The following is a 57671-nucleotide window of genomic DNA, read 5'->3' as shown; positions in this document are numbered from 1 at the left end:
ACTGTCCAATAAAATAATGAATGATCTGTCATTTCCGATTTCCGAAAATGGCGCGGAGGGAAAATGGAATTCGCTGTTTCCCTAAGGGCCATTCCTTATCCCTTACCGGGCAAAACCGTACGTATCACCTTTTTATTGCAATCCCGCCTGCCGGGCTATTTTAGAAATACCCCAACACAATCGCTATAATCTAAAGGTTAAAATCATAACCAATAACAGTAAAGCAAGAACAAACAAAAGACCGGAAATAAAAAACACTTTCTTTCCGTTACTTTGTTCGCCCATAATTATAAATTGGAAAATTGAAAGTCTGTGGACAACCTATATAAAAATGCGTATAAAACCACTGCGAACATGGCGATAGTGAACCATGTAAAAGCTTTAAAACTATATTTCAAAAGGTAGTTTTGAATGTTTCTGAATCTTTCCAGATAAATTTCTCTAACAAGTACAAATGTCTTCATATTATGGGGGTTTTGATTTATTGCAAAGGTTGTTCGGTTTAAAAAAACAGGGATAATTTTTCGATAAAAGTGAACAAAATGGAGCCAACTGGAATTTGAACCACAAGCCCCCATAAGATCTTGAATAAATTTCAGTCCCAGTCTATTAATGCCTTAGGATAAAACGTAAATTCCAGGGATAAACGGTTACTCCCAACCAAAGGAATTAGGGTATAAAAATGGGTTAAAAGATATATCCCAATCCCTGGTTGCCCCTTTTATTATTTATACCCCATAGGAATAATTATGCACCCGAATTGAATTTCGGTGCCACCTAAAGTATGGCCATATCATATATTCATTGTGGGGATATGACCCAAACCCCTAATGGCGAACCCGTTTCCTTAAAGGAGGCATGAGTCCATTTATATCCGGAAAGCGACAACCAATCATGCAATGATAGGGTACAATGCGCCCGATTCTATATTCTTCCTTTTTCATAAGTTATACAGACAGTTTCGATAGTAAAGGGGAAACGGAAAGGGCCGACAACTATAATCAGGCCCAGACCCGGTTAGATCAAGCCTCGATTATTTCATTTGGAAACCAAAAACTCCGCATATCGTAAAAAAGAGGCCAAAAGGTTGCTACGGTCAGTTGCCGCCGTCTTAAATTCATCCAAGGTTTTCCTGTCCAGTTTCCTCCCTTTGATGAATACCATTTCGGGATTTTGCAATACGGCTAAATCCTGTAACGGATTGCCGTTAACAAGAATCAAATTGGCCATCTTACCATTTTCGACGGTTCCGAAATCTTTCATAAACCCATGTACTTTTGAAGGGTTGACGGTCGCCGTTTTCAATACTTCGTAATTCGACAGTCCGGCCTCCCGATATAATTCCAATTCCCTATGTATGGAAGCTCCCGGAACCGTAACCCCGATACCCGCATCGGTTCCACATACGATATTGACCCCTGCCCGGTGTAGCTTTTTTAGGGCCAATAAATGAAACATATGTTGGTTTTTGATCCGATCTACCACACCGGGATCTTCCATTTTAGTGCCGTACCAGCGGTCAAACTGAGCCTTGCTGTCCATTTTCCGGATCATGGGGTTCATTTGACCCAAAGAGCTTGAATTAAGGATATCATCATCCTCCAACATATTATAAATATTATGGAATACGGTCAAAGTCGGACAGAAGGAAGTTTCATGGGCTTTACCGAATGCAGCCACTACTTCATTCAATTTTAAGGTGTCCAACTTATAATCCAATGGTTGTTGCACGATGTCCTCAGCATGTTCAACCGTAGCGATCCCCGATCTAAAATGATATTCATAAGGCACCTTATTGGACGGATGTGCCGCTATATCCAAATCGCTCTTTTTAGCCTCTTCCAGAATGGCATCAAAATAATCCTGGGGCAGACCATAATATGTTTTTATGAAATCGTATCCCTTGTTTTTTATTTTGACCACCATATCCTTTGCTTCCCCCACACTAAAAAGTTGTTGGTTATCGTCTCCTAGGAATTCCGGACCCGTCAACTTGGGACCACTGGTAAAAAACATTGGAGCAAGAATCTTATCTTGGGTAATGGCCGCCTTCATTCGAAGATGCATGGGTTGCCCCCAAACATTCCGTACGGCCGTAACCCCATTGGACAAATAGAGTCCCAATTCGTAATCATCCCATACATGTACGTGCATATCGGTAAGACCCGGCAGTAAATATTTGTTGTTGCCGTCGACAACGGCCATATCCCCCGCATCAATATCTTCGGCAATTTTACTGATGACCCCATTTTTTATCCAAACGGATTTGTTGCGTAAAACGGTATCCATGGTCATTGGCAAAATATTTACGTTGCGGATAAGATAACTGCGGTTTTCCGCTTCAGGATGGTTCGTTATTTTCAGATAGCCAACATTTCCCAGGTCGATCAAGAGTACGCTTAGGACTAGAACAATGATCAACAAGAATAAACCTGTTATGAGTTTCAAGATGGTTTTTAAGATTTTCTTCATAATGCATATTTTATCGCTACAAAGATGTTATGAATCTGTGGTTCAGTCGTTCCAATTTATAATTTGAAACATATCATATGATTTTAAATGTACTTTTAATTTCCATGATTTTAAAAAACTTTTCCAGATTCGAGCATCCATAAACCATAATACCTGTTTGGGAAATTGATCTCGTATTTATCCTTTTCCATTTTTGATCGGCCCTACTTATGACATTCCCCAGTGGGCACATTTATTATAAACGGGCACCACAGCATATGGGTCAGTGCAATTTCAACTTCGTCCTAAATTATAAATCAGGACGATTGATAAGGCACTTAAATTCACCTTTGTTTCATCAAAAATCGAAAAATCATGAAAAAATCAATCAAAACCTTTCTCTTTTTAGTCATGGCCGGTATTGCCATGCATGCCCAAGAAGCCCCGAATGAACCGCTCGGCTTTCAAAAAGATTTTAAACATTCGATAAGTGCCTGCCCTGTAGCCGTGGTGTTTGGCATCTACTCGATCAACTATGAGTATCTGCATAATCAAAAACACGGAATGGTGGCCCGATTTGACTATGAGGCCATACCCAAAACCTATACCAATGCCAATATCGAATCAAGTGGGTATTCTTTCTTATTGAACTATCGTTATCACTTCAATAATCGTATGAATTCATTTTTTGTGGGTGCCTATGCCCGATATAGACAGTTTGAAGGTGAGGGTATGATCGATGATACCCCTTTTGAATTTACCATGCCCGACATAAGCTATGGCTTCAATGCAGGTAAAAAGTGGGTTTGGAAAAGTGGATTTAACCTAACCTTTGCCTTGGGATACGGAATATCCCATGAAGATTGGGATACAACCCCCAGTTCCGGGGCCATTAATGGGGCGATCAGGGATTATAGGGACGCCTATGATTTCATCGACCCTTTTTATGGGGAATTCTCGATCGGGTTTTCATTTTAGTCCCATGCGAAATAAGACTTTCGGCATTTAGCCCAAGACATGCCCAGGACCGACCCCTAAGGACGGCTTGGGCATGCTTCTTTTCTTTTCTAAGGGGAACCCACCAAAAAAGTACCGGCCGTATGAACCATTGCCGTTGATTCTTGGTAAGGGGCGACCATAGTTGGACTTTTTAGGGATGGTCTTGACCGAATACGTTGAACATCCGCTCTCCCCAACTACCCGTATTATTTGTTATTCATGTAAAAGCAATACTTTTTCAAGCGATAATCGATGGAATACCGGTTATGGGTTATTTCTTGAAGGACATAAACAAGAAATGCCAAATGAATGAACTGGGGTGTCAAAGCTCCCCAATTTTCAATCAGCGTAGAGCCGAAAATGAGCATGATCATCAGGATCGCGGAACCTATCGAAGCTAAGCGGGTAAACAATCCCAATACCAGGAATATCCCCAATATCAATTCAGCAACTGGCAAAAAATAACTAAATGGCAACACCAATAGCTCTGGAAGCATCGATTTTTCAAACGATTTCAGCATCCAATCACTGAACAAGCCCAATTTCGGAAGACGAACCAATCCGTGACCGAACATACTCACCCCTACGGCTACCCTGACCAATAAATAAGCGGTTTTAGAATTCATGAATTTATATCTTAAAATAGGTTACGAACTAAATCATTTAAAGATTCCAACGGAAGTGGAATTTACAATACGGGAAGACCACATCGGACCGTCCCAGCCCTTATTTAAGGTCCTTTAAAAAACGGACGAGTTCCGCAGGTTCTGCCCTATTGCGATAATCAGCATCCAAAAAAGCATATTGAATCTTCCCTTCCCCATCTATGATGTAGGTAGCGGCCAAAGGCAGTTCTTGGGAATTATCGCCATTGTAGTTACCCATTCCGAATGATTTATCATAAATATCCGCTACCTCATCCGTAAGTTTAAAAACGATGCCATATAATTTGGCAACTTCATTCCCAACATCACTTAACACCTCGAATTGAAGTCCATGTTTTTCAGCCGTATCCATCGATCGATCGGGCAACTCTGGCGTAAGGGCGAGTAAATGTGCCCCATTCGCTTTAAAATTAGGTACTTCCTGCAGCAATTTCTGTAAGGTTATATTGCAATACGGACACCAACCTCCTCGATACCAGGTCAAAACCACTTTCCCCTTTTTCAGGTAATCCTTTAATGCCACATTATTGCCCAAGGCATTTTTCAGGACAAAATCGGGTGCCTCCTCCCCTACTTGCTTTGCTTTCCCGACGACACCACTTTTACGTACGGCATCAATACCCTCTTTATAGACCGTTTTTTTATGCGCATCGGCATTCAGTTCAAAATCTGCCTTTTTCGCTTCCAAAAGGGATTTGAGACTTGTTGTTTCCTTATTTTCCAACATATTACTTGAAATCTTCTATTGTCAAACCATTATCGAACTTAATATCCGACCAAGTAACCTTTATCCATGGGGCATCGCTTACATCGGCATTCCAAGTCGATTTCTTGTATAAGCGTTTTGTCGGCAACAACAACCCATCCACTTCCTCATATTGAAGCTTCATCAAATTGGGAGTCTCCATAACCCCAAAATCAGCTACCGTGAAGAGGAACTGGTCAACCAACCCCGTTTTTGCATTGATATAAAGTTGATAAATGTCGGTGGGTTTGTCCCCTTCGGAGGTAAAGGAAATCTTTACGACATTATAGCCCGTCCCATCAATGGTTTCTTCCTTTACGTATTCATAGTTGACCCCTGGATCCAATAATTTTTGCATCATGGTAAACCAATAAAAATTGGTAGGTCTATTAAAGGCTACCCTTTTTAAGAGCTTTTCATCCTGTAAAGCCACCCCATTGTGTTTTAACCAATACGTACTACCATCATATCCCTGCTCGATCAATCCTTCAAAATCGGGAAGCGTCCTTTCGTGTCGGTGATACGCCCCATAGGACAATTCGCCATTAAAAAGGTATTTTTCGGTGGAAACGTCGGACTTACCATCCGGGGTTTGGTAGGTATAGGTATATACCACATCCTTTAACTTGCGTAAACTTTTATAATCACCGACCTTCTGTACCATATCGTATACCAACTGATGGCCTTGATTCTCGAATGTAGGTGAAGTAAGGGCCTCTGTTGTTTTTTCGGGGGAGACAGACTTGGTTTTTTTGCCATTATTGCAAGACACCAAAAGGCATCCGAAGATGATCAACGATAACTGTTTAATTTTCATGGATATTGTTTTTTTTGAGTTGGTTTATTTCGTTAAAAATGATTTTAAAGGTGTTATAAAAGCCTGAAAACTTTCAATATGGGGCAAATGGCCGATATTCGGTATTTCAACCAATTCACTGTTCGGGATACTTTGCTGTGTTGCTTTCCCCAATTTATTGTACAGCCCCATGGTTTGCCTTACTTCTTCAGGTACAAAAGCTTTTCCCAAAGCTGTCCTGTCCCGGGTGCCGATAATCAATAAGGTAGGACACGTAATGTGCTCGAATTCATAAAGCACCGGCTGGTTAAAGATCATATCATAGGTCAATGCCGCGTTCCAGGCAACTTTTGGGTAATCGGAATTCAGGGTCCAACCCGCCAACAATTCGACCCATTGATCGTATTCGCTCTTCCATTTCCCATCGTAGTAGTACTTCAATTGGTACGCTTTGATTTTTTCAGCGGTCTTTTGCAACTCCGCCGCATACCATTGATCGATTGTTTGGTAGGGCACTACCAATTTCCAATCTTCGAGTCCGATAGGGTTCTCCAAAATAAGTTTTTCCGTGGTTTCGGGATACATCAAAGCAAATCGGGTTGCCAACATCCCACCCATGGAATGTCCCAAAACTGCCGTTTTCGTCACTTTCAAGGTATCTAAAATGGCTTTGGTGTTCTTTGCCAATGCCTGAAAGGAATATTGATAATTATCGGGCTTGGATGATTTTCCAAAACCGATCTGATCGGGTACAATTACACGGTACCCATCGGCCGTCAACCCATTGATGGTCGTTTCCCAATAGGCGCCATTGAAGTTCTTCCCATGCAATAGCATAATGGTCTTGCCGTTGGCCTTTTCGGGCTTAACATCCATATAGGCCATTTTCAATTCTTGTTGCTGGGCATTTATGGTTATATAATCCACGGGATAAGGATATTCGTAGTTGCTCAACATAACATCCAACCATGGGGTCTTGCCATTTTGTGAGTACCCCATAAAACCGATAAGCAATACAAATAATACAAGCTTATTTTTCATTTCAATCTTTGTTTTTTATCATTCAACACTTAATTGCCAATTTATACCAAAGCCCCATTGGCGCCTATTACCTGACCCGAAATCCATTTTGAATCATCGCTGGCCAAAAACAATACCACCTTTGCAATATCCAAAGGTTTGGCCAAACGATTAAATGCGTTCATACCACTCAGCTTATCTATAAATTCCTGTGTCTTACCTTTTAAGAACAATTCGGTTTCGGTAGCTCCCGGGGCAATTGCATTGACCGAAACACCCCTCCCTATTTCCTTTGAGAACACGCGTGTCATTTGCTCAACCGCTGCTTTTGATGCCGAATAAAGTCCGTAAGTGGGAAACATGAGTTTAACCGTACTCGAGGATACGTTTATGATATTCCCGTTATCGGCCAATTTACCGTCGGCTTCCTGAAGGGTGTTGAACACCCCCCTTACGTTCACATCGAATTGTTTATCGAAATCTTCCTGGGTATTCTCCCTTATGGCTTTGGAAACCATTACCCCTGCATTATTTATCAGCACGTCAACTTTCCCGTATCGCGCTATGGTCTCATCGAACAAGTGGGTCACTTCTGCCCGGTTGCTTACATCGGCTTTTATACTAAAGGCGGTTCCCCCTTTGTCAACAATGGCTGCCACGGTCTCTTTGGCACCCGCTTCACTATTGGAGTGGTTTACAACGACCTTTGCCCCATTTTCTGCCAAGAGGAGGGCGATTTCCCTTCCGATACCCCTTGAAGCTCCTGTAACGATAACGATTTTGTTTTCCAATATCATACTTGTGCAATTTTTGGATTAGATTTTATGGACTGTAACCTGTAAACCGAGAAAAAGGAAAGAACAAGGGCTATTGCCACGAGCATGGGTACCGGTTTGGGCCGGGCAAAAAACTCCATTCCCAAAGCAGTCAACATGACCATCAGTAACATTGAAAATGCCATTTTTCCGATAATCCTATGCTTACCGATAGCAAAAACCAGCAATAAAGCAGCCAAACCCAATTCTGAAATACCCGTAACCATTCTAAAAAAATCCGCATCCACGTGAATCGCTTTTTCAAATTGTTCGAACCCCGCAATACTTTGAGGCATTCCCAGTAATTTTGGGATGGCAAAATAGGTCATGGCCACAATGGAGATGACATTGATTGAACGATCGATACTGATTTTCAAAGGATTTATTTTAAGTTTATCAAACGAGCTGCAATCTGCTGCAAATTTTCTTCATTGATTTCAGGCATCGGCGCCAAGGGATATAATTGTGCCCCGGGTCGCTGAACGAAGGCCGCTCTCCAATTGGCCCAAAGCGCACCTGCGATATCCCATCCATGTGCAGCAACCATAAGGCATTCATTGGGTTTTACCCCCATTTTTCGGGCAGCCCATTCATAGGCATGGGTATGGGGTTTGAATTTCCCGACATCCTCAACACTTAACCTTTGGTCAAAATAATCGGTTAAACCCGCATTTTTGAATTGTGTCTCGACCCCTATGTTCGATGAATTCGTAAACGACACCAAGGAATAACCGGCTGTTTTCAAGTTTTCCAAAGCCCCTTTCACTTCCGGATGGGCGGGTAATGAACGTAAGGGTCCCAATATGGCTTCTTTGGCGGCATTTTCCGATAAATCGATTCCATGGTTTTTCGCTACCATTTGCAGTGCAGCAACCCCGATAACCCCGAAATCGTTATACTGTCCACCAACCGTGGAAACCAAAGAATAGTGTAGCATGGTGGTGAACCATAGGGGCAATAAATCACTTCTGCCGTTCAACGCTTGGCCCACACTGGCCTTCATGGCGGTAAGGTCCAGTAACGTTTCATTTACATCAAAAAACAAGACTTTTGGCCTTGGTGGGACTTCCTGATTCGATTTGACGGCTGAAAAACCGAATTGCGGTAATGTTGCCCCGAGTGCACCTAGTGCAACGGACTTTTTAATAAAATCCCTTCTGTTATTTTCCATGTTCCAAATTTTATTTTAAAAACATACCTTTTAGTATGTTTTTTTTGTAAAAAAATTACGCCTTTATTTGATCTATATACAATGAAAGTCCGGCAATATATTCATCCAGGATCAAATCATTATCATATATTTTCCGAAGTCCCCGGATACCTTCAAAGGCACTTATTAAATAAACCGCTACCGATTTACTACATATACTTTCTTTAATGGCCCCCTCCGTTTTCCCGCGCTCCAATACATATACCAAGGCAGACTTCCACTCCTCAACAATTCGCTTCAAAGCATTTTGATAGGCCAATTCCTGGTCACCGATTTCATTGATAAAATTATTGGTAGGGCAGCCGTGTTGCTTCTCATATACCGTAAACGTCTTCAAACGCCCAATAAATACGGTATTCAGTATTTCCATTGGAGATCCTGGCCCGTATAAAGGAGCGATCATACTTTCATAAACCCTCTTTTGTAATTTCTGGGAGATTACTGCAAGTCCCAATTCCTCCTTATTCTTGAAATGGTGGTAAAAAGCACCTTTGGTCAATTGGGTAGCCTTCATGATCTTATCCACGCTCGTTGTCCGAAAACCATTTTCATAGAACAGTTTGAACGATTCGTTGATGATCGATTGACGGGTATGTTCCGACTTTTGCCGTTGATCCATACCCCAAATGTAAAAAACATATACTATGTAGTATGTTTTTTACCGTAGTTTTAAGAAAGTATTATGAGTTGCAATTGTTTTTTATTCCCTCTATCAAAACAATTCCCCCCATAATCAAGTTACTTCATAAACAAAAATATTAACGGTAATGGTAAGGTTTTTTTTGGGATACTCCTTGGAACGGACACCTAATTTGACCATGGATGAAGACCTATGTCCACAACACAATGAATTGAAGCATTCATGAGTCCCCGGTCGACAATCCGGAACCCAATGTTCCCCGCAAATCGGCAATACGCACTCCTTAAACCAAAAAATTGTCGTCCAAGTATTTTTGGAACTTCAGCTTATACTGCTCACTTATGGGAATATAGATGTTTTTATCAAAAACGATCCGATTTCGCTCCACGGTGGAGATCTTGTCCAGATTAACGATATAGGAGCGATGTACCCTCATAAAATGGTCTGGGGAAAGAAATTGCTCCATCTTCTTCATACTCATTAAGGTCATGATCGGTTTTTCCGATTGCAAATGGATACGTAAATATTCGCGCATGCCTTCAATAAATCGAATATCGGACAGATTTATCCGCAATATTTTGTATTCCGATTTAATGAACAAAAACTTATCGTTGCCATGAACCTCCGTATTCTCCTCGATTTTAGGCTGCAACCTTTCCTTGGCCTTAACGGCCGCCTTTAAGAATTCGCTATACCCAATAGGTTTCAACAGGTAATCGATGGCATCGACCCGAAAGCCCTCAATAGCATACTCGCTATAGGCCGTGGTAAAGATCACCTTAGGTGCATTGCTCAACGACTTCACAAAATCCAACCCGTTCAAATCGGGCATATTGATATCAACGAACATCAAGTCGACCTCATTTTCCTCAAGGAATGAAATCGCCTGTATGGCGCTCTCAAACTGGTTTTCCAAAGAAAGAAAAGGGGTTTTTTCTATATAATTGGCAATTTGCTTTAAGGCCAAGGGCTCATCATCTATGGCGATACAACGAATCATAAAGGGATTTTTAAGGTTACCATAAATCTACCGCCATCATCCACGATATCGAGGCTATATGCCTTATCATACAGTAGATCCAAACGTTTTCTAATATTCTCTATTCCAATTCCCGAATGACCATCCGCTTTTTTGGAATGATTGCTATTTTCAATTCCGAACGTCAATCGGTTCTCTGTAAAGGATATTTCTACATGAATGAACGATTCCTTATCATAACTTATACCGTGCTTAAAAGCATTTTCCAACAATGACGTAAACAATAATGGCGGAATTGATTTATCGGGGATCACTGTGGGGATATCCACATCGATCACCACTTTATCGGTAAACCGCAAGCGCATGAGTTCAATATAACTCTTGATAAAACCGACCTCTTTACTTATTGTCGTTTGCTTTTCCTCGGAATCATAGAGTAGATGTCGCATTAAATTGGAAAGTTTGATGATCGAATCCTTTGCCTCATCCGCGTCGATATCCACCAAAGCATGGATGTTATTGAGCGTATTCATAAAGAAGTGGGGACTGATCTGATTTCTTAAAAAAGCCAATTGATTTTCCACATTTTCCTTTTGCAGTCTGAATTTTTCCTGTTCCAAGTTGGCCCACCGCATGGATATCTGCAATCCTGCATCAAAACCCATGAGAAGTATCGACAACATCAAAAAATTGGCATAGGAAGGTATTGGCCCCTTCGTATTTCCTACGTTATGTTCCCGAGGCGGCATATTACCCTCAAAACCCCGATCCGGCAAATCTCCCATCGGCCTTTCACTTCTTACCGGTGGAGGAGGCAATCCTTGGGGATTTGGCCTCTCAATCGCATAGATGATAGCCGTACCCGCGATTAGCAAAATTACGACAAAACCAAAATAGAAGATCTTTTTGCCCTTAAAGAACAATAAAGGCATCAGTAAAAACCGATGCACCAAGAACATCGCAAGTAGCGGTATATGGCTTTTCCAAACCTCAAAGACATGGGTCCAGTCTATATTCTCCCCAAATTGACCGAACAATAAGGGTGAGGCGAACAAAACGAACCAAAAGATAAAAATAACAAAAGGTTCGAGAAGGCTGATTCTTTTTATTAATGCCTTGTTTTGATGACTATCGCTCATGTATGATGTACTGTTATTCGAATATAATGATTTCCTATAGGCTATATAAATTGAAATCAGAATTATTTCCTAGCTTACTTCTATTACTGCTATTTGTGTTTTGGGGTTATCGTCGGAACCCCTATCAAAAGGTACCGACCTCCCAGCCTTTAAACAATTTCGGCACCTTGGTTCGGCCATTGGCCGAACGGCTGTTTTTCAAGCTGCATGGTACCATCTTCCCCTTTATAAATATTGATCCAAGCCCTCCAGTTTTCATCATCCATTTCCGGATAATCCAAACGGTAATGACTACATCTGCTCTCTTTACGCATCAAGGACGCCCTCAATTTCATTTCGGCACTTACGATCATATTGCGGGTCTCATGGGCCAATCGCAAATCATGCAAATTGGCCGCCCTCAAATGACCCATGTGCTGATCTCTCAATTCCTCAATATAGGCCAAGGCCCCTTTCATTAAATTTTCCTTTTTTACATAAAGGATAAAATTGGGGATCATGATCCCCTGTAGGGTCTGGGTTACCCATGCCGGACTATACCCGGCTTCCCTTTTCAATGGTGCCAAGATCTCTTCTTCAACATCTTTGATCTTAGCATCCGAGATGGAAACCGATCCGACCGTTTTACTGTATTTGGCCGCAGCTTCCCCAGCAACGCCACCTTGGACTGCGGATCCGGCCAAGGACGAACCGATTTGGGTATAAATACCTCCCGACATATAGGAGCCCAATGCATCACCGGCCGCATAAAGACCAGGGATATTCGATTCGCATCGTTCATTGATCGGCACCAATCCCTCTGATTTGTGTATGGCCATTCCTGCCGATGACCCCCCTACTGGAGTGCCACTCATACCCGGAGGCCCACCTCCTCCATCTTTTGGGGGTTTCCCTCCACCTGGTGGTTTACCTTCCCCTCTGGGCGGCCTACCTTCATCCGATTGGGGCCCGGGTCTCCTTCCGGTTTCCTGCCTTTTAAATTCTTCAGGGGTAAAAGGTCCGCCCGAAACGGCATTCATATCCCCTTCTCCAGGACGTCCCATGGTTACCGAGTTACCACTGGCATAGACCATATAGTTTAGGTCGACCCCAAGGTCATGGTGTACTTCAACACTGACGGTACTGGGTTTGTTTTCAAACATATCGCCCCACCCATCATAACATGCGGCGGGATTTTCAGCCCTACCGGGGTGGCCATCGTTCCACTCCTTACCTGTAACCTTAGCCCCTATATCATAGGCCATTATCGTACCATCATGGGTAAGGTCCCCAATAGGGAAACCATTGGGTTTAAATCCGCCGGCCCCAGTACAAAGGATAACGCTCTTGGCTTCGTAAATCAATACCTTTTGTTCATCTACACTAAAGCCTGCCGCACCCACTATTTTTTCATCCTCCTTGATCAGATGGGTCACCACTATACGTTCATGAACGGGTATGTTACGCTCATTTATGGGCTTACTGAAACTCTTGTTATAGATTGCCGAATCGAAGAAGCCCCACGACTTGAGTTCGTTTACCCGATCCAATGAATGTTCTGCCATTTGCCGGGTATATGCCTCATTATTACTTCCCATGGCCGAACGGGAAATTTTGGCAACGAATTCATCAATACTCAATTCTTCCTTTTCCGGATCAAAAGCGAATATCCCTTTCGCAAAAGGTGTCTGGCCCGAAGAACCAAGTCGACCTTTGGAAACCATCATTACCTTAGCCCCGGCATCGTGGGCTTTTACGGCCGCGAACAAACCTGCCATTCCACTTCCTATGACCAGTACGTCGGTATTGAACTTATCAAGACCCAAGGCATCAACATCGATCTCGGGGTTATTCTCGGCCCAACCCATAGGCATACCCATTGAGGCCAATGCCATTGCACCCGCCGCTCCGCCAGCAAGGGCTATAAAACTTCGTCGGGAAATCTTACCATTTTCTTTAGAACTAGACATTTTTAATCGGTTTTTTAGAAGGTTTCAACACATACATCCGTATTAGAAAAAAGATTCCACTTGCCCCGGTAATCACATAGAACAAAGTGAATGCGCCATTGCTATGGCGCCCCAAGGTAATGGCATGCCAGATGGCAGCAACGATGAAAATCGTGGTCAAATAGGCATGGAAGGTTCTCCAGGTCCTGTATTTCATATGCAGTTTAAAACGGAAAAACGAGGTTATCATGATCACCAACATTGCCGAATAGGCCACTAGGCCCAAAACAAGTCCGATATTATCGAAGCTGGTGATAACTCTTATAAAGGCATCTTTTGGGGATACGGCATCATCCAAAAATTTAGGTACCAGTATAAAGAAAGGATGCAACATGATAATGCCGATAAATACATAACCGATGAACTTGTGTATTTTAAGAACATTGGACATTTTCACTTTTTTAACCATGTCCCTATTCGTCCTTGACAAAAAGAATTGTGCCAACAATAAACTAAAGGCCAAAATGGTCAATAGGGAAAGGGCATTCATTTGCAAGGACCTTTCGGGAAAATCGCTTAAAAACCATAGTAGCAATGGCAACACGATAAACGCCAAAACGAGCGGCAAATACTGATAAATTTTTCTTTCTTTTTTCATAACTAGCCCCATGATACGATTACAGGAATTGATTTCTCCGGCGTGATCGTTATGGCATCGACCGGACAATACAACCGGCACAAATGACATATTTGACAGTCCTCCGGAAAGGTAATTATCGCCTTCTTTGTTTTTTGATCCAGTCGAATAACATCGGTCGGGCAGCTTTTAATGCACTCCTCACAACCTATGCATCCGTTAATACTTTCTATTGCCATAATCAAGATCTATTACTATTTCCTTATCAAAGTAACAGCACATCCCTATTATTTGAAACTGGAATCGACGGGCAAAAAGACTTTATCAACCAAATGGCATATCACAACTACAAAAAAAATGGGGAATTGGAAATGAAGGGAATACCAAGGGATACCACGGGAATGACATTTAAGAAAAACCACCTTTGAACAAGGGCAAGGAAAGACACTAAGACCCTTCGCCTTAGTAAATCAACATACGTTCCGGATCACATTTCAAAAACAAAAAAAAACCATAAAGCGATCTTCGATCCAAGAACCGATCGATCACTGAATGGCACAGTAAAAAAACAAAACAGCCTGCAACTGAATTAAGGGCTATTTCGGTTTTATACCTATAAATCCTACCTCCTTTTATTTATGACAAAAACACCAATAAAATCGTTAATGCGACCCCAACCACGGAGACATAAACCCCTTCTTTTAAGGTTTTGTTTTTCGGTTTGAACATTAAGAATGAAGAAACGACGAAGAAGAACAATGATACTCCAAAAAAGATGTTCAACCAAAACAAGGGCTGGTTGGTGCTTGCCTTATGTAATTGATTGAGTTTCATGATTACCGCCGGCAGATCATTTGAGGTGTATTTTACATCTCCCGTCACGCTGTTATAGGTTCCGTCATTGAAATACAGCACATTACCTTCTTCCTTGGCAACTTGTAATTTTTTCATATGCAAAGCCCTACCCAATGTTTCGGAAGTCAGCCCGACCGCTATTTTCTTCTCAACCCTTTTCTCACTTTTCAAAAAATCGGTTTCCCGAAATATGAGAATAATGCCACTAAAGGCGTAAACCGCCATAATCCCTGCCAAGAAAAAACCTAAATAGCGATGAAAAATCCGCATATAAAAGCTTATTGATTTCGTACGTTTCATATCTTTATTTTTAACCTATACCTTAGACAGCTTTAAACCCAAAAAGTTTAAAGCTGCCCATTATTTTAAAACCTTCAAAATTACAGTTTTCTTGCCATTTGAACTATTGTTTCGACAGATAGCTGCTTACTGCCGATGCCCGACTTGAGGCATGGGATTTAAGTGTTGAAATAGCGGAATAAAACGAACTACTACTGTTTAAAAAGGTGTATCCGCTTTCTTCCGAAGTCGCATAAGGTTCCACCAAACTGGAATAAGTATCGTAAACCCCTTGGATATAAGTGGTTTCAAAAGGGCCTCCTATAACCGCCTCGACATAAGCATCATACTTGGCCTTATACACCTCATCTTCATACAAATACCCAATCAATGGCCAGTCGGAACTACTGGAAAGATCTGAAAAATCCAAACTCAAGGAACCCCCCATATTCCCCTCTTGAAGGGCTTCGTTGTTATCCCAAGGAATCCAGGTCAGTAAACTATTGTCCGGATTATTGTACAGATAATAATTATGTTCCATTCTACCATAGGTATCCCAGTTTTGGATGACCGTATTTACAGCCAAATAATTCAAAAAAGTATCCACATCGAAAACGGCTTCCAAACCTGTACGCCATGCTTCGGGATCCGTGGTTCTTGTAGCGGAATGCAAGGCGGTAAACACGCTTTCGACATCACTCCAATCGGCCTCATCCTCATTGGTCTTTTTTACAAATCCATCCTCATTAAATGTACCTTCCTCAAAACTTGCCCCATAATCCTCGGGTTTATATAGGTTACCGTCATCACTGGTGAATTGGGTATCTATAACCGTATTATCGACTTCCTCGACCAAAGTGTACAATCCGAAATACTCGGGGCCGTCCCCATGATCTACATAAAGCGTATAAAAACCGGTATGGGAAACCGCCAATCCGGAATTTTCAAACACTTCGGCGGCTACTTTTTCCCTTAAAAAAGAGCTGTCATTATAGTTATTCTTTAAGCTAAACTTTTTAAACCCGTAAAAGCGTTGGTTTTTTATCTGGGGATAATCATCCTCATACTCATCAAAATCCATTTTAAAGGCCAATTTAAGGACCCCGGATTGCCAAGCACTTTGGAGACTGGAATTTCCTTTGAACCGCAAGCCCACTTTATACCATTCGATACCGTTATAGAAAACCGATCCCGGCACGAATATGGGATCCTCATCGGAAAAATCGGATAGTCCACCACTTGAACGGCCAAAGGTCCCATACATGTCGGTCATATCGGCCAACATAGCTGCCCAGTTCTCTTCTGAAATAACAAAATCGAATCGCTTTACTTCCGTATCATCAAAAACCTCATCGAAATTAGGATCCACATCGTTGCTATGCGTCTCGGTCGTCCAATCGACCGGATCAAAATCCGTATCATCGATAACTACGGTGGTATCGGAATCCGAAGAGCCCGTACTATCGCCATAGGTAGCGGAATCATTATCCGAACAATTCAAGAACAGTAAGGATCCCATTAGCGTGACACCGACCAGGGTTGGCATTCTAAAAACTGATTTTTTCATGGATTGAGTATTTATCGGTTAATATTTTAATCGACTGTTGTCACCGTACCCGATACGCTAAAAGTATCATATTGGGTTCCCGGGGTATAGGTTCCACCTTCATAGACCCCATCGGTTACCGTCCCTGTTGAGCTTCCTCCCAAATAAATCGTATAGCTTCCGGTACTTAATTCGGATGAAGAGAACACGATCGACTTATAGGCTTTTTCCGGGGCAAAGGTTAAAATTTCCTCTCCGGAACCATTCTCGATATGAAATAGCTTTCCGGCCGATTGTGTCGACGATAATTTCACGAGTAAGGAATTTTGGTCCGATACATTACTTCCTGCCTCATCCATATTAGATCCATAGCCAGAGGCGACCAGGAAGCCCCCATTCAGATAAAAGGTACCATCGTAATCTATCGGACTATTACTTTGGGAAGTTGGGCCGTTGACAATTACCGTACCGCCTGTCATTTCTATATCGCCGTTGGCGTCCAAGCCATCACCACTACTGGTAATAACGATATACCCCCCATTTATATAAAGGAAATTGTTTGTATTGCCTGCTGCATTAATGGCATCATCACTGCTATTGATATATATTTCCCCATCACTGATGATAATATCGGGTGCTTCAATACCCTCTACGGCATCGGTGATATCAAATGTCCCCCCATCGATTTCCACCGCGTCATCCGCATGGATGGAATCATCCCCGGTAGCCAAGGTAAAGGTTCCCGTAGTAATGGTAATATCATAACTTGCATGTAAATTATCATCTGCAGAATCGATATCGAAAATACCGTCTTCGATAAGGATATTCCCGCCGGACTTAATTCCTTTGGCCGAATCATCGGTACCTAATGAGCTTGTATGGCCCCCACCGGTCACTATAGTGAAATCACCGTAGGTAATCTCCACCACCGATTCGGCAAAAATACCATCCCCATCGGCCGTGATCACGAAGGCACCCCCATCGATAAGTACCCATCCGGTGTTCGTATCTTCATCATTGTCCGATATCAACCCATCACCTTCTGCATTTACCACGATGTACCCATCTTTTACATATAAATAATCCTTACCACGAATACCGTCATCCACGGCATTCACCGTTAGGTTACCACTCGCGATCACCAAACCGTCCTTACTGGCAATACCATCATTGTAATTTGCATTGACGATGAGGGCACCCTCCCCGTATATGGTGAGGTCATCGTCACTGAAAAGTGTGGCATTGGGCTCATCTTCATCCTCATCATAAACATAGTTGTTCGTATCGGTCAATTCGTTGATCGTATTCTCGGAGAGTATAACGATTGTTTTTTCCGAACTGGCAATGTTTATAGGGGAACCTGAAGTGTTGGTTATATCAACGCTGTTCAAAATAAGACGTACGGTTTCTTCATCGTCGGTATCCACGGTAATCTGACCATCGGATAAGGTCCCTGTAATTTCATAATTACCGGCCGAGCCTATCGTCACCTCGCTACCATCAACCGTCGCCCCATCACCATCAACGGTAATCGAAGAACCGTTCAAGGTAATATAAACCACGCTGGAAGCGTCCCACACATAGTCGCTATCTTCTTCATGGGTCTCCCCTACTTCCGCAATCGTAATGTCGTCATCGGTAGCAGTATCCTCCGTACTCTCCGAATAAGTGGAATCGGTATCATAAACAGTGTCTTCATCATCGGAACAACCTTGAAAGGTGAGTGTTGCGAACAACAACATGCCTAAAAGGGATGGTATGTTTAGATTTCTTACTTTCATTTTACTTGTTTTTAATAGTATAAGCGTATTTTAACCCGATAATATGGGCCGTTTCGGGCAAATCGACATTCAATTCCTTTTCCATTCTATAAAAAAGGCCGATTTTGCCATACTTTTTTATTTTATAATCAGTGCCTAAGGTCAATCTGTATTTACTGAAGCCATTGTCCTCACCTTCTTCAAAGTGATTGAATATTTCAGCGGAGAATTCAGGATCCAACTTCCAGTTCTTAAAATCGTATCCAACAGAAGTTTTGAAACGAATATTCTGTTTCGCATAATCACCTTCGGAAGCATCCACACCCAATTCATTCTTGTTCTGATAGCGCAATCTGTATTTAAGTGAAAATGCATTTATCTTATGTTTGTATGAGGCATCTATATGAAACCTCAGGTGGTTTTCATACCCTTGAACATTGCCTTCATTATCATTCTCCCGTACATACCGCAATCCACCTCCGATATCAAAGCTTTTTGAAATGGAGTATTCCGCATCGATCTCGGTGAAATATTCGCTCACTTCCGAAATATTCGCATCCAATCGCAATTGCTCCTCCAATTCGAAAGACCATTTTTTATTCAATTTATATTTGAGACTTATTGCCGTCCAACTTTGAAGATCATCGGTATCCTCCGTTTGGGAAAAACCGGAAACCCCTATCATTAGAGCAACTATCAAGGCAACATATTGGAGGTTTTTACTATGTATCAATTCCATAGGGTATATTTTTGTTCGTTAGCTGTTCTTAAAATAGAATATGGTCACTTCCGCAGTGTCCTTTAAAAAATCTATCTTACCGATATTGATTTTGTTGATCGACAGCCCTGTCCGCTGTTCAAGATCGCTTTTGAGCACCCCATAATTCTCAGGTTTGATATTCTCGATATTTTCGTAGATGATCGATTTGGATTCTTCCTGTTTTAAGGCCCAATATCGCTCTATGGCGACTAAAACGACTATGATGAGTACGTTGGCGGCTATGATCTCGGAATAGCTCATTTTCTTGTTCGCCAAAGAATTGATCACCGATACCCCGATAACCACGAACAAATAGGTCATTTCCTTAATATCGATGGGATCGGTCCTATAACGTATAATTCCGAAGATGGCGAACAACCCAAGGGCCATTCCTATATCGAGATTATATTTTTTCAAGGTGAAACAGAGAAAAAATACGATAAGACTTATCAGGTAATAGGTAAAAACATAATCCTTTCGTTTGGAAAAAGGATAATACACAAAACGAATGATCACGGTCAAGAAGGTGAAGTTTAGGACAAACCTGAACATCATTTTAAAAAAATCATCGTCAAAAAGGGGGATATCTAAAAATTCCATAGGTCGTTAAGCTGTTATCTTATTTATTTTTAATATTTTTCTCTTAAATCGATTGTACTTTAAATCCTCGTAAACACTGATCATTCCGATACAGTACTTACTAAGGCCGTAAGGGTTTGTCTGATGCTCTTTCAACTGTCTGACTACCGGAGAGGTTCTATTGAACCGTTCCTGTTTCACTTCGATAATCACCAAATTATCATAGGTCTTGAAGGTGTTGTTTATTTTGAAGGAAACGTTCAAGTCTATGGTCAAACGCTCCTTGGCCGTTTTATTCACAAGGGTGATCCGATTGAATTTATTCCAGATAATGGGTTCCAGATCATAGGATTCATGGGTTACATTCTGGATAAAATCAATAGACGTATCGGATAAATCCATTTCAAAATCATTTATCGAGGTCCTGGTCTTTTTTGTTTTCCCCCTACCGTCTTTTTGTTTTACCTCTAGAAAACAAATATCCGATTCCACATATTTACGCATCCTGACCTTAGTCCTATTCACCTTTCCGTTATGATGGTCATAATAGAATTTCTTGGCAGGGGTATCAAAGTAAAGCGAGGCATAGGTCATGATCCTATTACCCTTTATCTCGAGGACTTTGTAATCTTGAATGATTTTCTTTAAAACCGAAATCAATTCTTTTTTATGCACAATGAATTTTGTATCGGTCCTTTTCATCAAAGCAACGTTATTCATCTCTTCGAGGGAAATACTGTCAAAAGCGTTGATTATCTGATTCATGGTCTTTTAAATAATAGACCAATTAACGAAAGGTTATGTTAAGGTTAAATTATAATCAACAAACTGGGGGATTTCATCAACCAATTCAGGAATCGACAACATCCTTCGATTTCGGATACAAAAAAAGCACGCCAGTTCTAATAAAACCGGCGTGCTTTTAACTAAACTAACTCAACCAAACAACTATTATTCAACCATAGGCACACAATTAAAATTAATTATCAATCTTATTAAATTCTTCTAACGTTCCGTACTTTCGATTGTCTGAACGTCTTTAAGCTTATGTCAATGACATCGGCATATAAATACCGGCCCTTTTAATATTGCCTTCCTCAAAATCCGAAAAGGCTATCTTCGTTCTTTTCTTCGAATGTTCTTTTGGTAATCCTTGAACAAACCTTGTTGTTCCTCGGTCAAAACCGCATTCACGGCATTCTCGAACTTGCTCTTTAGAGCTTCCATTTCATCCCGATCGGGCCTACCGGATTCCATTTTACTTTCCATTTCCTTAAAATGCTCCTGGTACAGCTCCAATACTCGAGTTTCCTGACTTTCGTCGAGTGAGATGCTCTTGGACAACTCCCCTACCATTTCAACTATTTCAGCATCGTTTGGCATTGGCGGAGGTCCTTGTTGTCTACCTTCTTGCCCCTTTTGTTGCCGGCATGCTACCGAGGTGACCACCAGTAAGACCAGCATTGATCTTCCCATTTTTCCCATAAAGGATTTCATACCTATTGCTTTTTAATATTGACTCTAAGTAACTGAAGTTTGCCATCGAAAAAAAGCAAAATCAACGAATTGGAAGATTTTATCTACGAATATGGATACTTCATGGATGCAGGGTTTTTAGAACAAAAAAAAACACGCTGGTTCTTTCGAAACCAACGTGCCTTTAACTAAACTAACTCAACCAAACAACTATTTTTCTACCATACGCAATCAATTTATAGGTATTGCCATGCTTATATTTTTATTCATTCCCCGTATCATCATTAACTGGACTCCTCCTATCTTTGGCTGCTTCAAAAACGACAGCCGCTTGATCGGATATTCCATCCCGACCTATAGCTATTTGTAGCTTATCGGAATTTTCCTTTTCATCCTCACTACAGCCCATAGGCAAATGAAGTAAGAGCAGAAATATCATTGAAATACCCGATAGCCCAATCCTTTCATTCCATCTTCCATGTTCCATAATTGCCACTATTCGGGTATTGATTCCTTAACATTGTTTCAAGGCACCTTTAGTTCCTGCCTTGAGGTCTATTGTTTTTGAGGTATTTTTTATACAGTTTCTGTTGTTCATCGGTCAAAACGGCATTCACATCTTCCTCGAAATCGCTCATTAATGCCTCCATCTCGTCACGATCGGGCCTACCGGATTCCATTTTACTTTCCATTTCCTCAAAATGTGCCTGGTACAATTCCAAAATTTCGGCTTCTTGTCCCTCATCCAATGAAATCTCATCGGCCAGATCACTTACCATTTCCACGATCTCATCATCGGAAGGCATAGGAGGTGGTCCTTGTTGTCCCCCGCCTTGTCCACCTCTTTGGGCAAAAGTGGTTCCTGTAATCATCAAAGCACATAGTAAAAGTGCTGCATTGGTAATCTTTCTTACTGTTGTTTTCATTTTATTGTTTTTTATTTGTTCTTATTAAACTTTTCAATTGTTGGGCAAGTACTTCCCGAACTTTTATCCATGGTTCCCGGATTCGTCAACCATATTTTCCGCCTATATGTCCCCATCCTTTTTCCCGTTCCAAAAAATCCTAGCTTCCCTTGCCCGACCGAAGTTATCTTCGGTCATTTTTCTGTTTGTTTTTCAGGTATGTTTTATACAATTCCTGTTGTTCCTCGTTCAAAAGGGCATTCACACCATCCTCTAAGTCGCTCTTCAAGGCCTCCATCTCCTCACGATCTGGTCTACCTGATTTCATTTTACTTTCCACTTCTTCAAAATGGTCCTGATACAATTGCAATATTCCAGCTTCCTGTAGTTCATCCAATGAAATACCATCGGCCAATTCACTCACCATTTCCACGATCTCATCATCGGTCGGCATCGGAGGTGGTCCTTGTTGTCCCCCGCCTTGTCCTCCCCGTTGGGCAAAAGTGGTTCCTGATAATAATAATGCACCTAACAAAAGTGCAACGCCCGTAATCTTTCTAAATGTTGTTTTCATGATTTTCTTGTTTATTCCAATTTATAGACCAATGGTTAATATTAAAATCGGTCATTCTTTTAAGCCAAGCGACTCAATCTTCTTTTTGTAAGCCGTGTATGATTCAAGTTGTTCTTTTGTCAACAGTCCTTTTATTTGGTTTTCCAATCCGTTTCTCAAGGCTTCCATTTCCCTTCTATCCGGACGACCGAATTTCAGACGATCCCCAACTTGTTTATAGTGTTCCGAATAAATTTCCAACAACTCAACTTCCTGTTCATTGCTCAACGATATTTCGGCCACTAAATCACTTATATTCTTTTCTATTTGTTCCGTTGTCGGCATTGGTGGCGGAACCTGTTCGAATCCTCTTTGCCCCTGCGTTTTTTTTTGTCCGCAGGACAACACTGCCATTACCGATGTTACAACAAAAAGCCACCGGACACCATTCAAGATCTTTACCCCTATTACGTCTTTAGCCTTTTGCATTTTGTTTTACTATTTACACGTCAAAGTAACAGATGTTTCGGGGCTGTTAAAAGCAAAATCAACAAACGGGATGATTTCATCTACAAACTTGTGATATTACCTGTTGGGACCCAAAAAGCCCTTAATCACAAGGACCATAAACCCTTATTATAGTGGGGGATTAAATAAATATCATAGGCAATGGCACCCCTACTTATTTTCCCTAAGGCATACGTCGATCCGTGGTCGGCCCATGGTTCCCAATCGCCATCACCCCATCTTTTCCCAGGGGGATCGGGTATAAAGCCCAACACCCAATGCCCCTTAAATTCAAAATCGACCAACAGCTTTGCCCGTTTTACCGGTCGATTACTTTTTGTCCAAATAAAAAAGCACGTAAGTTGCTTAACAACAAACGTGCTTTGACCTTAAGGGCCCAACAGGGATTATCCAACCCTAAGGGGTTAATTTACATTCCGCACCAATCGCACATAATTATATATTCTTATGGCATCTCCCTGTGGGCCTCGACCATTCTTGTAATGATCGGGATTTCCTGATTTTGGATCGCTCCTTTGGCTACCAGCGCCATGGATATCGACCCAATTAGGGGATTCACTTTCACTACCCCTCCGCTCACCTTGCTCAGGTAGACCAACGGGCCTTGCCCCTTCCCTACTTTTTATCCCGGGCATCCCCCTTGAAGGTCGTGCAGGCATATTACCCAATGATTTTCCAAAAGCAACATAAACTGCGGCCGTGCCACCGTTTTTACCTTCACGTGCATGTGTAGTGCTACTCCAATACCAGGGGTAATCTACCTCTCCGTCCTCGTTCGTAATCTGCGTACAGTTAAAAAGAGGGGCTATAGCTGCCGATTTTGTGGTAGCCGGTGAGCGTGAATAGTCTACTATACTTTGTAATTCCTTGGCATTGGGCAAACGCCAATCGGAATAGCCGGCAAAATCCGCATTATCGGCATACTTTAGGGCCTCTTGCCAATTCAATCCTTCCCCATTGTCGTTCTGCATCCACATGAGTCCGGTCGCCCCATCGGTAATCGTACCATCTTTAGTATCGACAAAGTGGTTTTCCCCATAGGAGGTATTGCCGCGCACAAGCAAATAATTAAACGTCTTGGCCCCTCTACCCGGTATGCCCAGACCGTACCCCTTTATTCGCCCATCGGCGAAATTCACCCCGAACACGGTAGGCGACACTTCATCACTCACATATACCGTAGTCGTGGCACATTGCATATCTATCAACCTTTCCCCCTCCTCCAAATCGCCATAGGCAAATTCAAAAATGTCATTGGCAATAAAAGGGGTATGGCCTTCTGCAGCGTTGCTCTGTGGTGAGATATCCCTACCACTGAATAAAATCAAGGAATACATTTCCTTGATGGTCGGCAATCGCCAGTCATCATATCCGGCGAAAGTAACGCCACCGTCCCCAAATTTTTCAATGATTTCTTTATAGGTTAGTTTATCCTTGACATTGATCTTACCATCACCATTATGATCGAAAGTCTGTTGCCACATAAGTCCGGTTACATTATCGGTAACCGTACCATCACCATTATTGATATAGGAAGGAACATTTCCGGGGAAGTTTGCATCCTGCCCGTAAAAAGGCTCCCCTTTAGAGGGAGCTGCAATTTCGTTTTGATCATCGTAAAAAACAGTTTGGCCCGTACCAACGATGGGGTAGTTTTGTGAAAAACCCCAAATGGGTAAAACAACCCAAATACCTACACAAATTTTAATATAGAATCGATTCATAGTACCTTAATTTATATCCCTTACCAATCTTACATAATTGTAGACCCTGATAGCGTCGCCCTGGGGTCCGTTACCGGTCGGTTAATCACTGGGATCACCGTTTTTGGGGTCGCTGCGTTGCGCCCCGGCTCCGTGAACATCCGTCCACCCCGTTATATACCCCATGGCCCTTCCAAAAGCGACATATGCCCCCCACGCCCCATTATTCCCTGAGGTGGTCCAATTGGCATGTGTGGTACCACTCCAATAGTAGGGATAATCTTCCTCACCAGCTTCATTGGTAATTTGGTCACTATTGAAAAGCGGATCGATAGCCGCTGAACCGGTAGTTTCCGGAGACCGTGTATAGTCCACGATACCCTGAAGCTCCTTAACGTTCGGCAAGCGCCAATCGGAGTACCCGGCAAATTCATAGTGCGCCGCATAACTTAACGCCTCTTTCCAATAAAGGCCTTCCCCATTGTCATCCTGCATCCACATCAACCCTGTGGCGGCATCGGTAATGGTACCGTCACCATTATCGGTGAACTCATTCTCCCCATACGTATCATTTCCCCTTACCATAAGGTAATTGAATGCCTTTTCCTCTCCGGAATTGGTCGTACCATACCCTTTTATACGTCCATCCGCAAAGTTGACCCCGAAAACCATTTCCATCGAACCACCGACATATCGATTTTTTGAAGCACATTGCACATCGATCAAACGTTCACCAGCGTCGAGATCGCCATACGCAAATTCAAAATAATCGGTATTGATAAATGGGGTTAAACCATCGGTAGCTGCCCCTTCATATCCGCTAATATCCATGCCACTGAACAAGATCAAGGAGTACAATTCCTTTATACTGGGCAAACGCCAGTCTGTATACCCCGCATAGGCATACCCCGCTTCAATCAAGGCCAGGAGCCCATCATAGGTAAGCTTATCATCGTAGTCAATGGTACCATCCCCATTGTGATCCCATGAATTTTGCCACATGAGACCGGTAACATTATCGGTAACCGTACCGTCACCATTACTTGTATATGAAGGCTGGTTGCCATCATATGCCGCATCTTGCCCGTAAAAATCATCCCCGGATGAAGGGGGCGACATTACCGTTGAATTATCATAGAAATCGGTTTGACCGGTATCGACGATGGGAAAACCGGTAATATCGGGTAAATTACCGTCCACTATATCACCATCACCCCCATCGATTACCTCGTCCACAGTATCCCCATTACTTTCATGACCGCACGATTGGACACCAACCACTAACAGTATCCCCATAAGAAGGAACCTCGAATTTTTAAGGGTCTTTACCCATGGCCTGGGCCCTACTGTTTGCTTTGATGCCCCAATAACCCGTTTTTTTATCATCATGAACCAAAAAACCATAAAAAATCCCCAAAAAAGAAATCAAATCAATAAAACCGTAAATCACATCTACGAGCCGTACAAATTTGACGAATGCACATAGGGAATACACGTTTATTTCCCGTCCCATTTACGATCACCTGTAAAATCCAATCGATAAAATCTTCGTTTTAATCTAGTCAATCCCTTGCTTTATCTATTTCGATGGTAACGGCCTACATTAATTTACATCTTTGGACCGTATTTCAATAAAATCAGGATACAACATGAAAAAATCAATAATTATTCTGCTTGCACTTATCGTCCAATTTACACAGGGACAGCAATCTATCGAACCCGTGGATAAAATTTGGACCCTGGATGAATGTATCTCATACGCCTTAGAACATAATATTACCGTAAAACAAGCTGTTTTGGAAAAGAACGGTACGCTTCAGGACTTTAAGGAAGCTAAATCGGCCCGATTACCGAATCTTTACGGTTCTGCTTCACAAAACTTTACCAATGGTAATTCGATTGACCCGATAACCAGTGATTTTGTTTCACAACAGATCAATGCTACCAGTTTGGGACTCAATTCCTCGGTTACCCTTTTTCAAGGCAATCAGATTTCCAATGAAATAAAACAAAACAAATTATTGGTCGACCAATATTCCTTATATGAAGAAGAAGCCAAAAACAATATCATCTTGAGCATTACCGAAAGTTATATCCAATTACTTTACGGTAAAGAAAACATAACCATAGCCGAAAACAACCTCATCGCTTCCCAAAAAGAAGAGGAGCAGGCCAAGGCCCGCTTGGATGCAGGTTCCATAGCCATGAAGGATTATACCGACGCCCAATCGAATACGGCTACCAACGCCTATAACCTCATAACTGCCAAAAATGATTATGCCACACAGCTATTGACCCTTAAACAGCTCTTGGAGCTTCCGATCGGTACCTCGTTCCAAATAGCGGAAGTTGACGGCAATGGAAAGGAATTGGTCCCCGATTTGAATTTAGTCTATGAAAAGGCCCTAGAGAACCTACCGGAAATCAATGCGGGTAAGGTAAATGTTTCGGTTTTCGAAAAGGAACTCGATATTGCCAAAGGAGGGTATTTACCTACCCTTTCCCTATCGGGAAGCCTTGGCTCGGGATATACGTCTACACAGGATTATAATTTTTCAGATCAGTTGGATCTAAACTTCAACCAAAGGGTCGGACTCTCGTTAAGCGTGCCTATTTTCAACAGAAACCAAACTAAAACGGATGTTGAAAACGCCAAAATAGATATTGAAATCGCAAAACTGGATCTCGCCCAAGAAGAAAAAGATCTTTATCAAAAAATAGAGTCGGCTTGGCAAAATGCCCTTGCGGCACAAGGCCAAATGTCGGCAGCGGAAGTGGCGAAGAACGCCGCAGGGGAATCGTACCGATTGGCCCAAAAACAATATGAGTTAGGGGCATTGAGTACCACCGACCTTGTAGTGAGCCAAAATACGTATACCAACGCGGAACAGAATTATTTACAGGCCAAATACCTTAGCCTGCTTTACACCCAATTATTACAATTTTATCAAGGAAACGACATTAAACTTTAATCAAATGAAAAACAAAAAGAAATTAATAATAGGCGGTATAGCTGTATTGATAATTGCCTTAATTGGGTACAGCTTTTTAAAGAGCGATGACGACGCCGTCATTGAGGCACAGACCCTTACAGTCAAAAAAGGGGATGTAACCACCATGGTAACGGCCACCGGCACCATAGAACCCACCAATCAAGTAGATGTCGGTACGCAGGTTTCCGGGGTGGTCAAAAAAATCTATGTGGACTACAACAGTATCGTCAAGGAAGGTCAATTGATCGCGGAACTGGATAAAACGAATCTAAGGGCTGCCCTAATGCAGGCACAGGCATCCTATGACAATGCCATTAGTCAAAGAAACTACATGCAGACCATTTTTGAACGGCAAAAAACATTGTATGAAAATAAAGTCATTAGCAAATCGGATTATGATGACGCCCTCTACAATTATGAAACAGCCAAAGGTACGGTTACCCAACGGTTATCAGACTTGCAAGAAGCAAAGACCAACTTGGGTTATGCGAACATCTACTCCCCCATTAATGGCGTCGTATTGTCTAGGGATATCGATGAAGGCCAAACGGTGGCAGCAAGTTATAGCACTCCTACCCTTTTTACCATTGCCCAGGATTTAAAGGAAATGCAGGTTGAGGCCGATGTGGATGAAGCCGATATAGGCGGTGTCAAAGAAGGTCAAAGGGTGACTTTCACCGTGGATGCCTATTTAGGGGAAACTTTTGAAGGTACCGTAACACAAGTTCGTTTGGATTATACGGAAACATCCAATGTCATTACCTATACGGTGGTGATAAAGGCAGACAATCCCGATCTTAAGCTTAAACCAGGTCTTACGGCCACCATTTCAATCTATACCTTAGAGCTCAAGGATGTCTTGACCACAGAGGCCAAAGCCATTAATTTTAAACCAACCCCACCGATTCTAATGGCCTACAACGAGCAACACAATATAGGATTCGAACCTCCAAAAGGAGGGCCTATGCCAGATGAAGAAGGAACAACACAAGTGTGGGTTTTAGAGGACAATGGGGCCATTTCCCCTAAAGAAGTAACCCTTGGTGCCAGTAACGGCGTCAATGTACAGCTATTGGACGGTGTCGAAGAGGGTGACAAATTGGTATACAGCCTTAAATCGGAAAATCCTATCGAACAAGCCAGTGGAGGACCTGATGAGAGTCCGTTTATGCCTAAGCGACCAGGATCGAGTAAAAAAAAGTAAGCGAGCATGAATAAGGATATCATAAAAATAGAGAATTTAAAACGGGAGTTTACGATGGGTAACGAGATTGTCCATGCGTTAAAGGGTATTTCGTTTACCATTTCCGAAGGGGAGTTCGTTACCATCATGGGATCTAGTGGTTCGGGAAAAAGTACCATGCTTAATATTTTAGGGTGTTTAGATCAGCCAACATCGGGATTATACCAAATTGATGGGGTTAGCGTAAAAGATTTGAACAGAAATCAATTGGCAACAATTAGAAATGAAAAAATAGGGTTCATTTTTCAATCCTATAATTTACTGGCACGGACATCTGCATTGGAAAATGTAGAATTACCCCTGCTATACAACAGTAAGGTTTCTACCGACGAACGTAAAGAACGAGCCTTTAAGGCTTTGGAAATGGTAGGTTTGGGCGACCGTATGGACCACACCCCTTCACAGCTTTCCGGGGGGCAACAGCAAAGGGTGGCCATTGCAAGGTCTTTGGTCAACAACCCAGTTATGATCTTAGCGGATGAAGCAACCGGAAACCTGGACACTCGCACTTCTTACGAAATCATGTCCTTATTCCAAGAGTTGAATGAAAAGGGTATCACGATTACCTTCGTGACCCACGAGCCAGACATTGCGACCTTTAGCAGTAGAACCATTGTCTTGAAAGATGGCAACATCATTAAGGACTACCTCAATAAAGATATTCAATCAGCGGCTACTGAATTAGCCTCATTACCTGTAGAAGACCATTAATTATGAGACTATTGAATTTATTTAAAATTGCCTTTAAGGCCATTGTCCTCAACAAGATCAGAACCCTTCTCACCATGTTGGGCATCATCATAGGAGTAGCAGCCGTAATTGCCATGTTGGCCATAGGGGAAGGTTCAAAGCAAAGCATACGGAGTACCATCTCGAGCATGGGATCGAATATGATTACCATTAGACCCGGGGAAGATGATAGAGGTCCAGCAAGAGGAAGTGGTGGCGATGTGCAAACATTGACCTATAAAGATTACGAGGAGATAAAAGGGAAAACTACCTTATTAAATTACATTACACCTGTTGTAAATGGCAGTGGACAAGTAATCAACGGAGCCAATAACTGGCCATCTACCATTTTTGGTGTAAATCCCGAATACCTGGACATTAAAGTGGTCGGCCTTCAAAGTGGAAGTATGTTTACCGATGCCGAAGTACAAGCCGCTTCCAAGGTTGTTTTATTAGGTCAGACGGTTGTCGACAATGTATTCCCGGATGGCGAAGACCCTATTGGCAAACTGGTCCGCTTTAACAGTATTCCGTTTAAAGTTATCGGGGTATTGGAAGAAAAAGGGGAAAACACCTTTGGCCAAGATCAGGATGACGTGGTCATAGCACCTTTTTCTACCGTTCAAAAGCGTATTTTGGCCATTGACTATTTAAACCAAATCATGGCATCGGCAACAAGTGAAGACGATGCCCCGGAAGCCGTAACACAAGTTACCGAAATATTACGCTCCCGACACAAATTATTGGATAATGAAAATGATGATTTTACGGTACGTTCTATGGAAGAATTGATTTCAACATTCAGTTCTACCAGCGAAATGTTGACCGTACTCTTAGTGGCCGTAGCCGGTATCTCGTTATTGATCGGCGGTATAGGCATCATGAATATCATGTACGTATCGGTAAAAGAACGCACTAAGGAAATCGGTTTGCGAATGGCCGTTGGCGGCAAAGGTTCCGATATCTTGATGCAGTTTTTGATCGAAGCCATTTTAATCAGTATCACCGGTGGACTTATAGGTGTAACCTTAGGGCTAGGATCTACGATTTTTATCGAGAAATTCTTACATTGGCCCACCAGTGTCGCTATGTATTCGATTATCATATCGTTCGCCGTTTGTGCCGTTACAGGTATATTCTTTGGATGGTATCCTGCAAAGAAAGCAGCGGCATTAGATCCGATCACGGCTTTGCGCTATGAGTAAATAAGAAAAGATGGAATTGAACCGTAAAAAATATTTATTTCCCTTGTTGCATGTTCTGGCATGGTTGCTATTGTTCAGCATGCCCTATTTGTTGTCGCAAGGACAAAACCAAAATTCCCAAGTAGTGACCCGATCATTGATACACACTTGGGTTCCTTTGTTTTTTTATGCCTTCATTTTCTACATCAATTACCTCTTTTTGATTGATAGATTCTTTTTTGGCAAAAGGATAGTTCTCTTTTTTATCATCAATATCGTATTGATCACAGTCTTGGTTTGGGCGAACCACGAACTGAGGGGTTTTCTTTCCAACATTTTCATCCTGATTGATAATCCTGAGAACAAGCCCCCAAGAAAGATATTCTGGTATCTTGACTTTTTCGCCTCCCTTGTCCCCCTCGCTTTCTCCATCGCCTTAAAGACCACCGAAAGATGGAAAAAGACCGAGACCGAACGCAAGGAGGCAAAGAACGTCCAATTGCAATCCGAGATCCAACATCTAAAATATCAATTGCAACCCCATTTCTTCTTCAATGCGCTGAACAATATTTATTCGCTGGTAGACCTCAATCCGGTAAGTGCCAAAAAAACCATTCACAGCTTGGGTAAACTCATGCGGTACCTGTTATACGATACCGAAACCGAAAAAGTACCCTTACAAAAAGAACTGGATTTCATGACCCAATATATTGAACTCATGAAACTACGGTTTACGGATAAGATCAAAATATCCTACTCGTTCCCCAAAATGGTCCCCAATATAAAAGTAGTACCCCTTCTGTTCATTACCTTGGTAGAGAATGCCTTTAAGCACGGTGTATCTGCAGGCAGACCCTCGAACCTGGACTTTAAATTGGAGATTGAAGCGACCAAATTGACCTTTACCGCCACCAATCCCAATTTACCGAAGAACACCAATGATAAAAGTGGCTCAGGAATAGGTTTGGAAAATTTGGAAAAACGGTTACGATTATTATATCCCGATCAGCATCATTTCGTTTATAAGGTGGAAGATGGTATCTTTATAGCCATTCTGACCTTAGAAACTTGATCGTAAATGAAGCCCAATCCCATTAGCTGTATCGTTGTAGATGATGAACCCATGGCCTTACAACTTATAGAAGGCTATGTATTGAAAACCCCCTTTTTAGTCCTTAAGGAAAAATGTGAAAGTGCCCTGGAGGCACTGACCTTTATGGAAAATGAGCCGGTCGATTTGATTTTCCTGGACATTCAGATGCCCGATCTTACAGGGATAGATCTTTCCAAGTTGATTTCCAAAAAAACCCGTGTCATCTTCACCACGGCATTTTCAGAATATGCGTTGGAAGGTTTTAAAGTCGAGGCTTTGGATTATTTGTTGAAACCCTTTGATTATGCCGAATTTTTATCGGCCGCAAACAAAGCCAAAGACTGGTTTGCCTTGGTCAGGGGCAAAACACAGAAGGCCGCTACCAAAGACAAAGAATTCCTATTCGTTAAATCGGACTATAAACAATTGAAGATCTACTTGGATAATGTTCTTTATTTTGAAGGTTTAAAGGACTATATCAAGATTTGGCTCAAAGACCGGCCAAGACCCATATTGACCCTGATGAGCCTTAAAAGCCTCCAGGAAGAACTTCCTCCTGATAAGTTCATGCGCATACACCGTTCATTTATTGTTTCCTTAGAGGCCATCGATGTCATAGAACGGAGTCAAATCATTATCGGAGATCAACGGATTACCGTTTCGGAAAATTATAAACCGGAATTTTTGGCCTATATCGCTAAAAACAGCTTGGATTGATTTCATCTTAAATGGTTCAACCCAGATCCAAAGGGGATGGGACTATATGCCTATTTCTTTTTGGATCCGCACTATATCCAAATTCAACAACAACGTTACCAGATTAGGGTACATTTTTTCATGATACCCAAAATCCCTGTACCTGAATTCGGCAATGGCCTTTTCCTTAGGCCACTTTTCAAATACCATCCGGTACGCTGCCGCAATGGCCCCCGTACGATCCGATCCATGCCAACAGTGAATCAATACCGGACTTTCGGCTACCCCGATGGCCTTTAAAACCGTTATTATTTTAGTTTCATCAAGTTCTGCCGCTTTCAATGGTAAATTCACCACCTGTAATTCGGTACCCACGACTTTCCTATCGTCCTTTTTCTGTCGCCTTAAATTAAGGACGGTTTTAACCCCAAGCGATTGGAGTTCTTTAAACCCTTTTTTACTGGGCTGCTCGGACCGGAACATGGAATCGTTCAAACGGTACAGCCTTTTGAAATTCGTGGAACCGATCTTTTCAAAATCGTTTTGCTGGGCATAGGAGGCTATGCCAATACAAAGGAAAACCAGGAGCAACCACTTTTTATACATTCCCATTTTTATTAAATCCAATTCCGAACAAAATTATAATTGGACAGTTACCTTCCCGCCTACATAAATCGAAAAAACAGGGTAACGACCAGGGCCAATCGACCCAAACCCTTACCCTGCTTTTTTTTATACTGATACTCGACGTATTCCAGTTTTTTTCTAGTCCTCTATGATACCCACGACTTCATAAGCCCTGGTACCATCCACTTGAACTTTTTCATACAGCACCCCATTGGCTTCATACAGTAAATCGCCATCATACTCTACCTTCTCATAGTTATCGGGCAACTCATAGATTACAGTGCCTAGTTCAGGGTAAACCACTTCGTATTCATCACCGCTGGGCTCATAATATACCCCATCGAAATAAAAATAACTCCTTCCGGCGAATACAATGGTTCTAAAACCTGGAGGTAAGATGCCTATTCGCAAGCCAACCCGAGGGGCAACGTGAATATACCTACCATTGTAATACCTATAATACCTATTGTTCGAGAAAAAGTATTTTTCACCTCTTGTCGAAACGATCGTTCTCTTATTCGGTATTGTCCGAACCGCAAGTACCTTAGCCCTAGGTTTTTTATAGGTCACCTTGGTTCTCGGCACCCTTACGACCTTGGAAGTAGTGGCTACCTTACTGGTTCTTCTTTGTGCATTTGCTTCGTTTATAAAAGCTGTTGACAGTACAACTCCTAACATTAAAATAATTGCCTTTTTCATAATAATGGAATTTTAATTATTAGCTTTTTAATGTCATTTTGACCCAGCTTTTTACAATAGGTTTAATTTGATATTTGTAATTAACACTATTTTAAATAGCCTACTGCTTAAAAAATACCATCAATTGATCAATCGTTTTTGGAACCAAAGATCGGCGAAGCTCAAATTCAAGGTAAGTAAATGATAGTTTTCCTTTACGAGTATATTTTCTATCTGCCCTTTTGCACCATAACTGTACGAGAGGTTCATCAAAGATCGTAGGCCTTGGCCAATGGGCAAGCCTATACCCGCGGTAATATTATAGCTATCTACCTTTATGCCGTTGACGGCCAAATATCCGTTGTCATAATTGAATCCTGCACGGTAGCGGATACGATCGGCATATTTAAAACTAGTGGGGTTATTCACATATTCGGCTCCAAAGGACACAATATCCTGGTCTTCATACTTGCCCAGATTTTCTTCCTGTCCGGTCTTACTCCAATAGTTCTTTTTATAATCCGCACTCAATGTCAATGACTCCATTACCCTAGCACTGAAACCGATCCCTACTTCCAAGGGCATATCAAAATCATCGACCGTATCACTTTCGTCATCCTCAACGGTTATTTCCGAACCATCCAAATACTTTACTACCGTACGGGTAAGATTACCTTTTAAACTTGAAGGAAGTTGCATTGTACTTCCCATGGTGATTTTATCCGTAATATCGAATTGCATTCCAAGTCCGACTCTAAAACCTGAATAATTGGTTTCCTCCGAAGTACTTAGAGCACTACTACTTATCACAAAATACTCTTGTTCCTCTATGTTACCGAACAAAAACGAAGTACTTAGACCGAACCGTAAGATATCGGTAACTGCGTAACCTATGTTCAATTTAAGGTCACTAAGTCCACCAAGACCTGAAACATTACTTTCAAAAGTTTCGGTCGAACCTTCAATATTCGTTTCCAAACCTACCAAAGTATAACCTACATCGGTATAAGGTACCATGGTAATACCCATCCCCAGTCCTTCCGTAATACGGAATGCCACGGCCAAGTCGGCAAAGTTCAAGGTTGTTTTGGATTCGTTATCGGTTGAGCTACTATAGGTATTGTACCCCCCTCGTATTCCGACATCATAGTAAAATGAATTTGCGGGTATCAAACCATAATTTGCGGCATTCAAATTGTTGATTTGGGTATCTGTACCTATACCTATACCGGTATATCCCAAACCATTGGTAAAACCGATACTGGACTGGTTGATGACCCCTAACCCATATAAAGAATAGGGAGAACTTGTCAACGCCTCGGATTGGGCCGTTATGGAATTTAATGCCAAAAGAATGACAGCGAGTATAAAGTAAGGGGTTTTATTCATCTTCATCGTAAATGGCATATATTATTTCTAGTTGTGGGCTCTCCGAGTCCAAATTCGCATCCAAGATCACTCGGTCCACTTTGGAAGTGTAGTCGCTAGGTAACAGGATCAAGGCATCCGTATTATCCAAATCGGTCTCCAATATGTCTTCCAAATAACTACTTAAAGACACTTCATAATAGATATCATCGAATTCTTCGTTATCCGTATTTAAAATGGCCTCCATGGATGTTTGGTACGATAGATCATTGTTTTGATCGACCACATAAACCCCTAGGGTATCCTGAAGCATCAAATAATCGTTATAAGAGTTCGCCTGGGGTTTTATACGCAATGTTGCACTGAGTAAGGTACCCTGCCCTTGGATATCGCCCAGCGATTTTAAATACGGGATCTCTATCCTAGTGGTTATTCCTATACCCGACTGCACAAAACTTTGATCTTGCGCATCCTCGCTATAGAGATTGACCTCATTATCGGTTAAGCCCGATAGATAGGAAATGGGATCGGCCGCGGAAATCTGATTGAAAAAAGGAACCGGAGAACTAGTGGTATTTATCGTAAAAGAGGTATAATAATCCTCAGTATCCGTTTCCCCTGCTATACTATAATAAAGGCGCATATCGGAGGACAACGAGAATCCCAAAACGGTGCCATTGGCAGTGTCATCGGGCTGAATGACAAAACCTTTAAAGTAATCGACAAATTCATCATAATCGGTCAAGTCCTCATCCTGCAGTTTTTGGAACAAATCCAACCCAAAGGTATCGTCTAACTTAATGTATATCGAGTCCCTCCCTATAGGTCTGGGGGCAACGGTGATCGACCCCAGGTCATCTTCATAATAATCAACACTACTGGTGTTATAAAAATAATCATCTTCCGAATCAGGACTCAAAGCCTCACTCAATTCCTTGATATGGTAAGTATTTTCGGCTATGGTATCGTTATAATAATAATTGTCGTAACGGAGTATGAAAACGATACTGTCATAATAAGCATCCTCATCAATATCATACGAAGAAGGCACCATTTCTATAAAGCTTGAACTCTTTATCGTTCCAAATACGGGATCGGTGTATTCCCCCACCAACATCCTACTACCATCGGAAGTCACGATACTGTCAAATTTCATGGTAGACAACTTCACCGTAAGACTATCAAGCAGCAGTACACGCACATTGCTATCGGTGAAAGTTTCCCCGGCCAGAAAATCAGAATCGTTGATCGAATCGTCGCTACAGGAAGCGAACAAAACAAGGCAACAAATTAGTAATAGGATATTCTTCATAAAAAAATTAATTTGGTCGCAAAAGTATAACCACTATAGTAAGACAAAAACCACAATAGACCAAACCCGATAGTTATTAGACCAATACAGTAATTTAGACGATTAAACATGTTATCGATTTCGTCGACTAAATTACATGGTTCATACGTTAAAAGAGCGCATTCATCTATTTCAGTTTCAATCATAGGTATACTGCGCTAGTTTTGAACAAAATTTTAATTAAAGAGTAGGAAAACCATTAAAGAGAAGGAAAACAAAAAGACATTATGAAAAACTTACTGCAATACCACTTTAAACATATAGCCATGATGGGCGTTGTATTATTTACGCTATCTAGTTGTTCGAGTGATGATGATGACTATGAAGGAAACTGGATAGAAAGATCTGTTTTTGATGGCGTAGCCCGTAGTGGTGTCGCCGGATTTACCATCGGCGATATAGGTTATATGGGTACGGGTTATGATGGTGACGATTACCTTACCTCTTTTTGGTCTTATGATATCGATGGCGATTATTGGGTTCAAAAAGCCGATTTCCCTGGAAGTGCCAGAAATGCGGCCGCAGGTTTCCAGGTCGATGGTACGGGATATATTGGTTCAGGATATGACGGTCTTGATGAATTGACCGATTTTTATGCCTACAACCCAAGCTCGAACACATGGTCACAAATTGCCTCCATATCATCCCCAAGACGTAGTGCTACAGCATTCGGCATTAATGGTTACGGATATTTCGGCACAGGATACGATGGTGAAAACGACCGTAAGGATTTTTGGAAATATGACCCCAGCTCTGACACATGGACCGAAATGGTCGGCTTTGGTGGAGACAAAAGAAGGTCTGCCACAAACTTTATCATAGATGACCTTGTTTATCTAGGAACAGGGGTTTCCAACGGTGTTTACGTAGATGATTTCTGGGTATTCGACCCTTCTACGGAATCCTGGACCGAAAAATTGCCATTGGATGAAGAAGATGATTATAGCATCACAAGAAGTAATGCCGCAGGATTCACCATAGATGGATACGGATATATCGCTTGTGGTACTTCAGGAGGAACATTGACTACAGTTTGGAAATATGATCCAAGCGATGATACTTGGGAAACCAGAACCAGTTTTGAAGGTACTTCAAGACAAGACCCAATCGCCTTCTCTAACGGCTCACGTGCATTTGTCGGACTAGGCCGTACGAGCAGTCTTTATTTGGATGACCTTTATGAGTTGTATCCCTTTGACGAATATGATGACGAGGACTAGCTTGCAAATTATTTGCTGAGTGACAGTTGAATAAGTTTAGTAATGGGGCGGTGCTTTTCGTAAGTATCGCCCCATTGCAAAATTATATGAATATGAAAACCACATTAAAAAACAAATTGGCCTTTATAGGGATCATAGTATGCCTATTAAGTGGTGTCCTTTTCTTTGGAAGCTGTACGGACCAGAAAAAGGGCATACGGTCAGAAGTTTATCCTGTGGAGGAAGGTTTTGGATATCGAATCTTAAACCATGCCAATAAGGTGTTGATCCAACAAGGCAACATTCCCGCAATACAAGGTAACCATCCTTTTACTACTGCTGAAGATGCTGAAAAAACGGCTGAAATGGTCATTTCCAAAATATTGAACGGAGAGGACCCCAGACTATCACTCTCAGATCTTGAACATTTGGAAATTGACATTCCCGTAGTAAAAAAATCCATTGAATGACCCTTCAAAAGAAGAACATACCACAAGTCTTGGTGCACGTTTTTTTATGGTTTGCACTTTATGGCTTGCTTCTATATCCTTTTTTCGCCCTTTCCCGTCCGTTACCCAGCGGTTTACTTATCAAGATAATGACAGCAACCCTGCTGTTCTACATCAATTATTTTTTTCTTGTACCCCATCTTTTACTGAACGGCAAAAGACTTTCATTCCTCCTAGTAACGCTATCCCTATTGGGGTTTGTCATCTTATTGATGCATAATTTGTACCCCCCGTTTCAAGAGGGGGAATATCTGAACACCCTACCGCCAGAGCCATTCCAAAATGACTTACTGAGATTCCGATTGCCCCTGATGCCAATAATTAATTTTGGCGTACCTTTGCTTTTTTCAACCATGTTAAGGGTCTATACAGGGTGGCAAAAGAACGAAGACCTAAGAAAATCGATAGAAAAAGAGAAGGTACAGTCGGAGCTTCAGTTTTTAAAGGCACAATTGAACCCCCATTTTCTTTTTAACTCCCTGAATACTATTTACTCCTTATCGGTAAAAAAATCGAACGACACCTCCGAGGCCATCATCAACCTATCGGAATTAATGCGGTATATGCTTTATGAAGCCGATAAGGACAAAGTACCTCTAGACAAGGAAATAGAATACATTAAAAGCTATGTGGCCTTACAACGGCTACGGCTTGCGAACAGTGAGAACGTGAATTTAAAAATTACAGGGGACGATCATAAAAAATATGTACCACCCCTATTGTTTATATCATTTATTGAAAATGCCTTTAAATACGGGACCGATTATTTTGGAAAAACGAAGGTGCAAATTAATTTTCTGATCCTACAAGATTCCATACATTTCAATGTCGTGAACAGTATAGGCAACCAAAAACCAAAAACCAATAGCAGTGGTCTAGGTCTCGAAAATATAAAAAGCAGGCTTAAGTACCTCTATCCCAATTCCCACGAATTAGTGATAACCGACGATGGGGAGACGTATAATGTTGATCTGAAAATAAATCTTTAATCATGAACTGTATAATCATCGATGACGAACCCTTGGCCATAGAAGTATTATCCGGCTATTGTAAAAAACTGGGATTTATTGAGGAAATAGGCAGCTTCACCAACCCTTTGGATGCCATTACGGTCATTAAAGAGCAAAAGGTTGATCTTATTTTTTGTGACATTGAAATGCCACAATTAAGTGGATTGGAATTCATAAGTGCACTGGAAAACCGACCTTTTTTCATATTTACCACAGCCTATTCACAGTATGCCGTAGAAGGTTTCGAACTGAATGCCGTGGATTATCTGGTAAAACCCATTCCTTACCATCGTTTTATAAAAGCTGTTTCCCGGGTAAAAGAACTTATGTCCCTGAAAGAGCAACCCATTTCAGCCAATGTTTTTCCCTCGAATGGAGAAGCAGTAATCGAAAACCAAAAATTCATTTTTGTCAAGTCCGAACATGAGAGTGTAAAAATAAACCTTGATGAAATAAAATATATCCAAGGGCTGAAAGATTACTTAAAAATACATATTGCAGACTCGAATAAAACCATATTGACATTGTTGAGTTTTAAGGATTTGATGGAAAAACTTCCCCCAAACCAATTTCTCCGCGTACATAAATCCTATGTGGTCAATGTTGATTTTATTCGCTCCGTTCAACGAAACCGTATCGTAATCGATGAGATTCGCATACCTATTGGCGATAGCCATAAGGCACAGTTCTTTTCCAGTTTAGGCATATAACCGTCCGTACCCCCACGACACTTTAAATAGATACGCACCCGTCCTATTTTTAAAGCGAATAAATCCAAAACCCCTAAATGCCCCGTGACGATCGAAGGCAATATCCTATTCCTTTCCCAGATAATTTTCCACCCAAGTCATTAAGGCTTTTCCGTGGATATTTTTAGCGACGACCACCCCTTGGTCATCCAATATAAAATTGGCCGGAATGGTCTGCACACGGATTTTTTTCAAGAAGGGCGCATCGTCTCCCTCCAAATCAGAAGCTTGCAGCCATCGATCTGCCCCATCCCTTACCATGGCCGTTTTCCAGGCCGAAGCATTACTTTCCAAACCATAAGCGATAATCTGTAAACCCTTATCGTGATATGTATCCCACAGGGGCACTAAAACCTCCCGGTTTTCCAAGCGACAAGGGGCACACCAAGATGCCCACAAATCAATCAACGTGAGTTTATCACCCAAAACATCCTTTAGGTCGAAGGTATCCTTTGTAATCGTGGGCAAGGTAAGATTTGGAAATCCGTCCCCTACCAAAACCGGCAAATTAGCGGGCTCACTCCGTTCACACAGTTGTTTTACCCAAGGATGACCTGGTTGTTTTTCCTTCCATTTTTCGCATTGACGTACCAAAAATTCAGGCACACGTTCATAATCATCTTCCGGACTAACCCATCTAAATGCCACCAGTGCCGGCATTAGGAGTTGGCTACTATCCGCAAACTTGATCAGTTCGGTCTGGTATTGCAAAATCGCATGCTCCTTATCCAACAATTGACTCCCTTCCTCCAATTGCCATTGTTTGCCTTCTAGATAAGTTTTATAGGCTTTTTGGCCGACATCCCTTAAGTACAATAAAGCCTTATTGTTCTCTGAAGGATTTTCTATCGAAAAACTATTTTGAAATGCATCCCCATCAGCTGTTATTTCCAAAAACGCTCCCGCTTGCCATAAAAAAGGCATATAATTGGAACGGACAACATCATCGGTTTTCAAATAATTGGGGTATTTCCCGGATTGCCCCAAAGCCAACTCCAAGAGCACGGGGCCTTGGGTCTGTGGCGGATTAGTGAATTCAAAATTACCATCAGGTCCAACCACCGCCGAATCCAGGACCTTTCCGAAATAAGATGCCCCTACCTCCCGTAAGTTTTCCGGTTGGATCAGATACAGCTTTATGTCCTTTCCTTCCGCACCTTCCAATCTACCGGAAATATAGGCCGGGGAATCACAAGCCAACAAAGTAAAAGCCATGACGATAAAACCTAGGATACTTCTTTTCAGGATAATTCCCATACTTTCCTATTTAATACCACAAAGGTATTCAAATACCCATTCCCCATCAATTTACAATGGCCCATTCCCGAAAATTATCGGACATCGACCGATCTTATCCGCCATTCCGGAAGTCCTTTTACATTATAATCAATGGCGGTTATTTTTAATTTTAACCACGTCCAATAGGACGAATCCAATTTCCAATCCGCTTTCAACCCAACGGGTATTTTTATGCCATTACGTAATTCCGTTTTGATGGCCGTAACCACCCACTCCGTAGGTGTCGCATCGTTTACGTCCTTATACCGCAGCGCTACGAATTTCTTGAAGGTTCCATTTTCGTCAAAGTGGAATACCCCCGAACCTTTGGTTCCGCAATACTCCATGGTCGCCTTTGCCGAATTGACATCTACTTTTTGCCATGTGATATACGGACTTAGGGCTGCGGAAGGAAACCAAACCGTTTCAGCCAAATAGCGTTGTAAGGTAGCCTGATTCAGCTTTTCATTATTTTTGGCATCGGCGAGCGCAAAGCGTGAAAACAATTTAATCGTCATTTCCCCTTGTCCGTTTTCAAATTTGTCCCTTCCCACCACGGGCATCAACGGATTCATTTTCATGCGCACCGACCAATTAAATGCTGGAGGTTCAACAGTGAAATACTGCTTTGCCTTGGCATTGGCCCACTTCTTTTGACTTGGTTTTAGCAACATCTTTAGATCTTGCTCCAAATAGACACTGTGAACCGGTTCACGACCAACGATACCACTATTCAAAAGCCATTTTTGAATGATGGACGGCAAGTTCGAAAGCATTTGTCCAGATACCATCCCCTTGGACGAGGCACTCGCTTTATCCAACATCCGTGCGGTTTCCGCATCGACCAATTTGCCGAAGCTGTTTCGTGAAAATGCCATGAAAATCCTTATTTATCCGCCCACTATTTCCTTATAAAAAAATTTGTCCCTCCTCTTACCTTTTACACCCATTAAATGTAATGAATTATCGCAATTTGCAAAAACACAAACCACTACTATCCAATAATTTAAATCGATTGAAACACAAAAGAAGCGACCCAATTGAAATAGGCGCAAAATTGACGGTTAGTATAGCTTTTTGTGATGTTTCCCTGATCTATATTTTACCTTCTACCGGACCTTTTTAAACGGTTAATACACGAGCTTCAATCACAAAGTACTGCTACCCCCCACACAGTAAGCTTCTGAATGAGACCAAAAGGAGTTTAGAGGGACCTGCATGACAAGGCACCACACAACCACGGAAAAGTCGACTAAGGGCCCATAAAAAACGCTTCAGGGTAGATATCTTCCCCGAAGCGTTTTTCGATATTCCAATTCCTATGAATTGCAAAGTCTTTAGGTGGAACAGGAACCGTTTCGATCGACCCGAAAACAAATCGGCATTACATTCAATCCAAGTCGGCTCAATTGATTCCCTATCCTAAAGTAATCCCCTTTTTTTTCTAATCGAAAATCATGGGCAATCGTATTTGTGACGGGTAGTCTGAGGAATGGTGCACCTTATTATGGGCAATCACACCTTCCTTTTCGTCATAATTATTACCACCAGTATTTAGATTACGTGCAAAACGAGGGAAATTACTACTGGATATTTCAATACGTATACGATGTCCTTTCCCAAAATAATTGCTGGTCGACATAGGGGTCAAATCTACCTTATAGACTTTATCCTTTTCCATGAATACTTCTTTATCATAACCCTCACGATATCTTACACGCTGAATGGTTTCATCCAAATTGTAAGCTCTCCCATCAGGATAGACATCGATAAGTTTAATGGTAAAATCAGTATCTTTTACATCGGAAGATACATATAATGAAGATTCGATAAAACCGGAAACCTCAACACCTTTTTGCAACACATCGGTGGTATAGACCAAAATATCATTTCTAGTCTCCATTTGTTGCTGGTCGAAAGCCCCTCCTTGAACGGCATTCCCGGTACAACAAACATTCCCCCCATGCGAAGGTACGGGAAGCATCGGGTCATAGGTGAAACCATCCGGATTATCGGAACCCGCCTTTGACGTGGTCAACTTTCCATCTCCGAAAAAGCTATTGGCCCCACCTTCACTGTTCAAATAATACGTTGTCAATTTTGCTTCCTTAGGAGGCCAAGTCTCCGATGCCTGCCATTTATTGCTTCCCATGGTATAATATTGCACCCTAGGCGTTTTCTCCTTAAAATCGTTTTGCTCCCCTTTGAGCCATAAATCGAACCAAGCATAAATCTGCTCATCATAATTAAGTCTGGCATCGCCGACACTTCGTTCGCCAACAATGGTATTTTCAGTTGCCCGGGTATAAGCACAATGCAAGGTCGGAGCAATGACCAAGTATTGGTTATCCCTAACCGTTGCATCCTTCGCATTATTCCTGACATGATTGAACAAAGCCAGATTTGGGGTTATGGAAACATCGTACCATGATGCAAACCAAAAACTAGGGACCCCGATTTCCATATTGTCATGATAAATACCCCCTTTAAACCAAGCTTCATCATTGGGTTTACGGCGTATCATTTTATCAAAGATCTCACGTTTTCCATTTATATTCTTCAATATGTCCTGAATCGGTAAATGATTCAGAGCTTCAGCCATATCCACCGGCGGACTTTCAGGATCCAGATCGTAAAATCTTGAAATCCTGATTAAATCTTCCTGGGTTGCCCCTTCGGGGATCCGCGGTTTGAATTTATCTTGCTCAACACGATATAACCAAGCAAAGAACAACATCTGTTCCGCACCTCCACGGTACCAGTTACCTTGTTCATTGATAGTGCCGACCCGACCTACACCTGCCCCAAAACCTTGGGGAACCATAGCAGCATGGGAGGGATGGTCCAAAGCGGCTACTGCCATTTGCCATTCGGCAGTCGAAGAACAACCTAAAGTACCGATCTTACCATTGGACCAAGATTGATTTTTCATCCAGGTAAATGCATCATAGCCATCGGTCAACGGCACTCCCAAAATATCCCATTCCCCTTCCGAAAAATACCTTCCGCGTTCATTCTGCACCACATAGGCATATCCCCTCTTAACAACCGCCAATGCTCTTTGGGCGGTTCGTGTTTTTTGCTCCCCATCTCCCCATGAATTGAAATTATATGGCGTACGCGAAAAAATAATAGGGACTTTCTGATCTGTTTTGGGACGATAGATATCGGTAGCCAAGCGAATACCATCGCGCATCGGCACCATTACCTTTTGGTCCACGATGGCAATTTCCTGAAGTTCTTTCAGAACATCGCCCTGAGCCATAAGGGTATTACCCAAAAAGAAAAAAGCAATTACAATTAAGTTCAATAGTTTCCGCCTTCCCAAGGTTTTGACAGAATCGGGTATACACAACCCGCTTTCGGCCTGTAATCGTACTCCGGTTTTTTTTAAGAATTTCATCATTGGTATATTGGTTGTTTTTTGGTTGGTGTTACCCAAAGTTGACAGTTTGGTCCATTTGTTTACGAACCATGAATTATTCGGTCATAAATATAACAGTTTCCACCTTACGTACCCTCCTGCGAAAAGTGGAATATCGGGCTATTTACTTTCAAAAAATACCTTTAGATGCTTGTTCGGGGTTTAATTCACCGATCTTTATTGAAAACATTCAAATAGTATAGGTTAAGGGCATCGGAATTGGCTATGGCAATATCCATCCAACCATCAGCATCTATATCCCCCACAACCACGTCGTATGTCCTGGATGCCATATCCGTCAAGTTGATTTGCTCGAAAGAATCACCCCCAATACTCATGAAAACCGTATTGGGCTTCTGGTAATTGGCCGTTACGATATCAATAAAACCATCCTTGTTGAAATCGGCCAGGGCGATACTATAGGTATCGGTATTCCCAACACCAAATGCCATGGTTTCCTTGAATTCAAAATTCTCGTTTCCAAAATAGATGATATTGGCACTGTTGATATTCCCGGTTACAATGTCCAAATATCCATCATTGTCCATATCGGCAACGGCAACAGAACGGGTTTCGAAGGTTCCCGACCCAAAGTCAAGTTTTTTAGTAAATTGCCTGTTACCTTTATTCATATAAATCTCATTTGGGATATTATCGCGGTTGGCAAGGATCAAATCGGGCAGGCCATCATTGTCCATATCTTTTATGGCTATATCAATCGTGGAATTCCGCTGGGTTTCCAATTTACTACAATCGAAGCTTAATCCCCCATTGTTATAACAGACCACGTTCTGCTGCCTTCTATTGGTTATAATAAAATCGACATATCCATTATTGTCAAGATCATCCAATGCCACATTTCTGGCATTGGAGCTTTCGGCCACTTCCGAATGAAACTTGAAGTGTCCCAAACCATCGTTTGTATAAATGACATGTGGTGCATCATCGTTTATTTCGATAATATCCAAATCCCCATCATTATCCAAGTCCACCAATTCCGCCGCATAGCTGGTTGAACTTAGCGGATCCAATCGACGCATGGAATTAAAACCTTTACCTGAATTGTAGAAGACAAAGTTGGTTTCGGGCCAATGCCGACCATTGGCGGTGACTGCATCAAGTTTCCCGTCATTATTGACGTCACCCAGACTAATAGAGGCACTTCTTTGTTTTACCGTACCGAAACTGAAACTCGGCTCATCAACGCCCATATCATTTCTCGAAAAAAAACCATGTTCCTGTGCCGTGGCCAACAATGGGAGAAAAAGGAAATAAAATTTAACGGTTCTTTTCATGAATAGTTTATTTAAGGAAAGATACAAGATAGCATTTACAAACAAAGCTGATTTGAGAAAATAGGAGGTTATCGTGCAAATCCGGATTCCGTTTTGCCCTCCCATTCGATCTCAAATCGGCTTATCCGTTAAACGGGTTACGACTATTGGAATCCTCTTGTATATACCGTACGATTCGTCGATGTAATTCCACCTAAAACCCCGAACCTAGTGGTTTCTACCACCAATTGGGGTTCCCAGGGGGGACGATTGCCTTTATCCAACCATAAGGTTTGGACAGTTTTACCCGTCATCCATTCCCCTGTACCAGGGTGTCTAAACGGGTAATTTGTAGTAATGACCATACGATCACCCTCCCATTTAGTGGTAGAAACGGGGGCTGGCCAAGTACGCCCAACAGGCGGTAAATTCTTAGTCTCCGATCCATCCAGGGCATAACGATAACGCACAGGGGGTTGTAAATCGTTGGGCTCATAGAATATTCTTTCGACTTCCAACAGCTCATCGTTTTGGACAATCGTAATTTCATCACCCCAACCACTACCCAATGTTGGGACAAATTCCTGTTTAGGTTCTTTTCGAAGCAGCGGTTTTATCATGGGCGTTGTTGTCCAAGCTCCTGAGAAATTGGGATTTGGCAATGCGTCTGAACGCTCCCCAAGTTTGGCCCTATCGGTCCGGGTATAAGTTACCACAGGACTTCCCGTATTGCGTTTGGGCGGCGTATAAGGATCATTGATATAATAAGGCACCCGTGGGTATGTAATCAACGATGATTCATAATCGGCCACGATACTGTCCATGATCGGAATCACCCAAGGATAGAAATCCTTCACATCTATTTCTTCCCTTGGATCAACGTTAAGATCGAATAGGCGTACAAGATTTTTTGATTCGGTTTCAAGTGGGGTTTTATAATAATACCAAAGTTTCCAATCATGCCACTTTACGGCCATCATATTTCCTTCCCTTGCCACAAAAGTAATACTTTCCCTGTTCGATTTCCCTTGTTCACCTTCAAGAAAAGGAAGCTGGTTCACACCATCAAAAACACGATCGTCCGTTAAATAATCCGTGACTCCGGCTGCTGCCATAAGCGTAGGAAAAACATCGATTTCATGGACTAATTGATTCGAGACTTGACCGGGCTTGATCTTTTTTGGCCATTTAGCTACGAACGGGGTTCTTATACCTCCTTCCAATAAAGAATTGTAATAACCTCTCCATGGACCTGAAGTCCCCCTCCACGGACGTCTTAATTCCGCACCATTATCCGTACACCATATTACCAGGGTATTTTCTTCGATCCCCAATCGTTCTATCTCCGCCAATAGCAACCCAACATTGTAATCCACATCGGCCATGGCATCTGCCAAATCACCAGCCCCTGTAGCTCCTTCTTTATCAGGATGTGTTAGGGTCGGGAAATGAATTTGGGTCATTGGGTAGTAAAGGAAAAAAGGGTTCTTTTTCTTAGCGTTCTTTTTTATGAATTCCACACCCTTTAGGGCACATTCCCGATCTATGGTTTTCCTTGTTTCCATATTATAGGGCTTCACTTTTTTACCGGTTTCCCCCGATTTCCCTTCCCAGATATAAGGCTCCCCTAATTTATCGGAGTCATAGTTTTCAAAAGAGGTGAACTGGGCAGGGTAACTTGTACCAGGAATACCATACCATTCATCAAACCCTTGGTGGGTAGGTTCCCTTTGGCCTTCCCAATTTTCACCGCCTATGTGCCATTTACCGTAAAGTGCCGTTGAATACCCAACGGTTTTCAAATTCTCCGGAATGGTTTTTTCCCAAAGTGTCATCCCATTTCGAGCATCACCTTTACCGGTACGCACGGCATACCTTCCTGTAAGCAATGCAATCCTGGAAACAGCACAGGAATACTCAACATTAAAATTGGTCAGTTTTATCCCTTCATTTCCAATACGATCGATATTCGGTGTTTCTATACCTCTCGCACTACCATAAGTACCTACCTCACCGACACCGAGGTTATCTGGAAATATCAATATAATGTTTGGCCTGTCCTGCCCTTGGATCTTTGAAAACAAACAAAGAAAGAGCACTAAAAATTTAATGGGATCAAGGGAAACTTTCATAGGGTTATATAAATTTAATTGGTTATTTCACTTTTTACACATCTAAAGCCCACATGGGATAATCCAGTATCAATAGCGGAGCCAATCCGGGCACTGGTCCTATAATTGGAACAATAATTCGAAGCACATAGGAATGACCCCCCTTTTATCACTTTTTTGGGGGTATATGGCTCGTCGGGGTCGTAAAACGAAGATGCACCAACGGGATTCATCATTGTTCTTGATGCATCAAGCTCTTTATAGTAAGAGGTATTATACCAATCCGTTGTCCATTCCCACACATTACCGATCATATCATAAATACCCAATTCATTGGGGGGAAAGCTTTTTATTGGCGATGTCTTCGAAAAACCGTCTTCATTGGAATTTTTATAAGGAAAAATTCCCTGGAAAGTATTGGCCAAAACTTTCTCGCCTACATTACTCCATGGGTCAGTGCCGATGTTCGATTGTGCAGCCAGTTCCCATTCAGCTTCCGTAGGCAAACGCTTCCCTTTCCAATCCGCATATGCCTCGGCATCTTCATAGGCAATGTGTACGACCGGGTGGTCCCAACGATTCTCCAAATTACTTTCAGGCCCCTCTGGATGCCGCCAATTGGCACCTGCAACCCATTTGAACCACAATGATGGATTTGTTGGGTTAACCTGCTCTTTAGGTTGGATAAAGACAATGGACCCCGGCACCAGTAAACTATCAGGTGGTTTGACCATATCTTGGGGTAGTTGTTGCTTCAATTCTTCCCAATCCAATTCCCGTTCAGCTACCGTAATATAGTCCGTAGCTTCTACAAATTCTTTATACTGTAGGTTGGTCACCTCGGTTTCATCAATCCAAAACCCCTTGGTAGTGACTTTATGGGATGGCGTTTCCGGAGAATATGCCCTTTGGTCATCAGAGCCCATGGAATAGGTATCCGAAGGGACCCAGACCATTCCCGCAACAAGTACCTCTTTATCACTTTTAACATCCTTGCATGAAAAAGAAAACAACAAGGTTAAAAAAACAACTATTACATCTAATCTCATTCTCAAATACTTCAGAAATACTCCAGGACAGGTTAATGAATTGTCAAAAAGTAAGTGCTTGTACAACGCGCATTTTTCACGGCTTCGAATTTATGAAATAAAACCAAATCATTCATTTTCATTGTAAAAATTATCAATTTAAAAGAATTACGTTACAAAATATCCAAACTATTGATAATAATGGTACAATTTATTGAAAACAAATAATTATTACATATATTCAAAGAAAAATATCCTTTATTTTTTTCTATAAATATAAAAAAATACTGCATTTATGAACAAAGAAAGTGTTTTTATTGTAAATATACTTAAATACAAGTATAAAAATACCAACCCTATCCCCAACATGGCCGATCCCGATTCTAAAAAATACAAAGGCATAAAAATTGCAAAATGAATTACAGGTTATCTGGAATGCCCGCTTTTCGACGGCCGTCGATTTTGGTCAAAGTGATAATCGGGTGTTAGCTTTTAAGCCACGAACTTCTCCCTTTCTACAACAAATTTATTAAGCATACGATTTTTTCCTTCCTATCGAACAAAATAGACCTTTTGTATTTTATGGTCCTCAATATGGTAGATGGCCACTGCTTCATTGATTTTATTTCCGGATCTGACCCGTTCCTTATCAATAACGATATTACCTTGCACAATTCTTTCTTTTACTTCACAATGTAAGTTCGTTGTATTTTTGAATTTTTCCGCATATACCTTTCTCATTGTCTCCTTGCCCTTATACCTTAATCGATCCGGAAAATCATAGACCTCCACATCATCGGCATAAGGCGCTAAAAAGGCTTCGATATTCCTGAAGTTATAGGCATTCAATTGTCTTTGTGCCAAATCAGCCGGTGAATCTTGGAGCAGGTCTTTTGGTTTAAAGCCCACTCCTTTATTAATTATGGTATTGATTTTGGTAATGTTTTCTATATTTTCGGTTGGATTTGCATCCAAAAGGATGAGATTGGCCTTCTTGCCGACCCCAATAGATCCAAATTCCTTTTCTTTATTTAGGATTTTAGCCCCATTGATTGTCGAAGCTTTTATAATTTGCCAATTATTCATACCACTTTCATGCATTGCTTTCAGTTCTGCCAAATAGGAAGAAGCGTGCAAGGTTCCTATATTACCCGCATCAGTGCCTGTGGCGATCAAGACCCCGGCATCTGACAGTTTTTTCAGATTTTCCATTCTTATCGCGCTATCATTGTTTAGGTTGGAAATACTTTTTACCGAGGTGGCATTTTCTTTGTATTTCCCAACCAACACCGTATCCGGTAAATGTTTTAAATCCAACAAGGAGCCTAATTGAAAGGGATCGGCTTTTTGTAATTCATAATTGCTCAAAGATAGATTTTGACCAAACGTATTTTTATACCCACTATTGACTTTCAACGTAGGACAAAGAACAGTTCCCTTCTTTTTCATCAATTGAATAAAATCCTCCTTTAAAATTTCATCCTTAACACTATGTACTAAAAAGTCCGCACCATTTTCAACTGCCAATTGAGCGGTAATCCGTTGTGTCGCATGTACTGCTATTTTCAGATGGTTTTTATGGGCTTCCTCTATAATGGCTTTAACGATCGGAAGGTTTTTACGTGCGCTTTCCGCTATACTCAATCCATCTGCCCCAGCGATATACCAAATTTTTATGAAATCCGGGTTATAAGGAAGCTGTTGTCTAACCCCATTTATGCCATCCGCTATGGATTTGGTCAAAATAAAAGGTTCGTCATTCCCTAGATTTTCATACACTTTTGGCTCATAAGTAGTTAACAAAGGCCCTGTCATGAATATCGTCGGGGAATAATTTTTATCCGTAAAATCGTATCGTTGTCGGAGTAAATTATAACTGGCACCTACATCTATCACCGTGGTGATCCCATTTTGAAGGTATCGCTTCAATTTGGTTTCCATGTCCACTTTGGCCAACTCAATTTCTTGCCGATAACTAGTGTATTTTTGTAAATCGATGATATCAGGACGTGTATATACTCCGCCATTTTGGAAGAAATGAATGTGCGCATCGACCAATCCCGGAATGAGATATTTCTTGGAACCATTTATTATGGTAGCATTATCAGGGATATTTATCTTATTGCTTTTATCGATTTTCGATATCAGACCATTTGTGATTACCACAGTTCGATCAGGCACCAATCTTTGTTCCTCCACATCCACTACAGTCACGTGGGTAATGTAGGTTTGGGCAAAAAGAGGAAAGTAAGCCATGAAAAAAATAAAAACCATAATTCGCCTAGATATCATATATTTTCGTTTTAATTGATAAGATTTATGTTAACGGCTGATACATCGAACCTTTATCCTCAGTCTTTCAAGTATCATGGATTGATCAATCCATAAGGTGTGTCAAGTCTTCTTATACTACTTCATAGATCGGTTTTAAAGGGAACGCATGAATTGCAACCAACGTACGTTTGGTCTTCTTTAGAAACCTGCCCTTTACGATGGATATTCAAATATATTGAATCGCACCATTGGCTCCTAAAACAAAATGGTTGCCTTGCGGAACAAACCCGCCAATACCGGGGAATTTCCATCGGACGATTCAGGCAATATTACAAGGTGGTATCTTCCCTGAATGTGATGCTTTTGTTTGAAGCGTCGAGTGCTACCTGGATACCAACGGGAAATGTGCATAAATTTTTGTCATGCCCAAATGGAAAGTTATATACCATTGGAATATTCAAACCCGACAACCTATCTTTCAATGCCTCAATCAAACTAAGGGAATCCTCACCTTCCCCCGGCTCACAATCGTCAAATTCACCCAAAATAATCCCTTTCGCCCTTTCAAGACCATTTGCTTGTCTTAGTTGGGTCAACATTCGATCCACTTTACGAGGTTTTTCCCCAACATCTTCGATAAAAACGATTTTATCCTTAAAGTCGTTATCAAAACCTGTTCCCGATAAAGCAGACAACAAACTAAGGTTGCCCCCCATCAATTTTCCGGTAACTTTCCCATTTACCAATGTTTCCGTTTTTTCAGTTCCATATACGGTATGTCCAGCCCCTCCATGAAACAAAACGGCTTTCAAGTGCTTTGTATTGAAATCGGTAAAATCCCATGCCGCTATCGGACCATGAAGGCCGACCAATCCCGTTTTCCTGTAAATGGCATTGATGAGTGCCGTGATATCGCTGAAACCGATCAATGCCTTTGGATTTTCCTTAATCAAGTCATAGTCGATAGAAGGCAACAACCTATTACAGCCGTCCCCTCCCCTAACACACCATATGGCCTTTGTTTCCGTATCGGCAAAGGCGTTGTGGAAATCATGCAGTCTTTGGGTATCGGTACCGGCCATATAACCTCTTTTGGCCCGTAAATTTCTAGACAATTTAGGTTTAAGCCCCAAATCCTCAATGTTCTTTATGGCAAGTGCTATCTTTTCGTCGTTTACGGGCCCTCCCGGAGCGATCAATGTAATACCATCTCCCGGCCTAAGCCTTTTGGGTTTGATCGTCCGGTTCTTTTTACCTCCTAACGCAGGATTTGCCGCTACATGTGGGGTAGCGAAAATTGCCGTAGCCCCTATAGCCGCTGTCTTTAAAAATGGTCTTCTCTTCATAATTATTTTGTTTGGTCTCCACCAAAGTGCGCTTATTGCAGTCTAAATACCATTCAAGTCGGTTTAAATGGATTTTGAGTAGGCTTCTTTTATCCAATGCTTTAACTCGGCATCGACTTCTTTCACATCGGTGAGTTGAACCCTGTGCGTACACATGGTACCAAAGGGCCCTGAGTTCCCCAATCTATCGGTAGTCGGTTTGTCCTTTAATTTCAACCCTAAATCAACCCTTGTCTTGGTTGCAGGCTTGATCAATACGAACTGCCTTTTTCGGATTATGCTTACACTCCCCTTTTTAGGCGTTATCGTCACATCTTCCCCAAGGGTTTTTACATAAGCGATCAATGCATGGTAAATAGGCAAAAGGACTTCCTTTCCCTGGTATTGTGTCGCTACCAAATCGTCTTCAGATGAAGTATCGTTTTTGGAAAGTGTTACGATGGTGTTTGCATAACCATGGGTAACGTTATGTTCCGATTTGAGGTAATTTACAGCTTCTGAATGTTTTGAAAACGATTTCCCTTTCAAGATTCCAACCCATTCCTCTAAAGATTTCCCTGTTTTTTCAGGCATATTATCGATCATTGATTGTAAGGCTTTATCCATAACAAGGTACTTTAATTTTCAAATCGGTCTTAAAAATTTTGAATAGGGACAAGTTAATATATTTCTTTTTTAGAGGTAACCATTTCCCAAGAAATTCGTGCAGGGCAAAGAGCCCTAGGCCCATTCACTGTTCTGGGCATCGCCAGACCATACGGAAGCAGCACTTATTTTTTCGTTTACGCAAGGTGTTATAACCTTTGCAAACAATGATAAATGACAAAGTACATGGATGATATCGATTGCATTGGAAAGCGGATAAAAATTCAAAAAGGGAGATGCGGCCCCTCCCTTTTTGAATTCCAGATTCGGTTTTATGGCTTGGTCCTTTAAACCCCAAGGGAACCACTCATTTTAGAAGTCTAAAGCGTTCCTTGAGTTTTTCGACAATACCGCTAACAATGGTTTCTGGAACTTCCAGGATTTCGGAAATTTCGCTTTCGGCCCTATTACCAAAGGCATATAGCTCCAAAACCGTTTTACTTCTCGGGGGAATGGTATTGAATAATACCCCAAATAGCTTACGGCGTTCGATTGACGGTAGTAGGGTATCGCTCATATCCATTTTTTTGATCAATTGTTCTTCCAAAGTGGAATCCAATATAATGTTATCCGACCATTCCCTGGATTGTTTGTAAGAGATATCATCGAGCTCTGTATTGAGTATCAAATCCCCGTCGGCCTGTGAGGTGAAGTTCTCATTCAGGGCATTCATTTCTTCCTTGAGCATCTTTTCGGTACTCACGTAATCCGGAGTTTCCTGCTCAATTATTTTTTTCTCCTCTATTTTTTGAATGGCCTTTGAAAAAAGGATGGTCTTGATCTTATCCGCATCCATGTAATCCTTAAATTCCTTAAAGATTTCGAGGTATATCTCATCCAAAAGTTCTTCCGCCTTATAAAACCCCCTATCAATCGCACCTTGGTTCTCTGCGGCCTTTAAGCTCCTTGACATGAATTTCCTTAAATCGGGTTCCAATGTCGTTATTTTGTTATAAAATTGTTCAAAATCGTTCTCTTCTTTATGCTGGGCCAATTGTTTTACTAACATGATGCTATGTCTTTAAAATTAACAATACATTTTTCACTTTCTTAAATCTACCATCATTTACCGTCGATTAAAATGATAAAGATCAGTATTAAAGACCCTTTCCTGACCTACGTGAAGTATTCCTTTTAAGTTCCCACCTTCCTAAATGCAGTGAATCAGGGAACCTAATAAGTATTCCGACATCTTTAAAATATTCAATAAAGGAACCTTTACGCCACCTTGTCACCATTGGTTTCCCCAATATAAAGTATATCTTGAGAGCACATTTTTGCCCCAAAGACCAATGGGGAATGGATTTTGGAAAGAAATAGAAATAGGAGCCGATCTTCCACTTTTCGACACAGTTTGGTTCATCACCCAAAAAAAAGAAAATTACGGTTATAGAATTAAACCGTATGGGTCAAGCACCTAAAACCAGTGGATTGGGATATGATAGCCCTTTCGAAAATACCCACTCTTTTATGCGCCTTACTTCTTGGTATCCTGAACGTTGGCATGGGTGCTTATGGGGTTTATAAACGCTTTAAGTCGTTTCGTTTAGGAAAGCCTTGACTTTTTCATCGGTCAATTTTGCCTTGGCCGCTCCATAGCCCAAATTAAATACCGCATCCATATCCCTTACGGTAAACGTACCGACCTTCTTTAATTCCTTCGGACTGATAACAATATCACAGTCCTTGAACTTTATTATCGAATCATAGGCCGACCTGATCTTATAAGCCCTATCCAAAACACTCAACGAGTGTTTTAGATCCTTAATGCTTTTCTTCTCGAAAGGATTTACGTACACCCCAATTATTTTGTCACATAGTTCGGTAATCAAATCCACCGGAAAATTATTCAAGGTTCCGCCATCAATAAAATGGTCATCACCTATTTGGATGGGGGTAAAAATGGCAGGAAAAGCAGCCGAGGCCAAAATTGGCCGAATAAGTTCCCCTTTACTGAAAACATGTAGGGTGCCGTCTATGATATTGGTTGCCGTAACATAAAGATGCTTTTTCAACACGCTAAAATCATCGGTACCCAAAATGCCCATAAAACTATCATAAAGCTTCTCGGTATCTATGATACCGGGCTTGCCCAGGGCAAACTTATTGATACTGAAAACGTCAGTCAACTTAAAGAAATCAAGGATTTCTTGGCAAGAATTACCATTTGCATAAAGCGCACCTACAATGGCACCGGCACTTGTACCTGCGATGTAGTTGGGAAAAATGCCATGTTCCTCCAATGCTTTTATTACGCCAATATGGGCAATACCGCGAACACCACCTCCGGAAAGCGCTAAACCAATATTCATGTAACAACCATTTATTTAGCCAGAGGTCTAAAGATACGGCTGTAATGATACAATGTCAATACTTAATTTGGATAATCGGTCCGTAAGAAGGACGGAAGGGCATTTCCAGGGCCTATTCGCGGTCCTGTTTCGATTGCCTTCTTTTACGTAATTTCTGTAATATAAATGTAATCACCGCTTTTTGTATGATCCCTTTGAATCCACCTAACAGTTGCGTGGGATGCAATTCTGATTTAAAATGATTCAGGTTCAATTTAAATTGCTGTAAATTTATCTCGCGCTGAAGGCTCAATACCTTCAACTGCCTATCTATTTCATCAAAAGAGCTGAATTCTTTCATGGGTTCAAATTTGCTTTTATCTCTTAAATACATCTCGTGGTAGCCACTGGAATTTTACCGCTAAAATGGTTCCTTACCATCATCTGCACGAACGCATTCCCCTCATTCATAATAATATTTGGAAAATTTACGGAGTAAAGGGCGATCCAGTCTTTCGCGAAAGATATAGCACAACACAGCAAGTATCACATAGAAGCCACCAACAATAAGAAAACCGTATAGGGCATTCCCCATGGCATCACCGATGACATAACTTACGGCAATGGATATGAAAAACATCCCCATTAACAAAATGGCCCCTAATACAAAAAAATGGCTAAAGGAAGTTATGGCCCGCATCAAGGCCTTAAAGACTTTAAGTTTAAAATACTCCTCACTATGCTTTAGATAGGATCTAATATCGGCATCGGCCTCAATTAGATCCTTCTTTAAATCATCAATTGCCATATGGTCCTATTTCTGAAGTTGTGCGTTTTTCTTTTTCAATTCCTCCAATTTACGTTCCAAGGACGCAATAATGTCATCGGCCTTATAACTCATATTGGACAAGGTATCTTCCAATTTTTGTTCAAACTCAACTTTCTTTTCTTCAGCCGTCTTGGTAAGCTCATCTTTGGCGTGTGATATGCGTTCTGTTATCTCGTTTTTGGCATCCAACGCTTTTTCTTTGATTTTTTCCCTGGTTTTGACGCCTTTGTCCGGTGCATAAAGGATACCGAAACCTGCTCCTATAGCAGCTCCTGCCAGTAAGGCCAACATGATGTTTCCACTATCGTTTGTCATGATATAAATATTTTAGGTGAATACTAAATTCTTATACCAAGGTAGTGCTAAGGCAAACCATTCGGAATGATTTAAATCATTCACAAACATCCAAAATAGGTCTCCGGACCACAACGGGTTTGCCCATGACCAAGGTCATTCTTTTATTTCCATCGATCCGATTATTTTGTCCTATAAAAACACATGATCATGAAAAAGGCAATCATTGTTGCAGGATTACTGCTGATGTTCGGTTGTGGCCCATTGGTCATAACCACGGGAATGGACTATCATCCCCCTAAGTGGTTTTATCCAAATCGCTTGGAGTTGGTCCGTTATGTGTATTTTCCCGAATTCAATTTTTACTACGACCTATCAAGCCATGCCTACCTGTATCTTGATGGAGGCATTTGGGTAAGACACCGTAATCTTCCCCCACGATACCAAAACTTGGACTTGAACCGGCACCGTTATGAACGG

Annotated in this window: 59 protein-coding genes (1 of these 59 only partly in view); 12 read left to right on the top strand and 47 right to left on the bottom strand. The window is 41.6% G+C overall.

What is annotated here, in order from left to right; genetic code table 11:
• Positions 1 to 287: 287 nt before the first annotated feature.
• Positions 288 to 464: a DUF6747 family protein gene (locus tag PHU20_RS20095; protein ID WP_338040886.1), complete on the bottom strand. Its 177-nt coding sequence runs from the start codon at positions 462 to 464 to the stop codon at positions 288 to 290.
• 574 nt (positions 465 to 1038) lie between these two features.
• Positions 1039 to 2472, bottom strand: a complete 1434-nt coding sequence (locus PHU20_RS09290; RefSeq protein WP_274825076.1) for an amidohydrolase family protein — start codon at positions 2470 to 2472, stop codon at positions 1039 to 1041.
• A 354-nt stretch (positions 2473 to 2826) separates the two neighbouring features.
• On the opposite strand from PHU20_RS09290, the gene PHU20_RS09285 reads away from it, so the two are divergent.
• Entirely contained in the window at positions 2827 to 3429 is a 603-nt protein-coding gene (locus PHU20_RS09285) for a DUF3575 domain-containing protein (protein WP_274825075.1), read from the top strand.
• Between the two features lie 227 nt (positions 3430 to 3656).
• Here PHU20_RS09285 and PHU20_RS09280 read toward each other — a convergent pair whose 3' ends face one another.
• From PHU20_RS09280 to PHU20_RS09155, 27 genes are all read right to left on the bottom strand, one after another.
• Positions 3657 to 4076 carry a DoxX family protein gene (locus PHU20_RS09280; protein ID WP_274825074.1) on the bottom strand — a complete coding sequence of 140 codons (420 nt, stop codon included), beginning with the start codon at positions 4074 to 4076 and terminating at the stop codon, positions 3657 to 3659.
• 100 nt (positions 4077 to 4176) lie between these two features.
• Positions 4177 to 4842, bottom strand: coding sequence for a peroxiredoxin-like family protein (locus PHU20_RS09275; RefSeq protein WP_274825073.1), 666 nt, complete (start codon positions 4840 to 4842; stop codon positions 4177 to 4179).
• 1 nt (position 4843) lies between these two features.
• A complete protein-coding gene (locus PHU20_RS09270) occupies positions 4844 to 5677 on the bottom strand; it encodes a DUF6503 family protein (protein ID WP_274825072.1) in 834 nt (277 codons plus the stop codon).
• 24 nt (positions 5678 to 5701) lie between these two features.
• Positions 5702 to 6697, bottom strand: a complete 996-nt coding sequence (locus tag PHU20_RS09265; protein WP_274825071.1) for an alpha/beta fold hydrolase — start codon at positions 6695 to 6697, stop codon at positions 5702 to 5704.
• Between the two features lie 41 nt (positions 6698 to 6738).
• Complete coding sequence (locus tag PHU20_RS09260) at positions 6739 to 7473, bottom strand: SDR family oxidoreductase (RefSeq protein ID WP_274825070.1); 735 nt, start codon at positions 7471 to 7473, stop codon at positions 6739 to 6741.
• A complete protein-coding gene (locus tag PHU20_RS09255; protein ID WP_274825069.1) occupies positions 7470 to 7868 on the bottom strand; it encodes a hypothetical protein in 399 nt (132 codons plus the stop codon). The genes PHU20_RS09260 and PHU20_RS09255 overlap by 4 nt, the downstream gene beginning before the upstream one ends.
• A 5-nt stretch (positions 7869 to 7873) precedes the next feature.
• Positions 7874 to 8662, bottom strand: a complete 789-nt coding sequence (locus PHU20_RS09250; protein ID WP_274825068.1) for a haloacid dehalogenase type II — start codon at positions 8660 to 8662, stop codon at positions 7874 to 7876.
• A 55-nt stretch (positions 8663 to 8717) separates the two neighbouring features.
• Entirely contained in the window at positions 8718 to 9320 is a 603-nt protein-coding gene (locus PHU20_RS09245) for a TetR/AcrR family transcriptional regulator (RefSeq protein WP_274825067.1), read from the bottom strand.
• Positions 9321 to 9624: 304 nt separating this feature from the next.
• Positions 9625 to 10341 carry a LytR/AlgR family response regulator transcription factor gene (locus tag PHU20_RS09240; RefSeq protein WP_274825066.1) on the bottom strand — a complete coding sequence of 239 codons (717 nt, stop codon included), beginning with the start codon at positions 10339 to 10341 and terminating at the stop codon, positions 9625 to 9627.
• Positions 10338 to 11459, bottom strand: a complete 1122-nt coding sequence (locus tag PHU20_RS09235; RefSeq protein WP_274825065.1) for a sensor histidine kinase — start codon at positions 11457 to 11459, stop codon at positions 10338 to 10340. Before PHU20_RS09235 ends, PHU20_RS09240 begins: the two co-directional genes overlap by 4 nt.
• 149 nt (positions 11460 to 11608) lie before the next feature.
• Entirely contained in the window at positions 11609 to 13408 is a 1800-nt protein-coding gene (locus PHU20_RS09230) for an FAD-dependent oxidoreductase (protein WP_274825064.1), read from the bottom strand.
• Positions 13401 to 14045 carry a ferric reductase-like transmembrane domain-containing protein gene (locus PHU20_RS09225; RefSeq protein ID WP_274825063.1) on the bottom strand — a complete coding sequence of 215 codons (645 nt, stop codon included), beginning with the start codon at positions 14043 to 14045 and terminating at the stop codon, positions 13401 to 13403. The genes PHU20_RS09230 and PHU20_RS09225 overlap by 8 nt, the downstream gene beginning before the upstream one ends.
• 2 nt (positions 14046 to 14047) lie before the next feature.
• Entirely contained in the window at positions 14048 to 14263 is a 216-nt protein-coding gene (locus tag PHU20_RS20150) for a 4Fe-4S dicluster domain-containing protein (protein ID WP_420828672.1), read from the bottom strand.
• Between the two features lie 397 nt (positions 14264 to 14660).
• Positions 14661 to 15179, bottom strand: a complete 519-nt coding sequence (locus PHU20_RS09220) for a hypothetical protein (RefSeq protein WP_274825062.1) — start codon at positions 15177 to 15179, stop codon at positions 14661 to 14663.
• Positions 15180 to 15282: 103 nt separating this feature from the next.
• Complete coding sequence (locus PHU20_RS09215; RefSeq protein ID WP_274825061.1) at positions 15283 to 16725, bottom strand: CotH kinase family protein; 1443 nt, start codon at positions 16723 to 16725, stop codon at positions 15283 to 15285.
• A gap of 26 nt (positions 16726 to 16751) precedes the next feature.
• The gene (locus PHU20_RS09210) at positions 16752 to 18485 is read right to left on the bottom strand and encodes a carbohydrate-binding domain-containing protein (protein WP_274825060.1); all 1734 of its coding nucleotides are present in this window, start codon (positions 18483 to 18485) and stop codon (positions 16752 to 16754) included.
• A 1-nt stretch (position 18486) separates the two neighbouring features.
• Positions 18487 to 19203, bottom strand: a complete 717-nt coding sequence (locus tag PHU20_RS09205) for a DUF2490 domain-containing protein (protein WP_274825059.1) — start codon at positions 19201 to 19203, stop codon at positions 18487 to 18489.
• Positions 19204 to 19221: 18 nt separating this feature from the next.
• The gene (locus tag PHU20_RS09200) at positions 19222 to 19824 is read right to left on the bottom strand and encodes a DUF4956 domain-containing protein (RefSeq protein ID WP_274825058.1); all 603 of its coding nucleotides are present in this window, start codon (positions 19822 to 19824) and stop codon (positions 19222 to 19224) included.
• Positions 19825 to 19830: 6 nt separating this feature from the next.
• Positions 19831 to 20568, bottom strand: coding sequence for a polyphosphate polymerase domain-containing protein (locus tag PHU20_RS09195; RefSeq protein ID WP_274825057.1), 738 nt, complete (start codon positions 20566 to 20568; stop codon positions 19831 to 19833).
• Positions 20569 to 20916: 348 nt separating this feature from the next.
• A complete protein-coding gene (locus PHU20_RS09190) occupies positions 20917 to 21300 on the bottom strand; it encodes a hypothetical protein (RefSeq protein ID WP_274825056.1) in 384 nt (127 codons plus the stop codon).
• A gap of 241 nt (positions 21301 to 21541) precedes the next feature.
• Positions 21542 to 21766: a hypothetical protein gene (locus PHU20_RS09185; protein WP_274825055.1), complete on the bottom strand. Its 225-nt coding sequence runs from the start codon at positions 21764 to 21766 to the stop codon at positions 21542 to 21544.
• Between the two features lie 49 nt (positions 21767 to 21815).
• Positions 21816 to 22205 (bottom strand): hypothetical protein, encoded by a 390-nt coding sequence (locus PHU20_RS09180; RefSeq protein WP_274825054.1) that lies wholly within the window; start codon positions 22203 to 22205, stop codon positions 21816 to 21818.
• Positions 22206 to 22368: 163 nt separating this feature from the next.
• Entirely contained in the window at positions 22369 to 22758 is a 390-nt protein-coding gene (locus tag PHU20_RS09175; RefSeq protein ID WP_274825053.1) for a hypothetical protein, read from the bottom strand.
• Positions 22759 to 22809: 51 nt separating this feature from the next.
• Complete coding sequence (locus PHU20_RS09170) at positions 22810 to 23226, bottom strand: hypothetical protein (RefSeq protein WP_274825052.1); 417 nt, start codon at positions 23224 to 23226, stop codon at positions 22810 to 22812.
• Between the two features lie 443 nt (positions 23227 to 23669).
• Positions 23670 to 24989 carry an Lcl C-terminal domain-containing protein gene (locus tag PHU20_RS09165; protein ID WP_274825051.1) on the bottom strand — a complete coding sequence of 440 codons (1320 nt, stop codon included), beginning with the start codon at positions 24987 to 24989 and terminating at the stop codon, positions 23670 to 23672.
• Positions 24990 to 25070: 81 nt separating this feature from the next.
• Positions 25071 to 26264, bottom strand: coding sequence for an Lcl C-terminal domain-containing protein (locus PHU20_RS09160; protein ID WP_274825050.1), 1194 nt, complete (start codon positions 26262 to 26264; stop codon positions 25071 to 25073).
• A 19-nt stretch (positions 26265 to 26283) separates the two neighbouring features.
• On the bottom strand, positions 26284 to 26481 hold the full coding sequence (locus PHU20_RS09155; RefSeq protein ID WP_274825049.1) for a hypothetical protein: 198 nt from the start codon (positions 26479 to 26481) through the stop codon (positions 26284 to 26286).
• Positions 26482 to 26617: 136 nt separating this feature from the next.
• On the opposite strand from PHU20_RS09155, the gene PHU20_RS09150 reads away from it, so the two are divergent.
• Genes PHU20_RS09150 through PHU20_RS09125 form a run of 6 tightly spaced genes read left to right on the top strand, consistent with a single transcriptional unit; the run spans position 26618 to position 32927 of the window.
• Complete coding sequence (locus PHU20_RS09150) at positions 26618 to 27940, top strand: TolC family protein (protein ID WP_274825048.1); 1323 nt, start codon at positions 26618 to 26620, stop codon at positions 27938 to 27940.
• Positions 27941 to 27944: 4 nt separating this feature from the next.
• Positions 27945 to 29165: an efflux RND transporter periplasmic adaptor subunit gene (locus PHU20_RS09145; RefSeq protein ID WP_274825047.1), complete on the top strand. Its 1221-nt coding sequence runs from the start codon at positions 27945 to 27947 to the stop codon at positions 29163 to 29165.
• 6 nt (positions 29166 to 29171) lie between these two features.
• A complete protein-coding gene (locus PHU20_RS09140; RefSeq protein WP_274825046.1) occupies positions 29172 to 29915 on the top strand; it encodes an ABC transporter ATP-binding protein in 744 nt (247 codons plus the stop codon).
• Between the two features lie 2 nt (positions 29916 to 29917).
• Positions 29918 to 31138, top strand: coding sequence for an ABC transporter permease (locus tag PHU20_RS09135; RefSeq protein ID WP_274825045.1), 1221 nt, complete (start codon positions 29918 to 29920; stop codon positions 31136 to 31138).
• Positions 31139 to 31148: 10 nt separating this feature from the next.
• Positions 31149 to 32189, top strand: a complete 1041-nt coding sequence (locus tag PHU20_RS09130; RefSeq protein ID WP_274825044.1) for a sensor histidine kinase — start codon at positions 31149 to 31151, stop codon at positions 32187 to 32189.
• 6 nt (positions 32190 to 32195) lie between these two features.
• A complete protein-coding gene (locus PHU20_RS09125) occupies positions 32196 to 32927 on the top strand; it encodes a LytR/AlgR family response regulator transcription factor (RefSeq protein ID WP_274825043.1) in 732 nt (243 codons plus the stop codon).
• 42 nt (positions 32928 to 32969) lie between these two features.
• Here PHU20_RS09125 and PHU20_RS09120 read toward each other — a convergent pair whose 3' ends face one another.
• The 4 genes from PHU20_RS09120 to PHU20_RS09105 form a co-directional block, all read right to left on the bottom strand.
• Entirely contained in the window at positions 32970 to 33512 is a 543-nt protein-coding gene (locus PHU20_RS09120) for a tyrosine-protein phosphatase (RefSeq protein WP_274825042.1), read from the bottom strand.
• A 159-nt stretch (positions 33513 to 33671) separates the two neighbouring features.
• Entirely contained in the window at positions 33672 to 34232 is a 561-nt protein-coding gene (locus tag PHU20_RS09115) for a DUF6515 family protein (RefSeq protein ID WP_274825041.1), read from the bottom strand.
• Positions 34233 to 34352: 120 nt separating this feature from the next.
• On the bottom strand, positions 34353 to 35606 hold the full coding sequence (gene bamG, locus PHU20_RS09110; protein WP_274825040.1) for a BamG family beta-barrel-assembly machinery protein: 1254 nt from the start codon (positions 35604 to 35606) through the stop codon (positions 34353 to 34355).
• On the bottom strand, positions 35593 to 36891 hold the full coding sequence (locus PHU20_RS09105; protein ID WP_274825039.1) for a DUF4270 family protein: 1299 nt from the start codon (positions 36889 to 36891) through the stop codon (positions 35593 to 35595). The genes bamG and PHU20_RS09105 overlap by 14 nt, the downstream gene beginning before the upstream one ends.
• 266 nt (positions 36892 to 37157) lie before the next feature.
• Between PHU20_RS09105 and PHU20_RS09100 the strand changes: the two genes are divergently transcribed.
• The 4 genes from PHU20_RS09100 (at position 37158) to PHU20_RS09085 (ending at position 40358) form a co-directional block, all read left to right on the top strand.
• Entirely contained in the window at positions 37158 to 38150 is a 993-nt protein-coding gene (locus PHU20_RS09100) for a Kelch repeat-containing protein (RefSeq protein WP_274825038.1), read from the top strand.
• 92 nt (positions 38151 to 38242) lie between these two features.
• Complete coding sequence (locus PHU20_RS09095; protein WP_274825037.1) at positions 38243 to 38599, top strand: DUF4907 domain-containing protein; 357 nt, start codon at positions 38243 to 38245, stop codon at positions 38597 to 38599.
• Positions 38596 to 39627: a sensor histidine kinase gene (locus PHU20_RS09090; RefSeq protein WP_274825036.1), complete on the top strand. Its 1032-nt coding sequence runs from the start codon at positions 38596 to 38598 to the stop codon at positions 39625 to 39627. The genes PHU20_RS09095 and PHU20_RS09090 overlap by 4 nt, the downstream gene beginning before the upstream one ends.
• Before the next feature lie 2 nt (positions 39628 to 39629).
• Positions 39630 to 40358 (top strand): LytR/AlgR family response regulator transcription factor, encoded by a 729-nt coding sequence (locus PHU20_RS09085; protein WP_274825035.1) that lies wholly within the window; start codon positions 39630 to 39632, stop codon positions 40356 to 40358.
• Between the two features lie 105 nt (positions 40359 to 40463).
• Here PHU20_RS09085 and PHU20_RS09080 read toward each other — a convergent pair whose 3' ends face one another.
• The 14 genes from PHU20_RS09080 to PHU20_RS09015 form a co-directional block, all read right to left on the bottom strand.
• Positions 40464 to 41654, bottom strand: coding sequence for a TlpA family protein disulfide reductase (locus PHU20_RS09080; protein ID WP_274825034.1), 1191 nt, complete (start codon positions 41652 to 41654; stop codon positions 40464 to 40466).
• Positions 41655 to 41728: 74 nt separating this feature from the next.
• On the bottom strand, positions 41729 to 42553 hold the full coding sequence (locus PHU20_RS09075; protein ID WP_274825033.1) for a DUF6920 family protein: 825 nt from the start codon (positions 42551 to 42553) through the stop codon (positions 41729 to 41731).
• A gap of 566 nt (positions 42554 to 43119) precedes the next feature.
• Positions 43120 to 45081, bottom strand: coding sequence for a CocE/NonD family hydrolase (locus PHU20_RS09070; RefSeq protein WP_274825032.1), 1962 nt, complete (start codon positions 45079 to 45081; stop codon positions 43120 to 43122).
• Between the two features lie 185 nt (positions 45082 to 45266).
• Entirely contained in the window at positions 45267 to 46394 is a 1128-nt protein-coding gene (locus tag PHU20_RS09065; RefSeq protein ID WP_274825031.1) for an FG-GAP repeat domain-containing protein, read from the bottom strand.
• A 143-nt stretch (positions 46395 to 46537) separates the two neighbouring features.
• Positions 46538 to 48505, bottom strand: a complete 1968-nt coding sequence (locus PHU20_RS09060) for a sulfatase-like hydrolase/transferase (protein WP_274825030.1) — start codon at positions 48503 to 48505, stop codon at positions 46538 to 46540.
• A 14-nt stretch (positions 48506 to 48519) separates the two neighbouring features.
• Positions 48520 to 49533, bottom strand: coding sequence for a formylglycine-generating enzyme family protein (locus tag PHU20_RS09055; protein WP_274825029.1), 1014 nt, complete (start codon positions 49531 to 49533; stop codon positions 48520 to 48522).
• Positions 49534 to 50064: 531 nt separating this feature from the next.
• Positions 50065 to 51804: an amidohydrolase family protein gene (locus PHU20_RS09050; protein ID WP_274825028.1), complete on the bottom strand. Its 1740-nt coding sequence runs from the start codon at positions 51802 to 51804 to the stop codon at positions 50065 to 50067.
• Between the two features lie 311 nt (positions 51805 to 52115).
• A complete protein-coding gene (locus PHU20_RS09045) occupies positions 52116 to 53132 on the bottom strand; it encodes a S66 peptidase family protein (RefSeq protein ID WP_274825027.1) in 1017 nt (338 codons plus the stop codon).
• A gap of 63 nt (positions 53133 to 53195) precedes the next feature.
• Positions 53196 to 53738 (bottom strand): DUF4287 domain-containing protein, encoded by a 543-nt coding sequence (locus PHU20_RS09040; RefSeq protein WP_274825026.1) that lies wholly within the window; start codon positions 53736 to 53738, stop codon positions 53196 to 53198.
• 346 nt (positions 53739 to 54084) lie between these two features.
• Positions 54085 to 54786 carry a hypothetical protein gene (locus PHU20_RS09035; protein WP_274825025.1) on the bottom strand — a complete coding sequence of 234 codons (702 nt, stop codon included), beginning with the start codon at positions 54784 to 54786 and terminating at the stop codon, positions 54085 to 54087.
• A 523-nt stretch (positions 54787 to 55309) separates the two neighbouring features.
• Entirely contained in the window at positions 55310 to 56089 is a 780-nt protein-coding gene (locus tag PHU20_RS09030; RefSeq protein ID WP_274825024.1) for a patatin-like phospholipase family protein, read from the bottom strand.
• Between the two features lie 112 nt (positions 56090 to 56201).
• A complete protein-coding gene (locus tag PHU20_RS09025) occupies positions 56202 to 56429 on the bottom strand; it encodes a DUF6327 family protein (protein ID WP_274825023.1) in 228 nt (75 codons plus the stop codon).
• Between the two features lie 102 nt (positions 56430 to 56531).
• A complete protein-coding gene (locus PHU20_RS09020; protein WP_274825022.1) occupies positions 56532 to 56876 on the bottom strand; it encodes a phage holin family protein in 345 nt (114 codons plus the stop codon).
• A 6-nt stretch (positions 56877 to 56882) separates the two neighbouring features.
• Positions 56883 to 57212: a YtxH domain-containing protein gene (locus tag PHU20_RS09015; protein ID WP_274825021.1), complete on the bottom strand. Its 330-nt coding sequence runs from the start codon at positions 57210 to 57212 to the stop codon at positions 56883 to 56885.
• 189 nt (positions 57213 to 57401) lie between these two features.
• Between PHU20_RS09015 and PHU20_RS09010 the strand changes: the two genes are divergently transcribed.
• Positions 57402 to 57671, top strand: the 5' portion of a protein-coding gene (locus tag PHU20_RS09010) for a hypothetical protein (protein ID WP_274825020.1). 96 nt of this gene lie beyond the right edge of the window; only the first 270 of its 366 coding nucleotides appear in the window; its start codon is at positions 57402 to 57404; its stop codon lies off the right edge, out of view.

The sequence above is a fragment of the Maribacter polysaccharolyticus genome (assembly GCF_028882255.1).
In the GTDB taxonomy this organism is placed as follows: domain Bacteria; phylum Bacteroidota; class Bacteroidia; order Flavobacteriales; family Flavobacteriaceae; genus Maribacter_A; species Maribacter_A polysaccharolyticus.
Note: the sequence above shows the minus strand (reverse complement) of the source record. Positions and strands in the feature narration are given on the sequence as shown.

Excerpts from the sequence above, each read along its gene's own strand:
- PHU20_RS09195 (WP_274825057.1), bottom strand. The coding sequence starts at position 20,568 with ATGAATCAGATAATCAACGCTTTTGACAGTATTTCCCTCGAAGAGATG.
- PHU20_RS09290 (WP_274825076.1), bottom strand. The coding sequence starts at position 2,472 with ATGAAGAAAATCTTAAAAACCATCTTGAAACTCATAACAGGTTTATTC.
- PHU20_RS09165 (WP_274825051.1), bottom strand. The coding sequence starts at position 24,989 with ATGAATCGATTCTATATTAAAATTTGTGTAGGTATTTGGGTTGTTTTA.
- PHU20_RS09065 (WP_274825031.1), bottom strand. The coding sequence starts at position 46,394 with ATGAAAAGAACCGTTAAATTTTATTTCCTTTTTCTCCCATTGTTGGCC.
- PHU20_RS09160 (WP_274825050.1), bottom strand. The coding sequence starts at position 26,264 with ATGGGGATACTGTTAGTGGTTGGTGTCCAATCGTGCGGTCATGAAAGT.
- PHU20_RS09250 (WP_274825068.1), bottom strand. The coding sequence starts at position 8,662 with ATGGAAAATAACAGAAGGGATTTTATTAAAAAGTCCGTTGCACTAGGT.
- PHU20_RS09175 (WP_274825053.1), bottom strand. The coding sequence starts at position 22,758 with ATGAAAACAACATTTAGAAAGATTACGGGCGTTGCACTTTTGTTAGGT.
- PHU20_RS20095 (WP_338040886.1), bottom strand. The coding sequence starts at position 464 with ATGAAGACATTTGTACTTGTTAGAGAAATTTATCTGGAAAGATTCAGA.
- PHU20_RS09080 (WP_274825034.1), bottom strand. The coding sequence starts at position 41,654 with ATGGGAATTATCCTGAAAAGAAGTATCCTAGGTTTTATCGTCATGGCT.
- PHU20_RS09240 (WP_274825066.1), bottom strand. The coding sequence starts at position 10,341 with ATGATTCGTTGTATCGCCATAGATGATGAGCCCTTGGCCTTAAAGCAA.
- PHU20_RS09230 (WP_274825064.1), bottom strand. The coding sequence starts at position 13,408 with ATGTCTAGTTCTAAAGAAAATGGTAAGATTTCCCGACGAAGTTTTATA.
- PHU20_RS09100 (WP_274825038.1), top strand. The coding sequence starts at position 37,158 with ATGAAAAACTTACTGCAATACCACTTTAAACATATAGCCATGATGGGC.
- PHU20_RS09150 (WP_274825048.1), top strand. The coding sequence starts at position 26,618 with ATGAAAAAATCAATAATTATTCTGCTTGCACTTATCGTCCAATTTACA.
- PHU20_RS09115 (WP_274825041.1), bottom strand. The coding sequence starts at position 34,232 with ATGAAAAAGGCAATTATTTTAATGTTAGGAGTTGTACTGTCAACAGCT.
- PHU20_RS09265 (WP_274825071.1), bottom strand. The coding sequence starts at position 6,697 with ATGAAAAATAAGCTTGTATTATTTGTATTGCTTATCGGTTTTATGGGG.
- PHU20_RS09130 (WP_274825044.1), top strand. The coding sequence starts at position 31,149 with ATGGAATTGAACCGTAAAAAATATTTATTTCCCTTGTTGCATGTTCTG.
- PHU20_RS09140 (WP_274825046.1), top strand. The coding sequence starts at position 29,172 with ATGAATAAGGATATCATAAAAATAGAGAATTTAAAACGGGAGTTTACG.
- PHU20_RS09220 (WP_274825062.1), bottom strand. The coding sequence starts at position 15,179 with ATGAAACGTACGAAATCAATAAGCTTTTATATGCGGATTTTTCATCGC.
- PHU20_RS09105 (WP_274825039.1), bottom strand. The coding sequence starts at position 36,891 with ATGAAGAATATCCTATTACTAATTTGTTGCCTTGTTTTGTTCGCTTCC.
- PHU20_RS09270 (WP_274825072.1), bottom strand. The coding sequence starts at position 5,677 with ATGAAAATTAAACAGTTATCGTTGATCATCTTCGGATGCCTTTTGGTG.
- PHU20_RS09040 (WP_274825026.1), bottom strand. The coding sequence starts at position 53,738 with ATGGATAAAGCCTTACAATCAATGATCGATAATATGCCTGAAAAAACA.
- PHU20_RS09095 (WP_274825037.1), top strand. The coding sequence starts at position 38,243 with ATGAAAACCACATTAAAAAACAAATTGGCCTTTATAGGGATCATAGTA.
- PHU20_RS09070 (WP_274825032.1), bottom strand. The coding sequence starts at position 45,081 with ATGATGAAATTCTTAAAAAAAACCGGAGTACGATTACAGGCCGAAAGC.
- PHU20_RS09210 (WP_274825060.1), bottom strand. The coding sequence starts at position 18,485 with ATGAAAGTAAGAAATCTAAACATACCATCCCTTTTAGGCATGTTGTTG.
- PHU20_RS09075 (WP_274825033.1), bottom strand. The coding sequence starts at position 42,553 with ATGGCATTTTCACGAAACAGCTTCGGCAAATTGGTCGATGCGGAAACC.
- PHU20_RS09090 (WP_274825036.1), top strand. The coding sequence starts at position 38,596 with ATGACCCTTCAAAAGAAGAACATACCACAAGTCTTGGTGCACGTTTTT.
- PHU20_RS09025 (WP_274825023.1), bottom strand. The coding sequence starts at position 56,429 with ATGAAAGAATTCAGCTCTTTTGATGAAATAGATAGGCAGTTGAAGGTA.
- PHU20_RS09260 (WP_274825070.1), bottom strand. The coding sequence starts at position 7,473 with ATGATATTGGAAAACAAAATCGTTATCGTTACAGGAGCTTCAAGGGGT.
- PHU20_RS09135 (WP_274825045.1), top strand. The coding sequence starts at position 29,918 with ATGAGACTATTGAATTTATTTAAAATTGCCTTTAAGGCCATTGTCCTC.
- PHU20_RS09055 (WP_274825029.1), bottom strand. The coding sequence starts at position 49,533 with ATGAGATTAGATGTAATAGTTGTTTTTTTAACCTTGTTGTTTTCTTTT.
- PHU20_RS09215 (WP_274825061.1), bottom strand. The coding sequence starts at position 16,725 with ATGAAAAAATCAGTTTTTAGAATGCCAACCCTGGTCGGTGTCACGCTA.
- PHU20_RS09050 (WP_274825028.1), bottom strand. The coding sequence starts at position 51,804 with ATGATATCTAGGCGAATTATGGTTTTTATTTTTTTCATGGCTTACTTT.
- PHU20_RS09185 (WP_274825055.1), bottom strand. The coding sequence starts at position 21,766 with ATGGAACATGGAAGATGGAATGAAAGGATTGGGCTATCGGGTATTTCA.
- PHU20_RS09245 (WP_274825067.1), bottom strand. The coding sequence starts at position 9,320 with ATGGATCAACGGCAAAAGTCGGAACATACCCGTCAATCGATCATCAAC.
- bamG (WP_274825040.1), bottom strand. The coding sequence starts at position 35,606 with ATGAAGATGAATAAAACCCCTTACTTTATACTCGCTGTCATTCTTTTG.
- PHU20_RS09225 (WP_274825063.1), bottom strand. The coding sequence starts at position 14,045 with ATGAAAAAAGAAAGAAAAATTTATCAGTATTTGCCGCTCGTTTTGGCG.
- PHU20_RS09285 (WP_274825075.1), top strand. The coding sequence starts at position 2,827 with ATGAAAAAATCAATCAAAACCTTTCTCTTTTTAGTCATGGCCGGTATT.
- PHU20_RS09060 (WP_274825030.1), bottom strand. The coding sequence starts at position 48,505 with ATGAAAGTTTCCCTTGATCCCATTAAATTTTTAGTGCTCTTTCTTTGT.
- PHU20_RS09145 (WP_274825047.1), top strand. The coding sequence starts at position 27,945 with ATGAAAAACAAAAAGAAATTAATAATAGGCGGTATAGCTGTATTGATA.
- PHU20_RS09190 (WP_274825056.1), bottom strand. The coding sequence starts at position 21,300 with ATGAAATCCTTTATGGGAAAAATGGGAAGATCAATGCTGGTCTTACTG.
- PHU20_RS09085 (WP_274825035.1), top strand. The coding sequence starts at position 39,630 with ATGAACTGTATAATCATCGATGACGAACCCTTGGCCATAGAAGTATTA.
- PHU20_RS09030 (WP_274825024.1), bottom strand. The coding sequence starts at position 56,089 with ATGAATATTGGTTTAGCGCTTTCCGGAGGTGGTGTTCGCGGTATTGCC.
- PHU20_RS09180 (WP_274825054.1), bottom strand. The coding sequence starts at position 22,205 with ATGAAAACAACAGTAAGAAAGATTACCAATGCAGCACTTTTACTATGT.
- PHU20_RS09020 (WP_274825022.1), bottom strand. The coding sequence starts at position 56,876 with ATGGCAATTGATGATTTAAAGAAGGATCTAATTGAGGCCGATGCCGAT.
- PHU20_RS09125 (WP_274825043.1), top strand. The coding sequence starts at position 32,196 with ATGAAGCCCAATCCCATTAGCTGTATCGTTGTAGATGATGAACCCATG.
- PHU20_RS09235 (WP_274825065.1), bottom strand. The coding sequence starts at position 11,459 with ATGAGCGATAGTCATCAAAACAAGGCATTAATAAAAAGAATCAGCCTT.
- PHU20_RS09200 (WP_274825058.1), bottom strand. The coding sequence starts at position 19,824 with ATGGAATTTTTAGATATCCCCCTTTTTGACGATGATTTTTTTAAAATG.
- PHU20_RS20150 (WP_420828672.1), bottom strand. The coding sequence starts at position 14,263 with ATGGCAATAGAAAGTATTAACGGATGCATAGGTTGTGAGGAGTGCATT.
- PHU20_RS09275 (WP_274825073.1), bottom strand. The coding sequence starts at position 4,842 with ATGTTGGAAAATAAGGAAACAACAAGTCTCAAATCCCTTTTGGAAGCG.
- PHU20_RS09170 (WP_274825052.1), bottom strand. The coding sequence starts at position 23,226 with ATGCAAAAGGCTAAAGACGTAATAGGGGTAAAGATCTTGAATGGTGTC.
- PHU20_RS09205 (WP_274825059.1), bottom strand. The coding sequence starts at position 19,203 with ATGGAATTGATACATAGTAAAAACCTCCAATATGTTGCCTTGATAGTT.
- PHU20_RS09155 (WP_274825049.1), bottom strand. The coding sequence starts at position 26,481 with ATGGGACGGGAAATAAACGTGTATTCCCTATGTGCATTCGTCAAATTT.
- PHU20_RS09035 (WP_274825025.1), bottom strand. The coding sequence starts at position 54,786 with ATGTTAGTAAAACAATTGGCCCAGCATAAAGAAGAGAACGATTTTGAA.
- PHU20_RS09280 (WP_274825074.1), bottom strand. The coding sequence starts at position 4,076 with ATGAATTCTAAAACCGCTTATTTATTGGTCAGGGTAGCCGTAGGGGTG.
- PHU20_RS09045 (WP_274825027.1), bottom strand. The coding sequence starts at position 53,132 with ATGAAGAGAAGACCATTTTTAAAGACAGCGGCTATAGGGGCTACGGCA.
- PHU20_RS09015 (WP_274825021.1), bottom strand. The coding sequence starts at position 57,212 with ATGACAAACGATAGTGGAAACATCATGTTGGCCTTACTGGCAGGAGCT.
- PHU20_RS09120 (WP_274825042.1), bottom strand. The coding sequence starts at position 33,512 with ATGTATAAAAAGTGGTTGCTCCTGGTTTTCCTTTGTATTGGCATAGCC.